The organism is Bacillus sp. FJAT-29814 (assembly GCF_001510715.1).
Classification (GTDB): domain Bacteria; phylum Bacillota; class Bacilli; order Bacillales; family Cytobacillaceae; genus Neobacillus.
The window spans coordinates 20,220-75,437 of the sequence record NZ_LMTJ01000016.1 but is presented as its reverse complement, the minus strand read 5'-3'; the positions used below and the strand labels follow the sequence as shown (position 1 = coordinate 75,437).

Here is a 55,218-nt window from a genome sequence, read left to right as displayed (position 1 = left end):
TCGAATCCCTCTTCCTCCGCCATTTTTTTCTGTATTTGGAGGGGTAGCGAAGTGGCTAAACGCGGCGGACTGTAAATCCGCTCCTTCAGGGTTCGGCGGTTCGAATCCGTCCCCCTCCACCATTTAGGGGCATAGTTTAAAGGTAGAACTAAGGTCTCCAAAACCTTCAGTGTGGGTTCGATTCCTACTGCCCCTGTCCTATAAGAAAACGCCTTTCTCAATATTGAGAAAGGCGTTTTCTTTATGGTCTAAAAAATTTTTTTTAAGCATGCCCCTGGTAGGCAAAACTAAAGCAAAAACACTGGGGGAGTTCCATGCCAGAGCTGCCGGAAATGGAAAATTATAAATCGCTGTTAAATCAAAAGATTGCTGGCCGTCAGATCACCCAAGTTCAAATTAACCGGGAAAAGTCCATCAATGTAAATCCAGAACTTTTTCGAAAAACGGTACTCAATCAAACTTTACTGAATATCGATAGACGAGGCAAACATTTATTGTTCAAGCTTCAAAACGGTCAAGTTCTGCTATTGCATTTAATGTTGGGTGGCTGGATGTATTATGGTACGGAGGCTGATAAGCCGAAGCGAACCATCCAAGTCCGGCTATCCTTTGGCAACGAGCATCTGTATTTTATCGGATTACGTCTCGGTTATCTCCATCTCTTTAGGGAGGTGGAGGCAGCAGAAAAACTTGCTCATTTGGGGCCAGAGCCGCTAAACGCCACATTTTCCGCAGAAGAATTTTCGAAGAGAGTCGCCGCAAAGCACGGCAGGTTAAAAACAACTCTGATTGATCAAGAGTTTATTGCCGGAATCGGTAATTGTTACTCAGCGGAAATATGTTTTCATGCCGGGATCCTGCCAACCAAAGATATTGATGCCATAAGTGAAGCTGAACGTGTCCAATTGTTCCAATCGATTAAACAAGTTCTTCCAGAAGCCATAAAGAATGGAGGGTATATGGACCGCCCTATTTTTAAAGGGGATTTCAAAACCGGGGGTTTTTACAGAGTGCGCAAGGTTTACGATCGTGAGGGGGAAAGCTGTCAGCGCTGCGGGTTCACCATTGTTATGGAGACCATTTCCTCCAGGAAAACCTTTTATTGTCCCAATTGCCAAAAGTAATAAAAATGATCTCGTTTATAAGACGGGATTTTTTTGTAAAAAGAATTTTCAGAATTAATAGTTTACTATTTTATTAAAATTTAATGTTTCCGTTTTTGTATATATGTAATATACTATATACAAATAAGTATAACACATTTAACTATATGTAACATATTTATTGTTTTTAAGGGGGTGTCACTAATAAAACTTAGCAAGCGTCAGGATGAAATCCTCCAGATTGTGAAACAAAATGGACCAATTACTGGGAAAGAAATTGCCGAAAAACTTTCGGTAACGCGTGCGGCATTAAGACCGGATCTTGCCATTTTGACGATGTCAGGCAATTTAGATGCCAGGCCGCGTGTTGGGTATTTTTTTAATGATAAATTGGCAGTCAAACAGAAGGCTAAAAAGTTTATTCAGCAAAAAGTGTCCGATTTTAAGGCGCACCCCATTGTCGTAGAAAAGTCAACATCTGTGTATAATGCGATTGTCCAGCTATTCCTCGAGGATGTAGGGACACTGTATGCGGTCGATTCTGAAGGGGGTTTGGCTGGGGTGATTTCCCGAAAGGATTTGCTGAGGGCCGCTCTTGGAAACAAAAATCTTCAAGAATTGCCTGTAAGTGTGATTATGACACGCATGCCGAATATTATCACGATTCATCCGGATGAAACTTTACTTGAAGCAGCCAAAAAAATGATTAATTATCATGTCGATTCCTTGCCAGTAGTCAAGGAATCAGGAGGCCAAGGCAGTACATATTTGTTGTTGGGGCGGATCACAAAAACAACCATAACAAGGGCATATGTAGAATTTATGGATGAAAATTCAAACTAGGGGAGTTGCTGCGATTTTGGCACAGAAAGAAGTTGTCTATGTGGTTTCTGACTCAGTCGGTGAGACTGCCGAGTTTGTTGTAAAAGCAGTAGCCACACAATTTAATGGCGGGCAAGTGGATATTCGTCGAAATTCCTATGTGGATGATATTGATGATATTGAGGATGTCATCATTTTAGCCAAGCGGGAAAAATCAATTATTGCTTATACAATTGTCATCCCGACATTAAAAGAGTATCTTGATCGACGTGCGGGGGAAGAAGATATTCTTGCAGTCGATTTACTCAGTCCATTGATGAATGCTTTCACTACGAGGTTTAACAAAGAACCCCATCGTCGTCCGGGATTGATGAGAAAATTGGATGAAGAGTATTTCCGGAAAATTGAAGCGATTGAATTTGCCGTTAAATATGACGATGGCCGTGATCCTAGAGGGATTACAAAGGCAGATATCGTCCTTATTGGGGTGTCCCGGACCTCGAAGACACCGCTTTCCATGTATTTGGCACATAAGCGTTTTAAAGTAGCCAACGTTCCATTGGTTCCTGAAGTGCCGCCGCCGGATGAACTGTTTAAAATACCGAGGAAAAATTGTATCGGCCTAATTATTTCTCCGGATAAATTAAATGAAATACGCAAAGAGCGTTTAAAGGCTCTGGGATTGGCTTCACAAGCGAGTTATGCCAGTTTCCAAAGAATACTGGATGAACTCGACCATGCAGAAAAAATTATGAAGCGGGTTGGTTGCCCGGTTATAGATGTATCCAATAAGGCTGTAGAAGAAACAGCAGGCTTAATTCTTGATGTGCTTAAAAAAGAGAGGAGCTTTTAATATTATGGATAAATTTGTTTATTTATTTCATGAAGGTAATGGCAACATGAAAGAACTGCTTGGCGGCAAGGGGGCAAATCTTGCAGAAATGACGAGAATCGGGCTGCCGGTTCCTTATGGATTTACCATTACCACACAGGCTTGTAATGCTTACTATGAATCTGAAAAAACAATTCCAACTTTAGTAGAAAAGCAGACTTTAGAAGCACTTGGCCGCTTAGAAGAAAAAATGGGCAAGAAACTTGGGGACCCAGCAAATCCATTACTAGTATCAGTCCGTTCCGGTTCCGTTTTTTCGATGCCCGGCATGATGGATACCATCTTAAACCTTGGCATGAATGATGAAACGGTAGTCGGTTTGGCAAAATTAACAAATAACGCCCGTTTTGCTTACGACTCCTACCGCAGGTTCATTCAAATGTTCAGCAATGTAGTTTTGGAAATCGACACTTTCTATTTTGAGCAATTTTTGGAAGAAACTCGCGAGCATAAGGGCTATTCCTCCGACCCGGAACTGACTGCTGAAGATTGGAAAGAAGTGATTGTCGGTTACAAGGAAATCGTGAAAAAACATACAAGGAAAGACTTCCCGCAGGATCCGAAAGAGCAGCTATTCCTGGCCATCAATGCCGTATTCAACTCATGGAATAACCAGCGTGCGATTGTCTACCGCCGCTTAAACAAAATTCCTGATCATTTGGGAACAGCGGTTAACGTACAAAGCATGGTATTTGGCAATATGGGCGATGATTCCGGTACTGGTGTGGCATTCACAAGAAATCCGTCAACTGGCGAACATATCCTTTATGGTGAATATTTGATCAATGCTCAAGGGGAAGACGTTGTGGCTGGAATTCGAACACCGCAGCCAATCGCTACTCTTAAGGAAGAAATGCCCGGAGTATTCCAGCAATTTTCCGAAACCTGTAAACGTCTTGAACAGCACTACAAGGAAATGCAAGATATCGAGTTTACAGTCGAGCGCGGCAAGCTGTTCATCCTGCAAACCCGTAACGGCAAACGCACAGCGCAAGCTGCAATTCGGATCGCTGTTGAGATGGTAAAGGAAGGAATTATTGATAAAAAGACCGCACTGATGCGGGTTGACCCAGACCAATTAAATCAGCTGCTTCATCGTCGGATCGATGAAAAAGCCGAAAAAAGAGTGATTGCCAAAGGTCTTCCGGCATCACCAGGTGCAGCTACAGGTCAAGTTGTTTTTGAAGCTGACGAGGCCGAACTGTTAGGAAATGAAGGCAAAAAAGTCATCCTTGTATCTCCTGAAACGACTCCGGATGATATTCACGGAATGGTGGCAGCCCAAGCGATTTTAACTAGTCGGGGCGGCATGACCAGCCATGCTGCAGTTGTTGCACGCGGTATGGGGAAAGCCTGCATTTGCGGATGTGAAGCGATGAAAATCGATATGAAGGCAAAACAATTTACGGTTGGCGATATTGTGGTTAAATATGGTGATATTATTACCATTGATGGTTCCACTGGCGAAATCATGCTTGGTGAAATCCCGATGATTGATCCTGAGCTATCTGATGAATTTCAGCGGCTTTTGGCTTGGGCAGATCAAGAGCGGAAAATTGGCGTTCGTGCTAATGCCGATAATCCGGAGGACGCGAAGAAATCATTTGAATTTGGTGCTGGAGGCATCGGCTTGTGCCGTACCGAGCACATGTTCATGGATCTGAAGCGGATTCCAATTGTGCAAAAAATGATACTAGCAGAAAGCTATAGTGAGAGAATGGAAGCGCTCGAACAGCTTCTACCAATGCAACAAGGCGATTTTGAAGGGATTTTTGAGGAAATGCAGGGACTGCCGGTTACGATTCGCTTGCTCGATCCGCCGCTTCACGAGTTCTTGCCGAATAAGGAAGAGCTTTTAGTTGAAGTAACTAAGCTGCAAATCTTGAATCCTGGATCGGAAGAATTAAAGCAAAAGGAGTTATTGCTGAAGAAGGTTCGTCAATTGGATGAGTTCAACCCGATGCTTGGCCACCGCGGCTGCCGTTTAGGGATGATTTATCCGGAGATTTATGAAATGCAGGCAAAAGCTATTTTCTATGCGGCCGCAAAGCTTGCCGAGAAAGGTGTAGAAGTGCAGCCTGAAATCATGATACCACTTGTCGGCCACGTCAACGAGTTGAAGCAAATGCGCCAGTTGGTAATTGATGCGGCTGTACTCGTACAGGAAGAAACAGGCAGAAAATTCGATTACACAATTGGCACGATGATTGAAATCCCGCGTGCTGCTTTGACTGCAGACCAAATTGCCGAGGAAGCCGATTTCTTCTCATTTGGAACAAATGATCTGACCCAAACAACATTCGGCTACAGCCGCGACGATGCCGAAGGAAAATTCCTGCAGGCCTACATCGAAAACAAAGTGTTGCCGGAAAACCCATTTGCCGTGCTTGATCAGGAAGGTGTCGGCAAATTGGTGGAAACAGGTGTCAAGCTTGGACGCTCGGCAAAGCCTGCATTAAAGACAGGAATTTGCGGTGAGCATGGTGGAGAAAAGAGCTCGATTGATTTCTGTTACCGTACCGGTCTGGATTATGTCAGCTGCTCGCCATACCGTGTGCCGCTAGCTCGCTTGGCTGCAGCCCAGGCTACAATCCGCCATGAATGGAATAAGGAAGAGGTTTTTACTACTGCGTAGGTTGGAAATAGGAGCGGTACCGCTATGGTGCCGTTCTTTTTGTATTGTGTGAATGTTTTTGCAAATACTAAAAATAAATGAAAACTTGCCGATTGGCGAGTCCGTTAGGACGATGACAGAGGCGTAGTTGAATTTATGCGACATAGGAAAGTGTAAAATTTGGAAAAATTTTTATACTTTCCAATTAGCCAAAAAAGGGGCTGTAAATAATGGGAGCAATTGAACGCAGCGGATTCCGATTTGTACCGGAATTTAGTGTGATCGGGCAGAACGGAGCAATTCATGTTTACAATCGGGATGAATTTATCGAGGAAATCAAGTTTCAGTTTGCCGGGAAGTTTCCAGAAATGGACCAAATCGAGGACCTGGTCGATAAGTATTGTGAATTACATAATATTTAAGGAACGCTTGTTCGATTATGGAATCAATGGTATAATTTACATTGCAATAGAATAGGACTTCTCAAGGGTGGCGGCAACACCTCTTTAAGGAAAGGGGGTGATGCTGTTTGACAGTATTTCAAGCATTGATGTTCGCACTGTCTTTTACCAGTCTGATTATCGCCGTACTGTCGTTTCACCAAAAAAAATAATCCACCCTTGAGCCGGCAAGCATAAGCGGTGGATTACTGCCCTCTATTGCCGATCCCCTGACAGGGAACCAGCTATTGCATGGCCGAGCGGGATTACGTCGACATGCTCGGTCTTTTTTACTATATGCGAATTTCTAAAATCATTATACATAAGATTTCGTTAAAAAGAAATGAAAATGTCATCGTATTGGAGGGAAAAAAATGAGTAAGTTGATCGCCATCTACCCTCAGGCCATCGAACAAACCAAAATGAAAATCTACGAGGATATAGATCGGTATTTTGAATATAAAGAAACCTTGCCGACATTTGAACAATACATAAACGACCGCAGCCATTATATTGAACAGATATGGATCAATGTGTGGCTGAATAAATCCACCAACGATGTTCCACGGAATGAAAAAAAGCAATTTTTGAGTGAGCGGGACTACGAGGTGCACGGTGTCGACCGGAAGCTGATCAATAAGCTATTTCGTGATGAAATGAGACTGTATCAGCCATTTGATGTGATGGCTTGGATACAGGAGACCTTTGAAGGTCAGGGTGAAAAATGGGCAGAACGATTTCGGCAGGCGAAGGAGAATTTTGTTTTAAGGGAGCAGCAAAAGCAAGTAGAAGAACAGCGTGCTGCGATTAGTGCTGAAATTGAGGAGGCGGCAGCAGGCATTATAGAAGATCAATATGAGCTTTTTTATTTATATGTACGTCAATTCGTTGCCAAGCAATTAGCGGGAGACTTGGAGAACCAAGTTAAATATCAAGCACAGGATCCAGCCGCATTAGAGAAAAAGCTGATTGAAGAAGGTATGTTTAATCCTTCCTCATATGTGACGATGGTGGATTTTTTGGAGGAACTGACAGGGGACATTCATCAAATCCCTAATTGGGGACGGCATTTATACGAATATGAAACCTATTATTATGTCTATGAAAGCCTTATTTTTGATTACATATCAGAGTTCATTCCAGAAAGAATAGTAAGCCAACTGCCGGAAGACTTGCATGCTGAATTTATTGAAACCTTCGATGAAAAACTGTCTACCTCCTTTGTAAAGGGTTGTGTCGGTGAACTTTTGTATGATGCAGTAGGTTTTTTTATTGAAGATATTCAGGAGGAATACGTATCGGATCTTCTGAATTTGTTTGAAATTCCATTCGACGAGGTCGTTCATCGTGAGATTTTTGAACGTGATTTGCAGGAAAGGGAAAGAAAAAAGGCTGAGGAACTAGCTGAGCTAGAACGGAAAAAGGCTGAAGAAGAACGGATTATGCAGGATATTTTTGGTCAGGAATATGATCCATCTTTTAAACGTCAGATTTCGTATGTGCTTCATATTGGTGAAACCAATACTGGAAAAACTCATCATGCGCTGGAAAAAATGAAGCAGGCCGACAGTGGTCTTTATTTGGCGCCGTTAAGGCTGCTTGCTCTTGAGGTATACGATAAATTGAATGCCGAGGGTACGCCATGTTCATTAAAGACTGGGGAAGAGGAAAAGCTGGTTGTTGGCGCCAATCATATTTCCTGTACCGTCGAGATGTTTCATGAAAAAGAGTATTACCAAGTGGTTGTCATTGATGAGGCACAAATGATAACCGACAAGGACCGAGGCTTTTCCTGGTATAAGGCGATTACCAAAGCCAATGCCGAAGAGGTCCATATAATAGGGAGCCGGAATTCGAAAGAGATGCTGCTTGAGCTGTTGGGCAATGCCGATATAGAGATCAATGAGTATAGCCGTGATACCCCGCTTGAGGTGGAATCGAAGAAATTTGATATCAAAAATGTAAAAAAGGGTGATGCTCTGATTTGTTTTTCCAGAAGGCGCGTGCTGGAGATGGCCTCACGGCTGCAAAATGACGGCCATTCCGCCAGCATGATATATGGTAGCATGCCGCCGGAAACAAGAAAGAAACAAATCCAGCAGTTTAACGAAGGCAAAACAAAGGTCATCGTCGCAACCGACGCAATCGGCATGGGCTTAAATCTGCCAATTCGCCGGATTGTTTTTTTGGAAAATGAGAAATTTGATGGGACAAGAAGGAGGCTGCTTACCTCCCAGGAGGTCAAACAAATCGCCGGCCGTGCTGGACGGAAGGGAATTTATGATGTCGGCAAGGTAGCGTTTACGAATGATATTAAGAAGATGAAGAACTTGCTTGAGCAGGAAGATCGGCCTGTTCAGACGTTTGCGATTGCCCCCACCAATTCGGTTTTTGAACGGTTTCAGCGTTATTACCGTGACCTGGGTACTTTCTTCGAACTGTGGGAGAAGTTTGAAAGCCCGAAAGGCACGAAGAAGGCGTCCTTGTCCGAGGAACGGTCACTATATAAAAAAATCGCCGGCACCGAAATCGAAGCTCTTCTTTCATTGATGGATTTATACGGGTTTCTACATCTGCCATTTTCGAAAAATGAACTGGCTTTGATTCAGCAATGGGAGGGTACGATGTATGCGATAATCCAGGGGAGGGAACTACCAGAACCTTTGCTCAAGGAACGTAGTCTGGAGGAATTGGAACTAACCTATAAAGCAATTGGCCTTCACCTGTTGTTTTTATACCGGCTAGGGCAGCGGACGGAGGCCATGTATTGGGAGCGTCTGCGCGAGGAGATCAGCGATAAGGTCCAGGAACGGCTGAAAACGGACATTAAAAAGTTTGTAAAAAAATGCAAGAACTGCGGTAAGAAGCTGCCATGGGATCACTCGTTTCCAACTTGCGACGCCTGCTATAAGACCCGGTTTAAGAAATATTGGGAAGATGAGTATAATATTTAAAGGGCTCCGTGCATGGGGCCTTTATTTTTTTAGTTTCGGTTATTTAGGTCGGTTTCATTTACCCGTGAAGGGGTTAGTAAAGGGGTCAGCAGTAAAAAAGAAGTGGTTATTTTGCTCGTGAAAGGGAAAGGAAAATAATCAGCGGTAAAATAAGAAAACTTGCTTCACCCGGAAAATGATTTTTCCGGCATTAGTATATTAAACCCGGAACCCCATATGATGGTAAAAAGGGGGGATTCTTATGGCTATTCACGTGGTGCTTGCCGGAGAGAATTTATGGGAAATCTCCACTCAAACCGGCGTTCCTATTCAGACAATTATCAATAATAATGGGCTGGCTTCCACTGCCCTTGTGCCAGGTCTTGCGCTTTATCTGCCCGATACCACGCAACAAATCCGGTTATATCGGGTTAAAGCAGGGGATCAACTATGGCGAATTGCCCAGCAGTTCCAAACCACAACCTCAAGCCTTCTCACAGCAAACCCCGGCATTGACCCAGACCGCCTTAACGTAGGACAAATCATACACATACCGACACCGCTCAAGTTACAAATAAACACCCTTGGATTTATTGTTCCTTCTCCGGGTGGGGCACTTCCTGCCATATTGAATTCTATTGCCGGCCAATTGACTTTTTTGGCGATTGTGGCTTACTCGTTCACCGTTGAGGGCTATGCCTACAATGAAATAGATGACACAGCGCTAGTTGCCCGCAGTAAGCAGTTAAACATTGCCCCATTATTGATGATTCGTAATTTTTCGAACGGGAACTTTAGTCCCGAGCTTGCCGGCAGGGTGTTGGGAAATCCGACATACCGCCGGAACCTTGTAGCGAGCATCACCAACCTGACACGACAAAGAGGTTTTGCCGGTGTGAGCATCGATTTTGAGTTTATCCCGCCTCCAAATCGCAATGATTTTAATGTGTTTTTGACTGATTTAAAAAGGGAATTGGGGAACCTTATTCTACAGGTGAATGTCCATGCAAAAACAGAGGATATGCCAACCAATCGAATCGTTGGGGCTTATGATTATGGAGCAATTGGGAGAGCGGCCGATATAGTTGCGGTCATGACCATTGATTATGGATATCCTGGGGGACCGCCGGAACCTATAGCTCCGATAACGTGGATGGAAGAGGTAATCCAATACGCTGTTACACAAATTCCGGCACAGAAACTGCAAATTGCCATGGCGTTATATGGCTATGATAAGGTAGTAGGGACAAATGCCACCCAAGCGATGTCCGTACTAACCGCACAAAATCATGCAATAAGCACTGGGACTCCGATTCAATTTGATATGATTTCCCAATCACCTTGGTATAGGTACTGGGTAGGAGGAGTCGAGCATGATGTCTGGTTTGAGGATATTCGGAGCTATGTTGAAAAATATCACCTGATTGACATATATGGATTATTGGGGACTACCTTCTGGCAAATTATCCTCCCAGCACCGCAAAACTGGCTTTATTTAAGGGACAATATTTTAGTGTTGAAAAGATAAAGCGTGTCCCGTTTTTTACTGTACATTTTCTAAACTTTGGTTTTGGACAAACTCTCTAACCAAGAAAGGTAGGAATACTAGTTTGATTTTAAGAGTTATATTATCTGTTATAACGATATTTGTAGGAATTACATATATATATCCATGCGAGGGACTGGCGGCGAACCGTTCAGACATTGAAAGAAAACTTAATCACTTTTTGCAACATTCTCCCGATTTGCAAGGATCCATTGCCGGCATCAGCGTCCGCTCTGCAGCAGACGGACAGATCATTTATCAGCATAATGGTGATATTCGGTTGCGGCCAGCCTCCAATATGAAATTATTGACGGCTGCGGCGGCCCTGAATGTTTTAGGAGAGAATTATAGGTTTACAACGGAAGTTCATGCTGACGGTCCTGTAAATAAGAAAACATTGCAAGGAAATCTCTATTTGAAAGGAAAAGGCGATCCTACCTTATTAAAATCGGATTTTGATAAATTGGCGGCTGAACTTGAGATGCTTGGTATTAAGAAAGTAAAGGGAAACTTAATTGGCGATGACACTTGGTATGACGATGTCCGCTATTCCCTTGACTTGCCGTGGAGCGATGAAACGACCTATTATGGTGCGCAAATATCCGCTTTAACTGCCGCCCCGACTCCTGACTACGATGCCGGGGCAGTCGAGGTTGTAGTCAAACCCGGGGAAAAAGAGGGCGATAAAGTTAAGGTGGAAATTACTCCGAAAACAGGCTACATAAAAATCATTAATCGCGGCGTTACAGACGGAGAAAAAACGAAAAAGGACCTTACCATTGATCGGATGCACGCAAAGAACACAATCGTGATTGAGGGGAATTTGCCAGTGAATTCAAAGGTTAGGAAAGAATGGGTCGGCGTCTGGGAGCCGACGATGTATGCCTTGGCACTTTTTAAACAGTCACTGGCAGAGCACGGAATCAAAGTATCAGGAAAAATGAAACGCGGAATGGTTTCCGACACCACGACAGTTTTAACCACTCACGATTCCATGCCTGTGTCACAATTGGTCGTGCCGTTTATGAAGCTAAGCAACAATGTCCATGGTGAGGTGCTGGTAAAGGAAATGGGTAAGGTGATGAAAGGGGAAGGTAGTTGGGAAAAGGGATTGGAAGTGCTTCAAGGTGAAATGACTAGGTTCGGCATTAATACAAAAACACTTGTCCTACGTGATGGTTCCGGCATTTCCCATGTAACCGCGATTCCAGCTAATGAGATTTCCCAATTATTATTTGCTGTCCAAAAAGAAAAGTGGTTTCCTGCCTATTTAAATTCTCTTCCGGTCAGCGGGGCGCCTGAAAAAATGACAGGCGGCTCATTAAGATATCGGATGAAAACGGCGGATGTAAAAGGCAAGGTCAAAGCAAAAACTGGCACCCTCACAACGGTCAGCTCGTTATCGGGATATATCACAACAAAAAGCGGGGAGCCATTAATCTTCTCGATTGTTTTAAATAATCTGCTTGATGAGGATAAAGGCAAAAAGATGGAAGACCAAATTGTTTCAATTATCGCCAATCAATAGGTAATGTTGAATAGTTTTTCCGCTGCCGCAAAATCTAAAGATAATCATACAGGGCGGTGGAACCAAATGATCCTTGGCAGTCATGTAAGTATCAGAAAGGGATATTTAGGCGCAGCAAAGCGGGCGGTTGCCAACAAGGCTTCCGCTTTTCAGTATTTTCCGAAAAACCCGAGAAGCCTTTCTGTAAAGGAATTTGACCGGGGCGATGCAGAAAGTTGCAAAGAATTTTGTCTGGAGCATGGGCTTCAATCCGTCGCCCACACGCCATATTCGACAAGCATTACCCCGGCCAAGGAAAAAGAAGAATTGACGATTGCCTCACTGCTAAATGATTTGGAAATCGCCGACGCCTGTGGATCGATCGGAGTTGTCGTTCATTTCGGCAGCCAAATCAGTAAAACCGACCCTCTAGCCAGCTATCACTTAATGCTGCATATCCTTAACAGTATCCTGAGTCAATGGAAGGGCGGCTGTTTATTGCTAATTGAGAATAATGCGGGGACAAAGGGGGCTCTTGGAACCACGTTAGAGGAACTGGTGCAGATTCGTAATTTATGCGAGTACCCTGAGAAAATCGGGTTCTGCCTCGACACATGCCATGCATTTGCCAGCGGGTTGTGGGCTGGGGAGACCACAAAGCCATTTCTCAAAAAAGGTCAGGAATTGGGTTATTTCGAACATTTAAAGATAGTTCATTTAAATAACTCCAAATATCCGGCTGGCTCTAAAAAGGACCGCCACGCAAACATTTTCAGCAATAATGGATTAATCCTTGATAAGGAATTAAAAAGGCTTGTGACATCACCAATTCTTAAAGAAATCCCGCTAATTCTCGAAACCCCAGATGATGAAAGAGTTAGCCATCAAGAAGAGATTGAGATGATCAAGAAGAAGTGGGAGTACGGATGAGAGGCATTAAATATTGCTTTTTCCCAATTAAAACAATATATAATAGAGATAGAAACTAGCAAATTAATGGGAGAAGAGAAATGAAAGCGGGAAATAACAAAACTCAACAACTTTCGGAGCGGTTTGAAGTGGCCTATAACCAGGTTCATGATGCCCTGAAGGATATAGTTCAAATTAATGATGAGAGATTTGTCGTGCTTGTAAAGGTCGGCGCGAAAAAGTACCAGGTTATTGAAACATTTAAGAAGGACTTGGAGCAATATGCAAGGCTTCGAAATGCGATTGTTCACGAGAAGATGGAGGTTGGGTTTTATATCGCCGAGCCCAATGCCAAAGTTGTTAACCACATTGAAAAAATTGCCAATATTTTAAGCAAGCCTAACTATGCACTTTCGATTGCTTCAAAAAACGTCATCAACTTTGACTATAACGACAGCATTTTAAAGGTCACAGCAGCCATCAGGGACCATGGTTATTCAAAATTTCCAGTTTACAAGAATAAAACATGCCAAGGTCTTCTGACCGCCAGTTCCATCATGAAATGGATGGCAAAAAATATGGAAAACAATATTGTGAATCTTTCCGATGTGAAGGTGTCAGATATTATGGCGATTGAAAAACAGCACCCAATCGATTTTATTTCAAAAGAGATTAATATCTTCGAGGTTGAAGACATTTTTGAAAAAGCCCATAAAAAGAAATCCAAGCTAGAGGCGGTCATCATAACTGAAAACGGCCGTTCCGATGAAAGACCACTGGGTATCATCACGCCTTGGGACTTAATTGAGATTGACTATACAGTCGATTAACAAGAGGCATACCAATTGGTGTGCCTCTTTAACCGTTTATTCAAAATCAAAATCGCTTAACTGATCCATATGGCTGGCAATCATCGCGATGATGGTGCTTGCTTCCTCTTTGCTGAAAATAAAGTGAGATTCATCCTTAATAAGTTCATCATCAGTTGTCCAAATCCGGTTTACGCGCTTCAGGACGCCATCGCCTGTTTCCTCAACGACACCAAATTGATAGGTGACTTCGACCTCATCAGCATGCTTAAAGGCGGTCACTTCCGGAGTCGACCACTCGACATCAATCTCTTCAAAAATATCATCATGATCCACTTGTTCCGCTTCAAAATATTCCTCGTCATCTTCTTCCACTAATTCCACCTCTACATCATCGTCGCAATCATAATCTTCGTCATCATCATCCGACTGCAGGTAAATACCATCATCGGTATAGCGATCCTCATCGTTGAAATAATCATGAAGGCTTTCGTGGACCTCATCGATAATTTCTTCAATGTCGGAAAGGATGATTTTGGCGGTGTGGCCAGTGTCAACATCAAAGCTGTCAACATAAAATTCTTCATTCTGCGGATCAAAAAACAGGGTGCAGAAATAGTCCCTGTCCAGTTCCTCTGTATCGACATCTGCCGTCTCAACAAAGAATTCAATCCTGGGATGCTTGGCAGCCCGTTCAATTTTCATGTGTCCAACCTGATCATATTCTTCACAAATAGATTCAAGATGATCCTGTAATTCGCTGCAAACCCTGTCAAACCATTCTAATGACATCAAACATCCCATCCCTTCAAGATTAATCGAGTTTATTTTATCCGAGTTTTAGAAATATATGTTCTTTTTAAAAAATGAAGGATAAAACAGGGAAGTAATAGAATTAACAGTATAAAACATTTTATAAAAATAGGGTGAAACCAATGAGCAAACGTTCCGGGGGAGAGCGTCTCCTGAAATTAAGGGAAATCCTCTTTAATGAAACCGATGAGACGAATGAACTGGCAATGGAGCAAATAATAGAATTGCTAAAAATGGAATTCGGCAAAGACTATGAAGTCGACCAGCGGGCCATATTGCGGGATATCGATGATTTGATCAATCAAAACTTCGAAATTTTTATTACGAGAAGAGCAGCCGGTAAGAAATATTACAGTCACAAAAACAAGAGGTTCGAACAATATGAACTGCGGCTCTTGATTAATGCTATCCTTTCTGCCCGTTTTATTACGAAAAAAGAAGCGGAGCGGTTGATTGAAAAAGTAAAAGGGTTGACGAGCAAGCCACTTGCTGCGAAACTCCCAAATCCAACACATTACGAAAGTTCCATCCGCAGCACGTATCAGCAGCTGCGCTATGAAATTGACCAAATCAATACGGCAATCAGTGAAAGCCGGAAAATACGATTTCAATATGGCAAATTCAATATCGAGAAGGAATTTGTGTTAAACCGCGAGGGCGAATTTTATAAGGTCAGTCCTTATGCGCTGATTTGGAAAAATGATTACTACTATTTAATTGGCATCTTGAACGAGGAAAAGAAGTTTCGCCATTTTCGGGTGGACCGGATGCGAAATGTGGACTGTACAGAAGAGTCTTTCCTAAAGACTGATATAAACATTTCGGATTACATCAATAAATCCTTTAACATGTACGCTGGCGACGAACAATGGGTCACCTTAAAGTTTAAGCATTCGCTTGTAAATGTGATGATTGATTATTTTGGTCTAGATGCCAATATGAAAAAACTCGATGAGGAATATGGACAGCTAAGGGTAAAAGCAAATCGCAGCGAAGGGTTAGTCCGCTGGCTACTAAACTGGGGCAGTGATGTCAAAGTAGTGGAGCCGCAGGATTTGGTTGAGGAATTGAGAGGCGAGATTCAAAAAATGAAGCAATTGTATGAGGAGAGCTAGGCATGGCGCCAGTCTCCTTTTTAGTTTTGCCAAAATTGGTGAGGCTGATGGAAGGAAATATGAGATAATTAATGTATGAATAGGCCATACAAAATACCGGGATAGGAGAGTTTGTATGTTTTCCTTAGTAAACGAATTAAAACAAATTTGCACAGTGTTCCCCATTAAGGAGAAAATTATCATCGTTGATTCACATACGGTTGGCGAACAAATAAATGAGGCGTTTGTGAAAGCCGGGAATCAGGCTGTCAATCTCAAGTACCGTACGGTTTTTGACTTAGCGCAAAATCTAGTGGAATTGAATTCTAATCGGCCTCTGAATATCTTGGATCAAACGGTAGGCGTTCATTTAACCTACACTTTGCTAAATAGTCTGAAACAACAGGGGAGATTGCATTATTTTTCAGGCATGGAAATCACCTCGTCGTTTAGTCATTCGATTTATTCTACGATTCAAACATTGCGGCTATCAGGCTTTACAGCCGGCCGCCTTAATAAGGATGCCTTCATAACGCGGGAAAAAGCAGAAGATCTGGCTGAGATTTTGGCAGGCTATGAGGAAATGATGGGTGATTATCAGTTTATCGATAAGGCTTTGCTATTGTGGAAGGCGATTGATTTTGCCCTCACAGATGAAACAAAAGTGTATATTTTGCAGTCAAACTTGAACCTTTCCGCCTTGGAAGAACAATTTTTAGAAAAAATCCTCCCGGAAAAGAGACACAAGCTTCCGCTTGCACCCGTTTTGGGTGTGAATATTCCTGAACGGACAAGCCTAAGTTCGATCAGTTTTAGCGAACCAGCACCGCTAAGCTATCTTTATCAGCAGGAACAAGCAAGTGGTGATGCAGATTTGACCATTTTCACGGCCAAGACGGAAGAGCTTGAGGTAAAGGAGATCCTTGGAAAAATCAAAAGCGAAAGAACGTCACTTGATGAAAATGTTGTCTATTATACGAGCGCTGATTCTTATGTCACACTTTTCTACCAGCTATCGCAAAAAATGGACATTCCATTGACATTTGGCGAAGGTCTACCAGTGTCATTCAGCAGGCCAGGCCGGCTGATATCCGGGGTGCTTGCTTGGATTCAAGCCAATTACAGTGTTCAAGGCCTGATTGACTTATTGAATGAAGGGCTGCTCGAGCTAAATGATGAAGCCCCTTCCAAAACAAGGATTGCCAAGGTGCTGCGAGACTTGCAGATTGGCTGGTCGCAGGAACGCTACATGAAGCATCTTACTGCCACTATCGAAGCTTTAAATGCCGAGGATGATTTCTATGAAACGAGACTAAGCGAACTTTCATGGTTAAAACAGTGGTTTTCTAGTCTTTTTAAAAAGCTGCCGCCATATGCGTTAACATTGAACTACAAACAATGCTTATCCGGAATTGCTTTTATCCTGAAAAGCCATGGGAAAACAAGTTCCGCCCTTGATGAAATCGCCAAAAATGCCATCCTCGAGGAAATAGATAAAATTATTCCCTTTGCGGATGAAGCATTATCAAGCTATGAAGCAGTAGAAAAGCTTACTGATTTACTGCTGTCCATCCGGGTGAATCAATCACGACCCAAACCGGGGCATCTTCATGTTTCCACTTATAAAAGCGGAATTTACAATAGCCGTCAGCATGTATTTATTGTCGGGCTAGATAACAAAAAGTTCCCTGGAAACGTTAGCGAGGATCCGCTGCTGCTCGATGCGGAACGGGTTAAATTAAATAGCAGCCTGCCATTGTTAAACGACAAGGGGCAGGAAAATCTCTATTTGCTGCTGCAGGTTTTGGCTCAGTCAAAAGGTAAGGTTACTGTGAGCTACTGCGATTTTGATATTAATGATAACCGCGTGGTCAATCCGGCGTTTGTCTTGCTACAGTGCTACCGTATGACGACTGAAAACCCTGATGCTGATTTCAAGTCATTAAAATCCTTACCGACGGCTATTATTGCCGATGATATTTTTGATAACAAGGACTACTGGAATGAAAAATTAATCAGCGATGTCCCTGTAGAAATATCGGACGGGCTTCTGACCCAATTTGAAAATGTCCAAAATGGATGGTCGGCGGAAATGGCACGTCATCGCAACGATTTTTCAGAATATGAAGGACTGGTGCAAATCGATGCAGCGGAGTATGACCCGCGCCTGAATCAGGCCAGAACATTGAGCGCCGGCAAACTGGAAACGTTGGCAAAGTGTCCGTATTCTTACTTTTTAAAGGAAGTCCTCCGAATAAAGCCAATTGAGGATCTTGCCTTTGATGCGAATAAATGGCTAGACCCGGCAACCCGAGGAAGCCTGCTGCACAGCATTTTTGAAACATTTTATAAGCAATTGAAACATGAAAATGTTAAGCCTGTCGTTGCGATTCATTTGGACAAGCTTTTGGCGCTGGCCACGGATTTAACCCAGCAGCAAAAAGAGGTACTTCCTCCTCCAAATGAGCGGGTCTACTTAAGAGAACTCAATGATATTTTGGAATGCTGTAGGATCTTTTTGAAGGAAGAGGAGCGACACAGCGAAAACTATGATGCACTACAGTTTGAATATGCCTTTGGCATAGGGGAGAAGGAGCCTGCGGTGATTACACTTCCATCCGGAGAATTAAAGCTTGCGGGAATCATTGACCGTGTCGACCAATCGCTAGATGGCAATTACCATATTATCGACTATAAAACCGGAAGTTCCTACGGTTATTCAAAAAATGGAGCTTTCAAGGGCGGACGCCAGCTGCAGCATCTGGTGTATGCCTTGGCCATTGAACAGCACCTCGGTTTGAGAGATGGTGCAGTGGAAGAAAGCTCCTACTACTTCCCGACAGTGAAAGGGATGGCCGAGCGGTTTGTCCGCAAGCAAGATGCTACGCTCAGAACAAATGGGCTTACGATTTTGGAACAATTAATTGACATCATCAAGCATGGCCAATTTGAAATGACGGATGACGAAGATGATTGCAAGTATTGTGAATTCAAGCTTGTTTGCCGCAGAGATTTTTATGACAAAGATACGCTGAAAATGAAGCAGTCGAATCAGCGGTTAAAGGGGGTGAGGGCTTATGACTAAGGTGATTATCGACCAAATGGCCCGGGATAAAATTATACACGAGCTTGGCACAAACTTTTTGGTTGAGGCCGGGGCCGGATCTGGGAAAACAACCAGTCTGGTCGACCGGATGGTAAACCTCATTTATGCCGGAACTGCCGAAATCCAGCAGATTGTTGCGATTACCTTTACCAGGAAAGCAGCAGATGAATTAAAGGTCCGCTTTCAGGCGAAATTGGAGGACGCATGGAAAAAAGAGTCCGACCTTGATGCTAAATTTCGCTTGGGTGTAGCCCTGCAAAATATCGAACGCTGCTTTTTGGGTACCGTTCATTCCTTTTGCGCCAAGCTTTTGCGCGAACGTCCGATTGAAACAAAATTGGACTTGACGTTTAAAGAGCTCGAAGCAGGGGATGATGAGGAAATTCTTGAAGAGGCATGGCAGCTTTATTTGCAGACCCTTTTGGATTCAAATTCTGGCCAAATCGACGCGATAGAGGAATTAGGGATTTCCATTGAACAGATGTTGCCATGGCTAAAAGAACTAAAGGAATTTTCCGATGTGGAATGGGTCACCGAACATGTTGCCAAACCTGAATTGCAGGCAGACTATCAAACCTTTATGAATTTAATCAAAGAGGCAAGAAAAGTGGTGCCGGACCAAGAGCCTGATAGGGGTTATGATTCCCTGCAAAAGGCGATTGTCACGGCGGTTCAAAAAGAACGATATATCGATGCCTCACAGGATAAAAATATCATCAGTATTTTTACCTTATTTGATAAGAATCTAAAGCCGACCTACAATCGTTGGCCTTCCAAGGAAGATGCCAAGTTTTATGAAGAAAAAATCGTGACGGCACTTGAGATGAAAATTAAGCCACTGATTCAGGCGTGGAAGGAATATTGCCATCCAAAGATTATATCTTTCCTCAAAGAGGCAGTACAAGCCTATGAGGGGTTGAAAAAGGAACGCTCCTTATTAAACTTTCAGGATTTGATGATGCATACGTCCAAACTGTTAAAGGAAAATGCCGAGGTACGGGGGTACTTTCAAGACAAATACCGCTATTTGCTGGTTGACGAATTCCAGGATACGGACCCGATCCAGGCTGAAATCATGTTTTTCCTGACCGGTGAAGACATCACTGAGAAAAACTGGACCCACTGCAAACCAAGGCAGGGTTCGCTGTTTGTTGTCGGTGATCCGAAGCAGGCGATCTATCGCTTCCGCCGTGCCGATATCGACACATACAACCGCGTCAAACAATTAATCGAGGAACATGGCGGAGAAGTGCTGCAGCTGACGATGAATTTCCGGACCCTGGATTGTGTGACACAGGAACTAAACCCGGTGTTTAAAAATCACCTGCCGGAAGTGGAAACGGTCTATCAAGCCGCATATCGGCCGTTAATTTCATTTCACGAGGACGAGGGACGAGGATTTTCAGGAATTAAGGTGTTGTCGGTACCGGCTGATGTCAAAAAGAAAGATGAGGTCATTTTAAAGGATGCCGAAAATATTGCCTTAACCATTCAGAACCTAATGGATCAGGGGCATAAGGCTAAAGATTTCATGGTGCTGACCCGCTATAATGATGGCGTCGCCACCTACGCACAAATGATCGAAGCCGCCGGTATTCCGGTCAGCATTAGCGGCGAGGTCATCCTTGGTGAAACGAGGGAGTTCCAGGATTTATGGATTCTGTTAAAAGCCTTCCTTGACCCAACCGATGAAGTGAGCTTTGTTGCAGCGTTACGGGGGTTGTTCTTTGGCATCAGCGATAATGAATTGTATCAATGGAAAAGGGCTAGGGGCCGGTTTTCCTTTTATGCAAAGATACCGGAAGCATTGGCTCCTGAAGTAAAGCCAAAGTTTGCGATGGCGCTTGGCAAAATGCAAGCCTATCAGAAGCTGATTCGCAATCTGTCACCGACTGCCGCGATTGAAAAAATAATCGAAGAAGTCGGGTTTTATCCGCTATTATTGAAAAATGGCCGCAGCAAGCGGACCTACAAAAGCCTGCTACAGATTATTGAGGCATTGCGGAAGAAGGAAGGTGAAGGACGTACGTCCTATAAAGCCATTTTCGAAGCCCTGACGGAATTGATTTTTGAAAAAAAGACTGTGGCTAATATGGAAGAAGAGGCAGATGCGGTCCGGATCATGAACATTCACAAGGCGAAAGGACTTGAGGCGCCGATTGTGTTCCTGGCTCATCCCGCCAAATCGGTCAGCCCGGAATCTTTTCTTTCGAAGCATATCAAACGGGAAGACGTATTATCCAAAGGATATTTTACCTTTTCCGTGGATAACGGCTATCAGTCTCGCGAGATTGCGATCCCGGAGGAATGGGAGACATATAAGGCTGAAGAATTGACCTATTTAACTGAGGAAGAAGTCCGAATCATTTATGTAGCCGCCACCCGCGCCGAGAAGGCTTTAATTATCAGTTGTAATGGAAATAACAAGAAGAATCCTTGGAATAGTCTTTTAGCGATGGAAAACATCGAGGAGCTGGAGGTTTCCAAACACGATATGTGGGGAATAAAGCAGGATGGAGTTGAGGTTACCTTAAGCGAGTTTCAGGCGAAAACGGTTAGCAAACTGGCCTGGCTGGAACAAAGCAAAGCGAAAACGTATGACCATTGGACGCCGACGAAGGACAAGGATTACTCGGAGCTTGTGATTGAACGCGAGGCAGGTGGCGGGAAGGACTGGGGAACCTTGATTCATGATGTTTTTGAAAAAGTCGTCCAGGGACATAATGTAGCGAACTATATAAAGCTTGCCATAAATAAATTCGGGCTGCCCGAGGAAAAAGAAGCGGAAGTTCTGACATACCTAGAGAATCTTAAAGTTTCACCGCTTTGGGACGATCTGCAGACTGCCGAAGAAGTGATGACGGAGGTTCCATTCACTTTGAAGGTGGAACATGGCCACAAGCTTTATTCCCTTATCACTGTGAATCCTGAAGACAAACATCCGATCTTTGTCAAAGGCGTCATCGACCTTATTTATAAAAAGAATGGGGCTTGGACGATCATTGACTATAAAACGGATCGGGCTAAACAAATAGAAGATTATCAAAAGCTGCAAGATTTTTACCACAGTCAGCTTGAATTTTACCGGCAGGCGTGGGAAGAACTGACCGGTGAGGCTGTTAGACAACAAGGTCTTTATTTCCTTGCACCGAATCAATTATTTTTATCCAGCAGATAAAAGTAAATGCACGCAAATAAAAATCGGGCCTGTGCCCGATTTTTATTTTTCGCTTGTTATTATCTGGTTGAAAGCTGTCCGCTCTCATAGGCTTCAATTCGTGCACGGACAAATTCCGGGACAGGCCGGGACATTTTTGTTTCCGCATCATAGCTGACATAGATAATTTCCGCCAACAAAATCGGGTCCTCCTCGCCTTCCTTCGTAATCATGCAATTCATCGTCATACTAGAATTGCCGATTTTGGACATTTTGCACCAAATTGTTAACCAGTCATTCAATCGTGCCGAATTTTTATACTCCAAAGTTGATTTTGCCAAAACAAAATCAAAGTCCTCGGCTTCAAAATCCAGTTTCAGGCCCTCCAGAAAATATTCGGTAACCGCTACATCTATGTAGGTCAAATAATGGGCGTTAAACACAATCTTTTGCCCGTCAATTTCTGAGTATCGGACCTTAAGACGATGAGAAAAACGATAATCGTTAACCATAATATACCACCTTTTTATTATTCTCTTAAAATATCATTCTGCACCTATAAGAGAAATCCTCCAAATTTCTGATTTTTCTGCATAAATTAAAATGAAAGAAATAGGATGTTAGTAACCTATAAAAAGTGAATAGAAGTGGGCAAAGGTGCCTTTGATGCAGTTTATAGCTGTATCGGGGCACTTTTTTGTCTTTTGGGAGGTGAACAGATGGTTTTAATAAGACTTCCTGCTTTTGCCTTGGCAAGTCAAATCATTCCCAATGTTGACGAGGGTTTAAGAGATTCCCTTCAGATACCGGAACATATTAAAAGTCTCGCATTGGTGACAAGCTCGAGTGATGATGTTGGCTATACGGCACTGGACGAGGCCACAAAAATGGCCGCCGTCGAAGTGATCTATGCCAAGTCCTTTTATGCGGGTGCGGCCCACGCTTCGGGTCCGTTATCGGGGGAATTCTTGGGGATTTTAGGGGGAGCGACGCCATCCGAGGTAAAGAGCGGGCTTGAGGTTGCGGTCCGGATGATCAACGAGGGGCCGGCATTCTACGCGGTCGATGAGGCAGGTGAGCATGCCTACTATGCCCACACTGTTTCCAGAACAGGAACGTTTTTGTCAAAAATGGCAGGAATCAATCCGGGGGAGCCGCTTGCCTACCTGATTGCGCCGCCGCTGGAGGCCATTGTCGGCTTGGATGCGGCGTTGAAGGCGGCAAATGTAAGACTTTGCGTGTTCTACGGCCCGCCGACAGAAACCAACTTTGGCGGCGGCTTGTTAACCGGAAGCCAATCATCCTGCAAGGCCGCAGCCGAAGCCTTTGCCGAAACAATCAAAAAAATCGCGCTTTCTCCCCATAGTTCGTTTTAGAAGGGAAGGCAAATAAATGAAAACCTATGCCCTTGGAATGATTGAAACGATTGGTCTGACATCGCTGATTCCCGCCTTGGATGAGGCAGTGAAGGCTGCGGATGTCAAAGTGGTCAAGTATGAAAAAGCTGATGCTGGGATTGTTACCGGTTACATGATCGGGGATGTTGCAAGTGTCCAGGCTGCCGTTGACAGCGGGGGGAAAATCGCCAAACAGCTTGGCGGCTTTCGATCCTCGAAAGTGATCGCCAAGCCTGCGGAATCCGTATTTAACCTATTGGAGTTTTTTCGGGTGCCAAAACAGGATAAACGGGATATTTTTCAAAAAATGACTGTCGCCGAGCTCCAAAAAATGGCGCGGGGGATGAAAGACTTCCCAGTGAAGGGGAGGGAGTTCTACAAATTGAAGAAAGCAGAATTAATTGAAGCGATGATAAAAGTCGATCGTCAATTAAACAAGTAATCTAGGAGGTTTTGGGGATGGGAAGAGAAACGTCTGCATTAGGCATGATTGAAACGAAGGGATTAGTCGGTGCGGTCGAGGCGGCCGATGCGATGGTGAAAGCGGCCGATGTCCGGTTGGTCGGCAAGGTCCAGGTCGGCGGCGGGTTGGTCACGGTAATGGTCCGCGGTGATGTGGGCGCGGTAAAGGCGGCAACAGATGCAGGGGCGGCCGCAGCGTCAAACGTCGGGGAACTGATTTCCGTCCATGTGATTCCACGGCCTCATTCCGATATCGAGCTGATTCTTCCAAAATTGGAAGGGTAGTTTTTTAGATGGCACTGATTACGGAAAAATTCCTGCGCAATTTAATGGCACAGCAAAAACTATCAAAGGAGTTCCTGCTTCAGGAGGGAGATAAACTCACCCCTTCGGCGAAAGATTTTTTAGTGGATCGGAAAATTTCGATTGTACAGCCTGGAAGTTCAGAATCGGCTCCACGCTTGAGACTAACGATCCCTGTCGGTGTTTCTAATCGCCATGTTCATTTGACGGAAAAACATTTTCATGTACTTTTCGGTGAATCGGAGGGGTTAACGGAACTGAGGTCGCTGTCGCAGCCCGGCCAATTTGCTGCCCGGGAAACGGTCACGATCGTTGGGCCATCGGGCGTTATACGGAATGTCCGGATATTGGGACCATTTCGCGGGCAATCCCAGGTGGAAATTTCCCGAACCGACGGGTTTATGCTTGGAGTTCACCCTCAGGTACGGCTGTCAGGCTCTATTGACGGAACCTCAGGAATAACATTGGTCGGACCGGTGGGGGCGGTAACGCTGCAGGAAGGCTTAATCGTGGCTAAAAATCATGTTCATATGTCGGGAGCGGACGCACAGCGGTTTGATGTCAAACATGGTGATTCATTGATGCTTGGTTCAGAAGAAAGGAGGGTGATTTTTCAAGACGTGATCGTAAGGGTTAAAGATTCATATATTTTGGATTTTCATGTCGACCGGGATGAAGCCAACGCTGCTGGCTTATCCACTGGTGACAGAGTCGTGGTACTCGGCAAAAATTGCCGCTTCTATTCGCCATATCTAGGGGTGTCGCCGGATGGATAAAGGGAAACTGCAGCTGTTAGTTGAGCGGATTACCCGCGAATTATTGCAAGTGGAATCCCAGCAGAAAAAGGTCCTGTTTATCTTTTGTGACAGCACGGCACATGAGCCATACCGCGACCAACTTTTAATTCTAGCAAACAAGCAAATAGACCATGATCTGTTATTTCTGGATGGGGAAACATCGGCATGGCTGGGAATCCAACAAATTCAGTCCACAGGTGCAAAACAAGTCATTGCTGCTGATGAGTACGCCAAGGCTCCGCTGGAATTGCCTTTGGAGTATGATGCCATTGTGATTCCGGAGATTGATTTGGATAATGCGGCCAGGGTCTGCCAAGGTCTAAAAGGTTCCGTTAAGGCAGAGATTATTTTTTCGGGGCTGGTGTTGCAGAAGCCCATCATTATCGGGGAGGATTCTCCGGGGCTAAAACGTGCCGACCGCCAAACGCTTAGAACGTTAGAGCTGCCACTTTCATATCAGAAAAAGTTCGAGTCTTACAAGCGTGAAATGGCTGATATGGGAATCCGTTTTTCCAAACAGGCCTGCCTTCATAAGGAAATAATGAATCTATTAATTGGTGAAGGCGACGAGGGGCACGAAGACCCATATATATTTCAAGAAAAGGTAATCACGGCGGAGTGGCTGACAAGGAATCTCCTAAACTCAAAGGGATTGTTAGTCAGGGAGGGGGTCATTATTACGCCGCTGGCAAAGGAGTACATCAGGGAAAAAGGGATTAAATTAAGGGTTCTAGGCAAGGAGGAGGACCGTTGATACTTGGAAAGGTTATCGGCAGCATTTGGGCCACGCAGAAGGAAGAAGGCATGAACCAGCTGAAGCTATTGATTATTGAGCCGATCACCTGGAGGGGAGATTCAGCCGGGGCTCCGATTATTGCTGCCGACAGAATCGGGGCCGGCCGCGGCGAACGGGTCATTGTGTCCCGGGGAAGTCCGGCGCGGACGATTTTTCATAAAACCGCCCCGATTGATGCGGTGGTGGTAGGGATTGTCGATTCCCTCGAGGTAGGAGTGAACGATGCCGAAGAATAGCTTTTTAAAGGTGTGAAAAACGTGACGGAGAAGAAGCAGCGCGTAATTCAAGAATATGTACCCGGCAAGCAGCTGACGTTGGCTCATATCATAGCCAATCCCGATGAGGCATTGTATACAAAGCTTGGCATCGGGCAGGCGGGGGCGATCGGAATATTGACATTAACGCCAACGGAAACCGCGATCATCGCCGCGGATATTGCGACGAAAGCGGCTGATATTGAGCTTGGCTATTTGGACCGATTTACCGGGTCGCTGGTGATTTGCGGGACGGTTTCCAATGTGGAAATGGCGATTCAAGCGATAAATCAATTCCTCAGCAGGCAGTTGAAATTTGAACCAGCGGAGATTACTAGGTCATGAACAAAGGAAAAGTGCTGATGATTGGCCCCGTTGGCTCCGGTAAATCCACATTAACGAAGAGACTGCTCGAGGATCCATCGCCTGCTGTGAAAACACAAGCACTTAATTATATGGACTGGATTATCGATACGCCCGGGGAATACAGTGAAAACCCGATTTTTTATCGGTCATTGCTTGCAACAGCATTGGAGGCCCGTGTCCTGTTGGTGATTCAGGATGCAACCAGAAACCGGCAGTCTCTGCCACCGAACTTTGCCCAAGGATTTCCGCTGATACCAGTTGGCGTGATTACTAAAATTGACCACCCTGACGCCAATTTAGCGCTAGCAGAAAAACTGCTGCGGCAAGTCCTGCCGCAACACGCGATCTGCAGGGTATCCTCCCTCACTGGGGAGGGAATCACTGAACTAAGGAAAGCCATTTTTATGCATTTATCTTAAATTAATCGTTCCGTGTTTATCCTATTGGCAGCCCATCCCCGATAATGAATATTAGGCGAATTCCTCGAATACGTATGTAAAAAAGCTTGACCACGGGGGTGGGCGAAGTTGAATACTGAGATGGTGATGGGGTTAACGGGGTTGACTTTGGAGGATAGAAGGTTAATTGAGACTGTTTCTGGACAGCTGCAGCTTTGGGCAGATGTATCACAGGCGGATGTGTTTATTGATTGCCTATTGCCGGATATGGATGCAGCGATGGTCGTTGCTGAGGCACATCCACAAAATGGAGTATCGTTGTACCGGTTGCCTGTAACGGGTGAGATTGCCCTGAAGGAGAACGAGCCTGGGGTGCTATACTGCCTGCAGACTGGGGAGTCAGTCATCGGGGCCAGAGGGGTTTCTCAAGAAAATGTGAATATCCAACAAAATGTAACCCCGATTAAAAACAGCCGCAACGAAACAATTGCCGCCCTCATCATGGAACGAGATATTACTGACATGGTGGAGCAAGAAAAACATGTCGAAGTGTTGATGGAAACCACCGAGCAGTTAGGAGAAACACTGTTTCAGCAGGCAATGACCGAAAGCAAAATTCCATCGCTTATTCATGAGGGGCTGTTGATTTTTAACGCCCACGGGATCATTACTTTTGCCAATGACCGTGCCTACCAGATTTTACTTGAATTTGGCCACACTCTCAAAGTATTGGAAGCAAATGTGAATAACCTTTTCTCCGGCAGCTTTGCGATTGACCAGATCAAAGAGCACGGCGGCGTATTATCCGAGGACTTTCAAAGTGGGAATCTATTTATAAAAATAAAAGCTGTCGGCATCCATCGCGGAAAGCACATTGTTGGAGGAATTCTGCTTATGAGGGACCTGACTGAAATGAAAGAAAAAGAACGGGAGATCATGATTAAATCAGCGGTTATTAAAGAAATTCATCATCGCGTAAAAAACAATCTCCAGACGATTGCCAGTTTGTTAAGGCTGCAGATGAGACGGTCCAATTCCGATGAGGTGGAAAAAGTATTTCGCGAGAGCATCAACCGGATCATGAGCATTTCGATCATCCATGAGATTTTATCGCAGGACGGTTTGGACGAAGTCGACTGCAAGGAAATCTTTGAATATTTGACAAAAGGAATTGTGACTTCGATGCGGTTAAATGATCATATAGTCACCGTAGAGGTAGAAGGAGATTCGCTATTTTTGAATTCTCGGAATGCCAGTTCTCTTGCATTGGTCATTAATGAGTTAGTCCAGAACGCGATGAACCATGCTTTTCTTCATGTTTCAGAAGGCTTCATTCGCATTTTGCTTAAGAAATCCGAAAATGTGATGCAGATTACTGTTTCCGACAATGGCGTCGGCTTTAGTCCGGATTCCGTAAACGGCGGTAACCTCGGCTTGGAAATTTGCCGCACGCTTGTTCAGGAAGATTTAAATGGCAGCATTCGTTTCTCTAATACCGGTAAAGGAACCACCATTGCGCTATCATTTCCCATACCTGAAGGGGAGGGTGATCAAGTTGACCTATAGAATTATGATTGTCGACGATGATCCGATCACCCGGATGGACCTCCGCGAAATGCTGAAAGAAGAAGGCTACCAAGTCATCAAGGAATGCAAAAATGGTGAGGAAGCAGTCAAACACAGTGTGGCACTAGAACCAGATTTAATCATCATGGATGTGAAAATGCCGATACTGAACGGAATCAAAGCCGCCAAAATTATCCGGCAAAAATCTAATGCCGCCATCCTGCTGCTGACAGCCTATAGTCAGCGTGAGTTGATTGAAGACGCCAAGGAATCCGGCGTTATCGCCTATCTCGTCAAGCCTGTGACGGAAGCAGATCTAATCCCGGCAATTGAGATCGCGCTCAGCCAAAAAAAACAATTTGAATGTCTGTCACGAGATTTACAGACCCTAAAGCAAAAATTGACGGAGCGCCGCCAAGTTGAAAAAGCAAAAGGGAAACTGATGAACGCTATGATGCTGTCTGAGGAGGCAGCTTACCGCAAGATAAGGGAATACAGTATGAAAAACAGAATGTCGCTAGGGATGGTTGCAGAATTAATTTTAATGAGTGAAGATGTTTCCCTTAAACAAGATTGGTAGAATTTCTGCTTCTCTAGGATTCTATCTTTCCAGGAGTGAAGAACATTGACCAGGGAGGTAATCAAGAGTGTCGGCATCGATATCGGCACGAGCACCACGAAATTAATCATGAGTGAATTGACGTTGGGGCGGGTATCGAGTCATTTTGCCCTGCCGCATTTCGAGATTATTGATCGGAAAGTGACGTATGAAAGTGATATCATTTCCACTCCGCTTAAAAGCGAAGATGAAATCAATCTTCAGTCATTGATAGACTGGCTCCAACGAGAATACAACAGAATGGGTGTTTCATTACCTGAAATCAAATCTGGTGCTGTCATCATAACCGGCGAAACGGCGATTAAAAAAAATGCTGATGCGATCCTTCATTATTTGGCGGAGCGGTCCGGAGATTTTGTTGTCGCTATTGCCGGGGCCAGTCTTGAGGGTGTCTTGGCTGGCAGGGGCTCGGGAGCGTACGAGCGTTCGAAAACTCAAAGGGGGGTCGTAGCCAATATCGATATTGGCGGTGGTACGGCTAACGTTGTGCTTTTTCAACAGGGCAAAGTCCTTGAGACAATTACCTTTCACGTTGGCGGCAGGCTGGTCGAAATAAGTTCCGTGGGTGAAATACTGGCGGTATCGCCATCGTTAAGGCCCTGGCTTAATTATAAAGGCATAAGCCTCAAAAAGGGGATGAGCTTGTCGCTTGAACAATTCAGAGCGGTTAGTAAACAGCTATGTCACGATATGCTTGACTGTTTAACGGGAAAAATATCGATTGGAGCATTAGAGTCATTGGTGCATAGTTCATCGTGTGAAACTTTGCCTGAATTACATGAACTGGTAATATCCGGAGGCGTCGGCAGACTGACACATGAGCCGCCGCCTGCGAGGCTTTCGGATGCTGCCATTTACCATGATATTGGCCCATTGCTGGCATCTGAGCTGGTGAAATCTTTAAGAAGTTACACCTTAAATGTTGCTGCTGCTGCCCAAACCTCAAGGGCAACTGTAATCGGGGCCGGGATGCAGTCGACACGAATAAGCGGGGCCACGGTCTCCATCCAGCCAAAGCAATTGCCATTGCGAAATATTCCGGTTGTGAAGGTGCAAGTTTCCCAACCATGGCAAGAGAAACAATTTGAATCAGAGTTCTTGAAAGGAAAAGAGCTTTATGGGGATCAAGCCAGCTTGCCATTTGCTATCAGTTTGGGCGGGCTGCCTTATATGCCATATCAACAGCTCAAGGAACTGGCAGGAATGATTGGCACTCTTTACACGCGGCTTTTTCCTAGTGCTTCAGTCCTTGTTGTCATTTGTGAAAACGATATGGCAAAAGCCTTAGGGCAGTTATTGCGTCTATATTCAGTGTCCAGGATTGATGTTATCTGCATTGATCAAATTGTCATTGACCATGGTGATTACATCGATATCGGCGAACCACTTTATGACACAATGGTCCCGGTTGTCGTTAAAACACTAGCGTTTTCGTAGGGCAGGAGGTGAACAAGTGAAAACCAAAATTACGCTGCTTAATAAAACTTATCAATTTTCCGGATTAAAAGAAATCCTCGCCAAGGCGAATGAGGAACGTTCCGGAGACCAGCTTGCGGGCATTGCCGCAAATGATGCCCAGGAACGGCTGGCTGCAAGGCATCTGCTGTCACAGTTAACCTTAAGCGACATCCGCAATCACCCAGTGCTCCCGCCTGAAGAGGATGAGGTATCACGGGTGATTGAGGAATCCATTAATGAAAAAATCTATCAATCTATTGCAAACTGGACCGTCAGTGACCTGCGCGAAACCCTGCTTGACACGAACACAACCAACCAGGAAATCATGCGAATCCGCAAGGGGCTGACGAGCGAGATGGTTGCGGCGGCCGCAAAAATCATGTCCAATCTGGATTTGATTCAAGCCGCTTCAAAAATCGAGGTCGTCACCCAATGCAATTACCCAATCGGTCATAAAGGGACGCTTGCCGGTCGGGCCCAGCCCAATCATCCCACTGACAGCATTCAGGGAATCAGGGCTTCTCTCTATGAAGCATTAAGCTATGGAATCGGGGATGCAGTTATCGGCGTCAATCCGGTGATTGATACCGCCGAGAGCGTGAAACAGATTTTGCAAATGACACGAGAAGAAATCGACCGCTTTCAAATCCCGACACAGAATTGTGTTCTTGCCCATGTCACCACGCAGATGCGTGCGATTAAAAACGGTGCTCCGTCCGATATGCTGTTTCAAAGCTTAGCTGGGACTGAGGCGGGGAATAACGCTTTTGGCATTAGCGTTGCCCTGCTAGACGAGGGAAATGAGCTGATTCTAAAAGAAGGAACCGGGACCGGTCCAAACCTGTGGTATTTTGAGACCGGACAGGGGTCGGAGCTTTCATCCGATGCGCATCATGGCATCGATCAGGTGACGCTGGAGTCTAGATGCTACGGTCTCGCGAAAAGATATAAACCGTTTATTGTCAACACGGTTGTGGGCTTTATTGGCCCGGAATACCTCTACAATAGCAAACAGGTTATCAGGGCGGGGCTCGAGGATCATTTCATGGGGAAACTCCAGGGCATTCCGATGGGAGTGGATGTTTGCTACACGAACCATATGAAGGCCGACCAGAATGATATGGAAAATCTCGCCGTCCTGCTTGGCTCCGCCGGGGTTAACTTCCTGATTGGCGTGCCGATGGCTGATGACTGCATGCTCAATTACCAATCGACAAGCTTCCATGATATTGCAACGGTCAGAAGTGTCCTTGGTTTAAGACCGGCGCCATTGTTTGAGAAATGGCTAGAGAAAATGGGGATTATGGAAGAAGGCAAATTGACAGTGCGGGCGGGGGACCCGACCTTATTTATCTAAAACAGAAGGGAGGCAGGCTCAGAGTTGCAGGATAAACAAATCGAATTTATTGTCCTAAAAGTAATGGAACAGCTGCAAAAAAAATTTCCGGCGGCTCCGGAAACGGATACGCCGGTACCTGTTACAGAACCAACTGGATTGGTTTTTACGGAAGAGGACTGGCAGACTTCGATACCGAAACCCGTCTTTCAAGAGGGGACTTCCGAGTTAACATCATCGACTCCGGCCCGGATTGGTGTTTGGCGCACCGGGACTCGTCCGTTAACCAAGACGATGCTGAAGCTGCAGTTTGACCATGCGGCGGCAATTGATGCCGTCGGCGGTGAGGTCCTTGAAAAAACACTGCAAGAATTTGATTTATTTACCGTGGAGACGTGTTATGAAAACAAGGAGGTTTATTTAAAGCGTCCCGATAAGGGCCGGGTATTGACGGACGCCGCCGTCCAAACCATTAAAGAAAAATGCAAGCACCGGCCTCAGGTGCAAATCGTAGTTTCCGACGGACTAAGTGCCTGTGCCGTGGAAACCAATTTGAAGGATGTGTACCCGGCTTTGTTAGATTCGCTGAGAATCAACAATCTCACCCCGGGAACGCCGTTTTTTGTCAAGGGGGGCCGGGTTGCGTGTATGGATCATATCGGCGAGATTCTCGAGCCGGAGGTGCTGGTGTTGCTGATTGGGGAACGTCCGGGGCTTGTTTCCGCCAGCTCACTTAGTGCCTATATGTGCTATCGGCCTCGGAAGGGGATTGTCGAGTCTGATCGCAATGTGATATCCAATATCCACCCGCTAGGCACGCCGCCAGTCGAGGCCGGGGCCCATATCGGCACGGTGCTTCGAAAAATGCTGGAACAAAAACTGAGCGGTGTCAAATTGGAATTATAGTGAGCAGCTTTGGTCAAAGAGCGATTTTAAGAAAGGAGGGAGCGCGGATGGAGGTTGTGATCGGCTTTGCCTTAGTGATTATCACGCTGTTGACAGGCACGGCAATTGGCATAAATGCGAATAGGAATGTAAGGGCCTTCAAAGAGGAAGAGCATGAAATTTTTGTCGGCCGAGATGACAAATAACTAGGAAGGAAGGTGAAAACTAAATGAAAAATAAGGACCAGCAATTGTTGGAAGATAGGAAACAGCTGAATCGTTATGGCTATGCCCAGGAACTCTTGCGCGACATGGGCGGTTTTTCTAACTTTGCGATTTCATTTTCGATTATTTCGATATTGACCGGTGCCGTTTCCCTTTATGGGCACGGGTTAACTTACGGCGGACCGGGAATGATGGGCTTCGGTTGGACCATTGTTGCCTTTTTCGTCATGCTGGTTGCCGCCTCGCTTGCCGAACTGGCATCGGCGATTCCAACTGCAGGGGCCCTGTACCACTGGGCTGCGACCCTGAAGGGCATCAGAATTGGTTGGTATACAGCCTGGATTAATTTAATTGGACAAATTGGTATTGTTGCCGGAATTGATTACTCTTGCGCCTTATTCGCCGATCCGCTCCTAGCAGCCGTTTTTGGTTATACCTCTACTGAAACCACTACTCTAGTCGTTTTTGGCGTCATTCTCCTATTGCACGGAATCCTCAATCACGTTGGTATTAAAATCGTTGCTCGATTAAACGATTTCTCCGCCTGGTATCATATGGTGGTTGTTGCCATCCTTGTGGTCAGCTTGGCCTTTTTTACAAAAAACGGCCTTCAGCCAATCGAGTATTTATTCCAGGTTGGGCAGACTTTTTCCGACAAACCCTATATTCTTGCATTCCTGATTGGATTATTACAGGCCCAGTGGACCTTCACGGGGTATGATGCTTCTGCCCATACGATTGAAGAAACGGTCCACCCGCGCGTTCGCGCACCTTGGGGAATTTTTAACTCGGTAGCCTTTTCGTTCGTGTTTGGGTTCATTATGCTATCATTTGTCACGCTGTCGATCACGGATGCGGCCGGTGCGGTTAACTCAGATAACGCCTTTATTTTTGTAATCAGCCAAGCATTGGGCGGCACCTTCGGCTCGGTTGTGCTATGGCTAGTTACGTTTGCGATGTTCTTCTGCGGCCTGTCGTCGATTACTTCTTTTTCCAGGATGATGTATGCCTTTTCACGGGATAACGGCATGCCGTTAAGCCGCCATTGGGCTGAAATCAGCCGAAAATACCGGACCCCGGCAAAAGCGATTTGGCTGTCGGTTGTGCTGTCATTCATATTGGCCCTGATTGACTACGTGACGAAGCTGCTTAATCCTAATGCCGGCTATTCCACGATTGCCTTCCTAACAGCAATTAGTGTGGTTGGGCTATATATCGCCTATGGCATTCCGATTTATCTAAAGCTGGAGGCCGAGGCCAAGGGGATCTTCAAGCCTAAGCATTACGGTCCATGGAGCCTTGGGAAATGGAGCAAGCCAATCAACGTCCTCAGCATTGTTTGGATCATTTTCATCTCCATCATGATGATTATTCCGCCGAACCAAATGGCGGCCTATGCCCTTGCCGGAATGTTTATTATTTTGTTAATCATGGACCTTGCCTATTACAAGAAACACTTCAAAGGCCCGCAGGCTGCCCTTGAAAAATCACTTGAAGAGATTAGAAGATTGGAGGATGAATTTGAACACGGGAAACATTAATGGAAAAAGTGCCCGCTAGCTTAAACGGGCACTTTTTTCAATTAACCAAAATTAGAGTTGCAGACTATTATTGACGGGGGCATCGGTAAATTTAGAATAAAATTTTAAACCCCACAACACAAAAATAAACATAATACCTGGAACTATGAACGGAAGCAGATTGGTCAAAGCCGTTGCCTTCCCAGTTTCCTCAATAATAAAAATCCCGCTGCCAGCCTTTCCGGCTATGCCGTAGAACAGCCCATAGGCAATATTCAGCCCGTAATGAATCCCGGTATTGGCCCAGATGGAGCCAGTTTTATAAAATGCGAGCGTTAAGGAAAGACCTAAAATAATTGAAAAGAGAATATTGCTAAGGCTGAAGCCCGCATACCAGTAATCATCAAGTGCATAGATGAGAATGCTGATGGCGAACACCAAGGCAATGGGCAGTTTTCCTTTTAAAAGATTCATCACATAGCCGCGGATTAGTAAATCATTAATCAACGATCCCATGAAAAAGCCAATTAAAATCTCGACAACAGGCATAAAGAGTTCCGAGGGGGGCTTTATGCCGAAAAAATTCATGGTTCCTGCCCAAAACTCGAGGCCATACCAAACCATCCAAAACCCAAACCCAATAAAAATACTCATAAACAGGTTTTTTACCCAGCCGCGATGGAAGAAAAGGCCGATGCCTTTTAAACCGTCCAAGCCAACCCATTTGGTTATGTAGTGGGCCATGGGGAAGAAGAGTAGCAAACCGAAAAATTGCAAAATCGGATTCCCAAGAGATGATGGGACAAAGACAAAATACAAATCCAATATGACAAACCCAATGAATCCTTTAAAAAAGAGATTGATAGGACTTCACCACCATTTCCAAAATGAGATTATAGTTCATTTTAATTGTTTTATAGGAAAAAACAACCATTTTGCGAATTAAAAATGGGAAAGGGCTCATACTCCTTTCCCAAACACTTTAGTATCTTCTTTTCCGTCTTCTAAATATCCACATATTCCCGTCCTTCCAACAGCCTTTAGCCTGATGTCTGCCGTTGGCCGTATTCCGCCAAGGGCTGCAGCTTAAACCGCTAAGGTGATGACGGGACGTTCTTCTTCTTGAAGTGTAGCGGCGGCTGCTGGACGTGCGGCGCCTTGTTGTCATGGAACTAGAACGTGAAGTCATGCGGTGCCTTGAAGTGCCGCGATGCCGGCCGGGGTCCATAAACATAAAATCGCCAAACCCGCTGCGTCTTGCTTCATCTGCACCACGTTGAATATCTTCGGGTGAAAATTCTCTCTCTGCCATTTTTGCACCTCCTTTTAAAATTGAAAAGGGAGTAAGAAGCGACATGTTGCATTTGGTTAGAAACCCACTCCTCTTTTACCAATTTACGTATCCCTTCTTGCATTTGTATCGGACAAAAGCCTAAGAGGTGAAAAAATGCATGGAAAACGTGACGTTGCCCCATTTTCAACATAAAAATAAGGGGAGGGAGGTGTTAGGATGGACAATGCCAAACTGCCGCATTATAAGGTCTTCATTAATCCTATCGACTTCAAGGAATTAAGGCGGGATATCTGGATTGATGAACCGCTGCCGGCCAAGTTAACGATTGATGGAAAAAAACTGGAGGTGGACCTCTCCTACCGTGGGTCCCATATCCGCAAGTTTCCCAAAAAGTCATATCAGCTTTATTACTATAAACCAAAAACATATCGCGGATCGCGAGAGATTCATTTAAATGCCGAGTATAAAGACCCATCGATGATCCGCAATAAGCTTTCCTTTGATTTTTTTACGGACATTGGCACATTGGCGCCAAAAGCTAGGCATGTTTTTTTGACCCTTAATGGAAAAGCAGAGGGAGTTTATTTGGAACTCGAATCGGTCGATGAGGGCTTTTTAACCAGAAGAGGACTACCGGAAGGAAGCATTTATTATGCAATTGACGGTGATGCCAATTTTTCCCTGATGAGCGACCTGGATAAGGAAACGAAAAAATCGTTGAAACAGGGGTATGAAAAAAAGTATGGTGCAACCTCTGACGATATTTACCTGGAGAGACTGATTTTTAACATAAATACGATTCCTAGACAAGAATTTGGGCGGGATATCCCTAAATATATAGACGTGGAGAAATACTTGCGCTGGATGGCCGGGATCATTTTCACCTCGAATTACGATGGCTTTGTTCATAATTATGCGTTATACAGGAATGGGCACAGCGGATTATTCGAAATGATTCCGTGGGATTATGATGCTACTTGGGGCCGGGACGTGAACGGGAAAATCATGGAGGCGGATTATGTGCCCATAACAGGGTTCAATACGCTAAGTGCAAGAATTCTTGACGTAGACGTGTTTCGCAAGCAGTACCAAAGGCTGTTAGTTGACGTCATGAACCAGCAATTTACCGTAGAATATATGAGACCGCGGGCCGAAGCACTGCTCCAATTCATCCGCCCCTTTGTCATGAATGACCCTTACAAAAACCAAACCATCGACCAATTCGATCAAGAACTCCAAATTATCACAAACTACATCAACGGAAGAAGAAGTTACCTAAAGAGCAGGCTGTACAAATTGGATTAGGGAAAGGGTGTCAAGTACCTTGTGAAAATTTCACATGGTGCCTGACACCCTTTGCTATGTTTTCACCTATTTTATTGTGTTTTGGTCACAAACCACCGCCTCCAATCGTTATGTGTGCAGAAAGTGAAAAGGGGGTGGATTTTATATGCATGAAAAAGAAACGATTGTGGTGGTTGGCGGAGGCTATGCTGGAATAAATCTGATTCATCATTTGCGGAAGTTGTTTTCAACAGGGTTAATGAAGGATTTGGATATCATTTTGGTAGATAAAAATGATTATCATTTAAAAAAGGTGAAGTTATTCAAAGCAATTGTGGAAGAGAATAATCATAGTCTAAAAGTCCCATTTACTAAATATTGCGGGGATGGAATTCAATTTATCCGAGGTGAACTTACAGCCATTCACCAAAGCAGATCTTCGATAGAAGTCAACAGCCCAAATGGCGACATTCAAGAGGTTCCCTTTAGCCGCCTAGTCCTTGCGTTAGGAAGTGTACCGCAGCAAATGGACCTGGCACATGGCGGGGTGACCCTCGACAGCATGGGGTCTGCGAAGCAAATCAGAAAGGACCTACTAGCTAGAATCCAATCGGGAGATAAAAAACTAAGGGTTGCCGTGGTTGGCGGCGGAATTACCGGAATTGAAACATCTGCTGAGATTGTTTCGTGGTTAAAGAAAGAAGCACACGCAGCAGGAAAGGACCCATCCGGAGTGGAAGTTATATTAATAGATAACAAGGATCGCCTGCTCTCAGATATTCCAGAAAAGGTTGGTTACCAGCTTGAAAGGCGGTTAAATAAACTTGGGGTAACGGTCTTTCATCAGGTAAAAGCTGATGGCTTCAAAGAAGGAATGATTACGCTTAATAATGGTTCTCAATTGGATGCAGACTATTGTATCTGGACGGTAGGTCTTAAACCACACCCGAGTCTAACAAAATTTCCTTTGCCGCTGCATGAAAATGGCAAACTGCTGACCGATTCCTGGTACCGCATTAAAAACTCACAAACTATTTATGCCATTGGCGACTGCGTTCATGTGGTGGATCCCCGTGATGGAAGAATCGCGGCGATGAGCTGTAAAGAAGCCTTCAACCAGGCTGTAAGACTGGCAAGAATCATTAAAGCTGATATAGAGGGTACTATTTCCGAAGCTCATAAGACGTACCCGGATTTATATTGTATAGGACTAGGTCCTGAGAACGGATTTACCTGGGCGCAAAAGTGGGGAATCGATTTTGTGCTCTCTGGAAGACTTGGGGCAAAGGTTCGGGAATATACATGGAATATGGCCAGTTTGTTTCAATAGGGGGAAGCTGAATGGCATTGGACGAACTTTATCAAGAGTATAAATCACTGCTGTTTTCGATTGCCTATCGAATGCTAGGCACGGTATCCGATGCCGAGGATATTATTCAAGATGTGTTTCTCCATGCAGGCGAAGTAGATTTGGCCAAAATTGTCAATAAAAAAGCCTATCTATGTAAAATGGTCACCAACGCCTGTCTAGATTATCTTAAATCAGCCAGGAAGAAGCGTGAGGTATACATCGGGCCATGGCTTCCGGAACCACTCCTTGTTCAGGAAAATGATCCGTATGTCGAAGTTGTGAAAGGAGAACTGGTTTCCTTTGCGGCACTGCTTCTGTTTGAAAAATTAACACCAATCGAGCGTGCTGTTTTCATTCTGAGGGAAGTGCTGGAATATGAATACGTAGCCATCTCAGAAATTGTAGGGCGAACGGAAACCACCTGCCGAAAAATTTTTAGCCGCGTCAAAAAGAAGCTTCCCGAATTGGAAGAGGAAGAAATCAAAGCAAAAAGTGACAGGAACGAGGAGATTATCGGCAGTTTCCTTTCAGCCGTATTTGAAGGGAATGTAAAACAACTGGAGAATCTGCTGTCTGATGATATCACCCTGTACGCAGATGGCGGCGGCAATGTGTTTGCTGCCATTAAACCGATTCATACAAGGACATTCGTGATTCGGTTTATCAAGAGCCTGACCAAACAGCTGGACACGAGTGGAGCAAATACGGCTAAAGTTCAAATAGCAAATGTAAATGGTGAGACCGGTGTGGTTGCTGTAGGGGTAGACAATGTACAGAATGTCATTAGTTTTCGTGTTTTAAATAACCGAATCCAAGAAATTTTTGTAGTTAGGAATCCTGAGAAACTGAAACACATTTAAACACAAAGGAACCATTCCATTTTACGAATGGTTCCTGCGAAATTTTATAGAATAGTAATCTTGCGGCCTTCCTTAGCGGATAATCTGATAGCATCCAATACCTTTTGAGTTTCATGACCATGTTGAAAATCAGCTAGGTAGGGATGCTTAATTCCGGATGTGACCGTTTCATAAAGCGCATCCAGTGCACGATGAAACCCGTTGTAATACCGGGCAGCGACCGTTGGCATATCTACCGGTGATGTTAAATCCGGAAGCAGCTCGACTTTTTCGAGCTGGGCATCGCCTGAAGCAAGGAAAACCTGATGATCGTCCAACATCACAAGTGTACCTTCACTACCAAAAATCTCCAATCGCCATGTGTTGGCAGTTTGGCGCGTAGCTGACACAAGCTCCATCGTGACGGTGGTTCCGTTTTCAAGCTTGCCTATCACTTGGTAAGCATCATCGGCAGAACGGTGTTCAACTGTCCCATCCTCTGAGATTTGGGTCGGCACATGAATGGGAAGATTGGCAAACACTTCAGAGAACCGGCTTTCAAACCACCAATGAAGAGAATCGGTCATATGCGAGCCTAGGGCACCGAGCATCCCGCCGCCCGTTTCTTCCTTGGCAAGCCAGCCGCGCGGGTTTGCCATAAGTGAGAGATAATTCTGGAACGTACAAAGGTAACGGACATGCAAAACTTTTCCAAGGCTGCCGCCATCCAAAATTTCCTTCACTTTTTGGCGGGCCGGAAGGAAGCGGAATTCATGGTTGATAAGACCGAGTTTCCCAGCATTGTCTCTGGCTGCCATCATCTGGATCGTTTCTGCCGTACTTAATGCCATCGGTTTTTCACAAACGACATGCAGTCCCTTCTCGAAGGCCCCCAACACCATATCCTTATGTAAATGAACAGCAGAGGCCACAACAACAAGGTCAAGCGATTCTTGCTGGAGCATTTGCTTCCAGTCGGTATAGACTTTTTCTACTCCACTTACAGTTTTTGCATATTCCACATTGCCTCTTGATACACTTGCAATGGCAGCAACTTCAAAGCCTTCGTGAAACTTCATCATCGGCGCATGTACCTTTGCACCGAACCCGGTACCAATAATGCCAACTTTAATTTTCTGCATGATCACGACCTCCATTTTAATTGGATAATTTTAGTTTAAATCGAACAAAGGAAAAAGGCGAATTTTTAGAAATTAAGAAAATAGGGGGAATGGCGATGAAATTTGAATTTTCGGTCGATATTCCGGCACCAATCGAACTCGTTTGGAAAATAGCCCAAAATCCGGATTTAAGGCCTTCATGGGACGTGAGAATTGCCAATTATCAGGTTCATGGTCCGCAAGAAAATGGCGCGGAAGTTACGATTACATTTCGTGTGTTTTTCTTTCGACCCGTTGGAAAAGCAAAATTTATCCTGTTTAACCCGCCGAAACAATCGATACTTCGAATTGAACAAGTAAAGCCTGCGATTATTCCAACTGGAGGTGGAACCTGGATGTTTCAGGAGATTGAAACTGGGACCAGGATGATTACCCGTTTCAACCTTGATACAAAGAAGAGCAAATTCTCTGCGGACTGGCTTACATGGTTTTTTGTCTGGTTAGATACAACAAGATCTTTGAAGAAACTTAGAAAACTTGTTATAAAAAAGGCAAAAGAGACAGAAGTAGCAGGTTCTGAATAAATTTAAATAAATCCTCATAAAAATGGACGGATAGCAATATTTGCAGAAGATCGGGAACTTTTTAATTACGCTAACGTAAATAAACAGGAAATAGAAAGATTTTTGGAGGATAAAATGGAAACCTGGGTCATCGATTTAATCGAACAATTTGGCTACTTTGGCGTATTTTTTCTGATTGCCGTTGAAAATATTTTCCCGCCGATTCCCTCTGAGGTAATTCTTACATTTGGCGGCTACATGACATCTAAAACGCACTTGACCGTAACAGGGGTGATTATTTCATCTACAATAGGGTCTTTATTTGGTGCGATTATTTTATATCTCTTGGGAAGTACATTGGACAGTGACAGATTTGAAAAAATTATTAAGCGGCATGGCAGATGGCTGCGATTAAAAAAAGAAGATTTGTTCCGAGCCAACGCCTGGTTTAACAAATACGGCATGTGGACTGTTTTCTTGTGTCGGTTTATTCCCCTCATCCGCAGTTTGATTTCCATTCCCGCCGGCATGGCAAAAATGAATTTTTCGATATTCTTATTGTTTACGACGCTTGGCACTATCATTTGGAATACGATCCTGATTCGTCTCGGGGCGAGCGTGGGAGAGAACTGGGAAGCGATTACGGGGAAAGTGGATGATGTTTCAAACTTCATCTATGGAATCCTAGGGGTTTTAATAGTATTCATGATTTTTAGATACTTGAAGAAACATGGTAAATGGAACAAAGTATGAAATCTTAATATTCTCTATTTTAAGTAAGTGAAGTATAATAGAGATGGAAAACTACTCCATTTGTTTCGGCGAAAATTATTCCAAATCTAATTCGGAAGAAGTTGGAGCAAATGAAAAAGTTAACGGTTTTATCCTATGTTACTGGGGCTCTATTAATGTTCATTGGACTTGGGGCCGCGGCGGCTGGTTATGGGCTTATGACGGACCCGAGTGGAGCAGGGGTCGGTTTGCCGCTGGACCTTTTGAGGAATTCCCCATTTACTGACTTTTTAATCCCTGGAATTGCGTTATTTTTGATCAACGGAGTAGCCAGCTTAATTGGAGCCTTACTAGCGTTCAAAAAAAATCCGTTTACTGGAATCATTACTTTGACTCTCGGGATTGCCATGGTGATATGGATTGGGGCGCAGGTCTCTTGGATTGGCTGGGAAAGCTGGCTTCAACCGACATTTTTGGCTCTCGGGCTTATTGAAATTGCATTGGGTTTTTTGTTAATGGACGAGTATATCAATCAAGGAAAGTTTGGATGGCATAGGAAACCCCATGCACATTAACGGACTGCTATTACGTGAGGACCTTTATTGTAAAATAAGGTCCTTTTTTAGCGTATAGAGGAGGGGTCTACATTGAATCTGTTTTATGAATTACATAAGGACATTCCGCGGGAGGGTCCGGGAAATAATGAATCCACGAGGAAGGCATATCGGATAATCGAAAACATATAAGATTCATCCTGATGTGTTAAAAATCCAGGAAGAATTCCAAACAGAAATCGATTTGTTCGTAACTACTCTGATTTCTGATTACTATTGTTACGGAAGAAGGTTGGATAACATGCATTATCAAGATAACGAATTAATTTTACGTCATATAACCGACCAAGACTTGCCGGTTCTTTGGGAGTTGATTTATAAAGAAGATTCGCCGGAATGGAAGAAATGGGATGCTCCCTACTACGAGCATAACTCGATGCCATATGAGCAATTTTTGACCGAAAGAGACAGCTGGGTAAACAGGGAAGACCGCTGGGCAATCGTGGTGAATGATAAGGTGGTTGGTACGGTCGGCTATTATTGGGAGCATAAATCATCCAATTGGCTGGAAATGGGGATTGTGATTTATGATCCCCGTTATTGGAGCGGCGGGTATGGGACGAAAACAATAAGGCTGTGGATCAGTCACTTGTTTAATAGTATGCCATTGGTGCGTGTTGGATTTACAACATGGTCCGGAAACGAACGAATGATTAAGGTCGGTGAAAAACTCGGGATGACCATGGAAGCAAGACTGCGCAAATGCCGCTACTATAACGGGGAATACTATGACTCTATTAGGATGGGGCTGTTGAGGGAAGAATGGGAAGTAAATCCGGTTTTTAAGTGAACACCATTGTGATATCCTCTTCTATTTTTTAATACTTGAAGAAGGAAATATTTGGATTTTGTCGAAATTTATATACTGTAGCTAAATTTCGATGGAAAGAAGGCGAAGAGATGTCACTTGATCCACAAACGAAATTTGTATTAGACCAATTGGCTGCTGCTGGGGCTCCTCCAATGGAGACTTTGTCACCGGAAATGGCAAGACAGGCATTTGTATTGCCGCAGGGTGCTCTTGAAGAAGTAGGGAAGGTGGAAAATCGGACGATTCCTGGACCGGCAACGGACATCCCTGTCCGTGTTTATTACCCTAAAGAACTAAAAACGGAAAATCCAGCATTAGTTTTCTACCATGGCGGTGGCTGGGTAATCGGCAATCTAGACACTCATGACGATATCTGCCGCGCTTTAACCAACTACGCCAACTGCGTGACTATTTCCGTCGACTACCGCCTGGCTCCTGAACATAAATTTCCTGCTGCAGTTGAGGACTCCTATGCCGCGGTTCAATATGTGTATGACCATGCAGAAGATTTCCAAGTGGACCGTAACCGAATTGCTGTTGGTGGTGACAGTGCCGGAGGAAATCTCGCCGCTGTTGTGACCAATCTGGCAAAAGACAAAAACTCACCCTCTATTTGTTTTCAGCTTCTCATTTATCCAAGCACGAATGTAGGCGGAGAACCAACCTCTTCAATGGTTGAGAATGCACAGGGCTATTTCCTGGAGAAAGGCACGATGGAATGGTTCCGTAACTGCTACCTGAACGGTGAAGAAGATAAACAGAACCCGCTTGTCTCACCAATGCTTTATGAAGATTTCCAAGGTCTTCCTCCAGCATTAGTCATTACTGCTGAGTACGACCCATTACGGGATGAAGGTGAAGCATACGCAAAGAAACTCGCCGAAGCAGGTGTAAAAGTGGAAACAATCCGCTATCATGGGACAATTCATGGCTTTGTCAGTATGTCAGCCGTTATTGCCCAAGGTAAAGTTGCCTTGGAAAAGGCCGGTGAAGCATTAAGGAACGCATTTGAAAAATAATATTAAAAAAATGAGTGTTTGGCTGGTTGTATTCCCAAACACTTTTTTTTAGTTAATAATCGCCAAAAAATAGTAAAATATGTATAATAGAAATGCCATTTTACCTAAAAATAGTAAAAATTCCATAATATGAATGAAGAAAGGGGTACATATGAAGGCTGTTCGTTTTTTAGGGAAGATCATCATTTTGATCTTGCAATGCGTCATTGCGGTCGAAGTGCTCATTCTAATCGGTGTTTTTCCAATCCTTTTTCAAAATTTAACGTTTAACCCATCCGGGTATTTTCAAGCCCTCATTGAGTTTAATCAAAGGTTGATTGAATTTACACCATTAACAATCGATGGGACAAACCCAATTTTTCCAACAATATTTGATAAATACATAGAATCTATGAAGATACTGGGATTAGGGATTCTGGCCGCCAGTTCCATCGCATTTTTTCTATCCTATGTTGCGTTTTTCTTTTTTAAAAACAAAATGAAAAGAATCAAAAATCTTCTTGAAATCGCTGAGGCCATCCCTGACTTGATGTTAATCCTGTTGCTGCAGCTGGCTGTAATTATAATTTATAAAAATACAGGGATTAAGCTAGCCACTGTCGTATCGGTACGGGAAAAAGCGATTTTGCTTCCGGTTATCTGTTTGAGTGTTCCAATCAGCTTTTACATCACTAAGGTGATCATTCATCACATTGAAGAAGAATTGGAAAAATATTATGTGGAATTGGCCAAGGCCAAGGGTTTGACTTTTTCCTATATTTTAAACATTCACGTCTTGAGAAACATCATAGATGGATTGTTCGGTACTTCCAAAACCGTATTTTGGTCAATGCTGTCGACATTATTGGTCATAGATTACCTATTTAATATGAATGGCCTAATGCGGGCCATGTTGGTGGGGACGGACCCATTTGTCATCGGCTGTATCCTGATTTTTGTCCCCTTTTTCCTGCTTTACCGGGTTTATGAATGGGTAAGTTTTGATCGTAGAAGGGGCACGCCATAGGATGATTTTGTTTTTAATAAAAAGGAAACGATTTGTCATCAGTTTTCTTTTCCTATCAATCTTGTTTTGCTGGAGTTTATTTTTAGATGGAGAGATTAGACAAGTAAAATTCTTTTACGATGAAAAGGGAAATCTGCTTGACGCGCCTCCCTACCCGCCGTTCACCGTTTTTCTGTTTGGTTCCGATAAATTCGGCTATGATATGGGAGAAATGATGATTGTCGGTGCCAAATACACCATTGGGATTACCTTGGTCGTTGCGTTGCTAAGATTAATTGTCTCACTTGTTTTCAGTTCCTTTATGTTCTCATCAAAACCAGCAATATTCAATGGAATGAAAACGGTGTTTGAACCATTCTCAGTCGTGCCCCAAACGATTATCGTATTTTTTATACTGTACAGTGTCTTGTGGATGCCAATGTCCGGGTTTGCTACACCTTTTTGGGAACGGGCGCTTTTCCAAACGTTGATCCTGGTCATCGTGGCCGTACCAAACGTGACGATTCACCTGGCAAATGACATGAGGCTAGTCTACAATGAGACATTTATCGAGGCATCAAAAACGCTTGGGGCCGGCAAGCTCCGTATTTTCTTTAATCACATTGTCCCGCATGTTTATGAAAAATGGATTTTATTGTTCGGACAGCAGTTTATTCAAACCCTGCAGCTTATGGCACATCTTGGGTTTATGAATCTCTTCTTTGGCGGGACCAATGTTCCATATGGCGTTCTCGGTGACGATGGGACGCCGCCGCGCTCCCTATCTTATGAATGGTCCGGCTTGATTGGGAGCAATATCAGCTATCTTTATGCATACCAATGGATGGTACTCGTGCCAATTGCCTTTTTTATTATGACAGCCATTAGTGTTGCACTTATAAACGATTCATTTAAAGAATATGTTCAAAGAAAACAAAAATACGAGCAACTCAAGGGATAACCGCATGTCGGTTATCCTTTTTTCTATTATCTCCGTTTAATTTTAAATTCTTAGAATAATAGGGTACAACAGCTCGTAAGAATAGGATAAGTGTACCAATTTTGGCTATTTTCTATAAAAAATACCAAAACAGTCATTCCAAAGGAGGGGAAAAGTTGAGAATTGAATACAGCTATACCTTCGACTTACCAAAGGACATTGTATGGCGGTACATACAGGATGACAGGGTTCTTAGAAGTTCTCTTCCAGGCTGCCAGTCATTTGAAGAAATGCATAGCGGTATCTATGCAGCAGAACTGGGGCTGAATACGGGCCCGGTCAAGGGTCTGTTTTCGGCAGAAGTCCAGCAGGTAGATCAAATCCCACTGACCTATTATCGGTTGTTGGTGAAAGGGAAAGGCAAACCCGGGGAGATTGATGCCATAGCAGACATGATTCTTGAAGAGGCAGAGGAAGAAGAAGGGGGTACAAAGATAACCTGTGTCGCCGAAATCGAAGTGACGGGTGTGCTTGCCTCGGTCGGTCAGCGAGTAATGGGGGGTGTCGCAAAAGTCATTCTTGGGCAATTTTTCAAAACTGCGGAAAAAGAAATGCAGAATGAAATCTAACCAGTTTCGAAAGCGCTTTATTTTTTTGAAAAAGGAGGTAGATTGGGTGAAGAAAAAATGGAATGTCGAAGTGAAAGTAAATGGGAGAGTCAAGCTGGCAGAGGTTGAACCTCGACTTTTGCTTGTCCATTTACTGCGCGATGAGTTTAACCTAACCGGGACGCACATCGGCTGTGACACGAGCCAATGCGGCTCCTGCACAGTGATGATGGACGGCAAAGCCGTGAAATCCTGTACTGTGCTGGCGGTCCAGGCAGATGGAGCTGAGATTCAAACTGTGGAGGGACTGGGCACGGTTGAACAGCTTCATCCGATTCAGGCGGGATTTTGGGAAAAACACGGGCTGCAATGCGGGTTTTGTACGCCCGGGATCATGATGGCCGTCAACGGTTTGCTGCAGGATAATCTAAATCCGTCCGAGGCGGAAATCAGAGATGCCCTTGACGGTGTGATTTGCCGCTGCACTGGATATCAGTTTATTGTAAAAGCTGTTCAACAGGCTGCCGAAACGATTCGAAACTCCCAGCAACAATCACAAGTCGTACCGGCAGAGGGGGGAAGCATATGACAAAGGTCGTCGGCAAGCCGCTAAAGCGAAAAGAAGACCCAAAGTTGATTACCGGAAACGGGCAGTTCACCGATGACATTAAATTAACTGGGATGCTGTATATGGCGATCAAACGAAGCCAGCATGCACATGCCCGGATTAAAAGGATATCCGTGGATGCTGCCTTGAGGCTTCCTGGGGTGGTCGCTGTTTATACCGGCAAGGATGTACAGGATAAAATCAAGCCGATTCGCTCGATTTGGCTAGTGCCGGGCTGTGACTTAATCCCCAAGGACCGCGTTCCGCTTGCAATGGATAAGGTCAATTATACCGGAGAAGCGGTGGCTGTAGTCATCGCTGAAAGCAGGTACTTAGCTTCTGACGCCTTAGATTTAATCGATGTGGAGTACGAAGTGCTTCCAGCGGTCGTACATCAGGAGGCAGCCATCGAGGCATCGGCCCCGGTGATTTACGATGATGTACCTGGTAATGTAGCTTTTACGTGGAAAGCGGGCGAAGTGCCGGAGGAAGTGTTTGCCAATGCCGAGGTCGTAGTTAAGCAGCGATTCTATGAGCAGCGCGTTGCGGCCAACCCAATGGAAACGCGGGGAGCAGTGGCGCAATATAACCCGGGAAGCGGCGAATTGACGCTTTGGTGCACGTCGCAAAATCCGCATATTCATCGGTTACAGTATTCGGAGGCATTGGGGATATCGGAAACAAAATTGCGGATCATTGCCCCGGATGTCGGCGGCGGCTTTGGCGCGAAAATTGCCGTTTATACCGAGGAAGCGTTGGCGGCTTTTGCGGCTATGGACTTAAAGCAGCCGGTGAAATGGATCGAGGATCGCCAGGAGCATTTCCTCGCGACCAGCCATGCACGTGACCAAGTGATAACCACCGAATTGGCAGGGACAAAGGATGGAAAGATTCTCGCGATTCGCACCCGCAATGTGGCAAATCTTGGCGCTTATTTATCGACGATGGGGGCAGGGGTGCCGACGATTGATTTCGGGTTGATGGTGACAGGTGCTTACACGATTCCATATGCCCAGGCGGAAACGATTGGCGTCTATACCAACACGACACCAACTGACGCTTATCGCGGTGCCGGAAAACCGGAAGCTTCTTATCAGATTGAAAGAATCGTAAGCTTGTTTGCCGAAAAAATTGGTTTGGATCCAGTCCAAGTCCGTCAGAAAAACCTAGTGCCGAAAGGATCATTTCCGTATACAAATGCAATGGGTTGCAATTATGATTCCGGAGATTATCAAAAGGTGCTTGAGCAGGCCTTGGAAGCGGCAGGTTATGCCGTGCTGCGCAAAGAACAGGAAGAGGCACGGAAAAACGGCCGTTTACTGGGAATTGGCATCTCCACGTACGTAGAGCTATGCGGGCTAGGGCCGTCAGCAGTGGCCGGGGCCATTGGCTTTGGCGGCGGGCTTTATGAAAATTGTACGGTCCGTGTCCACCCAAGCGGCAAGGTAACGGTATTAACCGGGGCGTCGCCGCACGGTCAGGGTGAAGGAACCACGTTTGCACAGGTAGTAGCTGAAAAGTTTGGTATCCCAATCGAGGATGTCGAGTTGTTCCACGGTGATACCCATATGATTTCGATGGGCTGGGGCACGTACGGTTCGCGGACTACACCGGTGGCAGGCGGGGCGTTAGCGATTGCGGCCGACCGCGTGATTGAAAAAGCGAAGAAAATTGCCGCTCACGAGCTGGAGGTATCGCCTGAGGAAGTTAGATTTGAGGATGGCACGTTTAAAGTAATAGGCTTCCCTGGCAAGGAGCGGACCTTTAAAGAGATTGCCTGGTCGGCGAACAATGCCTGGAATTTGCCGGCAGGTGTGGAGCCGGCTTTGGAAGGTCAATGCTTTTTCGATCCGCCGGATTTCGTTTACCCATTCGGGGCTCATATTTGTGTCGTTGAGGTTGACCCGGAAACAGGTGTTGTCGAATTGAAGAAATATGTTTCAGTCGATGATGTCGGCCGTATCCTGAACCCGATGATTGTTGAGGGCCAGGTTCATGGCGGTCTGGCGCAGGGCATCGGGCAGGCATTGTGGGAACAGACCGTCTACTCCGAAAAAGGCCAGTTGTTATCAGGAACGTTCATGGATTATGCGATGCCAAAGGCGAAGTTTTTCCCGATGATTGAGTCAAGTTTCGTTGAATCGCCAAGCCCGGTTAATCCTTTAGGGGCAAAGGGTGTTGGCGAGACAGGAACGACCGCTGCACCGTCTGCGGTTGTCAATGCAGTGATGGATGCGCTGAAGCCATATGGCGTGATTGATTTGGAAATGCCGCTTACCCCGGAAAAGGTGTGGAAGGCGATACAAAAAGGGAGGGCTGTGAAATGATCCCTGTCAGTTTTGATTATGTACGGGCGGCATCAATACCGGAGGCGATCCAATTATTGAAAAATAGCAATGGCGAGGGCAAGCTGATTGCCGGCGGGCACAGCCTGGTCCCGCTGATGAAGTTTCGGTTGTCGAACCCGGGCACATTGATTGATATTGGCGATGTCAATGAGTTGAAGGGCGTTGGGATTGTTGGCAGTAGGCTGGTAGTTGGGGCGCTGACCACCCATGCGGAGGTTGCCGAGGACCCGGTGGTGCTTGCTCATTTGCCTGTATTGGCGGAAGCGGCCAAGCAAATTGGCGATATGCAGGTACGCAATAAGGGCACCGTCGGCGGCAATATTGCCCACGCCGACCCATCGGCAGATTTGCCGGCTGTGGCACTTGCGTTGGACGCAGTGGTACACCTGACGGGCGAGGACGGCGAGGAGAAGGTACCGATTCAGGAGTTCTTGCTTGGGCCGTTTATCACGAGCCTTCCGGAAACGAGTGTCGTGACGGCGATTTCCTTTGCCGTTCCTCCTGCAGGGACGCAAAGTACGTATTTAAAATATTTCCACCCGGCATCCGGATATGCGGTGGTCGGCGTGTGTGCGGTTGCCGGTAAAACGGCGGACAGCCTCGTCAATCATGTCCGCATCGGGATTACCGGGGCGGGAGATTGCGCCTTCCGCGCCGAGCAGGCTGAAAAGTTCTTGTTCGGAAAACCTGCAACGTTAGAAAATATCAAGCAGGCAGCAAGTCTCGCTGCTGCCGATGGCGACATGGGCGAAGACCTGTTTGCCTCGAGCGAGTACCGGTCCCACCTTTGCAAGGTGTATACCGAGCGGGCCTTGCGAAAGGTATTGGGGTAGGATGAACTGACATCATAGAAAGCCAAACCACCGAGGAAAGGTTTTTAAGAAACTTGTGGTTTGGCTTTTGCTTTTAGAGTTCTATTGCTGGTTGGAAAACTTCGGCCGAATTTGACTGTAAAAATGCTATCGCGGATATATTCCTGGTTATCGCGGATATATCAAAATTATCGCGGATATATTCGAATTAACGCGGATATATTGGGTTTTATCGCGGATATATCTCAATTTGCCGCGGATATATTTTTCCACAGTCGAAAAATGACCAATTTTAATAGGCTTTACGGATGAAAACTGAGGTTTTTGCTCTGATTATGTTAATTTACGAACCCAAATTTGCAAAATGCTTACCAAAATCTATTAATCTTGAAAGTTCCCATACAAGGAAGTGTACGAAATGTTATCGAACCGGCAAATTACCGAGCTTTTATCAAGCATGATACAAAATGGGCAACCTGGCGTGTTGGCAACTGTTGTCACGGTTCAGGGGTCGGCCTATAAACGTGAAGGCGCGAAGATGATCATTGAACCAAATGGGGATTACCACGGGATGATTTCCGGGGGCTGTTTAGAGGCCGATGTGGCAGCCTCGGCCGAGGAAGTTTTCAGCTCGGGGAACCCGATTCTAAAGAAATACGAATTGGACGAGGACCTTGTCTGGGGGCTTGGGCTGGGCTGCCCCGGTACAGTGGAAATTTTGATAGAGCCGATTGATTCCTCGAGGTTGGGTGAGCAGATGGCCGATGCTTATACCAAAAATCAAGCGATTGTCGTTTGCAAACTTCTCGAGTCCGAGGAGAGGCCACTGCTGGTGACGGAAGCAAATGTTTTCGGCGACAACTGGGCTGATGAAATTTTACAAGAAAGTACCATGATGATGGCAGCGCAGAAATTGGCGCAGCAAACATCTACATCAGAGACCATTTTTTTGACAAAAAAGACCGGGGAAGAAGTCCGCGTGTTCTTTGATGTTACCATTCCGCCGCCAAAGCTTTTCCTATTTGGTGCGGGCCATGACGCGCTTCCGCTGGCCGATTTTGGTTGCACGCTCGGGTTTCAAACAACAATCATTGACCCGCGCCCTGCTTTTAACACAAGGGAACGGTTTCCGACGGCCCACAGCCTGTTGGGCGAGACGGGTCAAATCGATAGTCGGACCTATTGTGTCATCATGAACCATCACTTGGAGCGGGATATGGACTCTTTGGCCGTTGCGTTAAAATCGGATGCCCCTTATGTCGGCCTATTGGGTCCGCGGATTAGAAGGGCAAAGTTGATGAATCACTTGAAGGAACAGGGAACCACTTTTTCAAACAAGCAGCTGGAAAAACTTCACAGCCCGATTGGCCTTGACATCGGCGCGGAAACCCCGGAGGAGATTGCCTTAAGCATCATGGCGGAAATCACCGCATTCCGAAATGGCCACCAGGGTGGCTTTTTAAAAGAAAAAGCGTTTATTCATAAACCGACACGCTTATTGGCCGAGAAAAAATCATGATTGCGGCAATCCTGCTGGCTGCCGGAAGGTCGTCGAGAATGAACTATCCAAAACCGCTGTTGGAGTGGCGAGGCCGGACACTGTTGGAGCACCAAATGGATCAGCTAGCCAGGCTGCCGGTTGCGGAGATCATTGTTGTCCTGGGCCATGAGACCGATCGCATTTTAGAAAAAGTTTCGAGTCACGATCAGCGTGTAAGTTTTATCATATGTGACGATTTTCAGGAGGGGCTTAGCGCTTCATTAAAATGCGGATTGCAACATGCGGAAGGAAAATATGACAGCGTTCTACTGATGCTTGTGGATTTGCCGCTGATCCAACCAGGGACTTTTGAGCAAGTCTGCGAAACCGGGGCACAACTTCAAGATACCTTTAATGAACCGTTTGTAGTCCAGCCCATCTGTCATCAACAGCCCGGTCACCCCGTCTTCATCGGGCATTTTGAGCAGCTAAACTGGCATTCGTTACAAGGGGACCTCGGGGCAAAACCGCTAATTAAACAGATGAAGAATCGTATTTTACTAGAATCTGAGGACAGAGGGGTCGTGTTTGATATCGACACACCTCAGGCTTATATGGAAGCAATAAAAATTGAAGAGGTGAGAAAATGAGCAAATTGCAAACCCGCTACGAATACGGCGGGGACGAGTTTGTCTTTGTCCAGCTCTCGGAAGCGATGAGTTTGGAGGCGAATTTTAAGGGAATCGCGATAACAAGAAAATTGAAGGAACAAAATCTCGAGGGTATTATCGATATTTGCCCTGCCAACGCCTCCTATATGGTGCGGGTCGATCCTGATGTTCTTCATCCTGATCGGTTAATCAAAGAATTAAGGGAAATTGAAGATAGCATTAAAGATTTGGACATCGAAATCTCCTCACGGGTTGTGGATGTTCCGGTTTTATTCGAGGACCCCTGGACGCATGAAGCGGTAATGATGTTCCGCGACCGCCATCAGGACCCGAATTCCACGGATCTCGAATACAGTGCGAGAATTAACGGCTATAACAGCAAGGAGGAATTTATTGGGGCGATCGATGCGGCGCCGTTTCTTGTGTCAATGATTGGCTTCGTGCCTGGCTTGCCATGGTGCTTCCAAATCGTCCGACAGGAAAAACAAATTGAAGTGCCTAAATATGTCCGGCCGCGGACCTATACCCCGGAGCGCACCTTTGGCTTTGGCGGAGCGTTTGCCGTCATTTATCCGGTTCAAGGCGCCGGCGGTTATCAAATGTACGGAATTGCTCCGGCACCCATTTACCAAAAGGAACAAACATTGCCAGATTTCCAGGACTCAATCGTGTTCCCGCAGCAGGGCGATATTTTCCGCTACCGCAGCATCACTAGGGAAGAATATGATGCCGTGCGAGCAGAAGTGGAAGCCGGAACCTTCACCTATCGAAAAAAAGAAATCACGTTTACGCCGCAGGAGGTATTGGAAAATCCGGAGCGTTTCTCGGAAATGGTGTTGAGGAGGTTGTACCATGATTAAAGTGCTGAAGCCCGGGCTGCAAACGACGGTTCAGGACCAGGGAAGACTCGGATTATATGAAATTGGCATGCCTCCTTCGGGTGCCATGGACCAGTTTGCCCTCCGTGTCGGGAATATGCTCGTCGGCAATCGTCCCAACGCCGCGGTCCTTGAAATTACTTATATCGGCCCCGAGCTTATTTTTGAAAAAGATACGCAGATCAGTTTGACAGGAGGATTGATTCCGCCAAAAATCAACGGGGTCTCGGTGCCAATGTGGGAAACTCTCGCTGTTAAAGCCGGCGATGTTCTGTCATTTGACTTTGTTAAAACAGGGGCGCGAATCTATTTAGCGGTGGAGGGCGGAATCGATGTGCCGCTCGTGATGAATTCCCGTTCGACCTACACGCTGATCGGCATTGGCGGATTTGAAGGTAGGGCTTTGGCTAAAGGCGATGTTTTGGCCACGGGAGACCTACATGAACGGAAGGTGGCGGCCGGGACAAGGATTGCGGAATCGCTTATTCCTATTTTTGAAAGAAGTCATGAAATCCGGGTAATCGTTGGGTTATGCAGCTATCGGCTGACAGAAGAAAGTAAGAGAATCTTTCTTGAGACTGAATGGACGGTTACACCGGAAGCGAACCGCATCGGCTATCGACATAAAGGGCAGCGCCTACAATTCGTTGAGCGTGAACAGCCGTTTGGCGCAGGAAGCAACCCGTCCAATGTGACTGATTTAGGGTATCCGATTGGCTCGATACAGGTGCCGGATGGCGTGGAACCGATTGTGCTCCTGCATGATGCGGTTACCGGTGGCGGTTATGCGACCGTTGCCACTGTCATCAGCACCGACCTGAACAGGATGGGACAAATCAAGACAAATGAAAAAGTAAAGTTTGTTTCGGTCAGCCTCGAGGAAGCCTTACAGATCCGCAAGGAAAACCAGCTTGTGTTAAATAAAATCGCCGAGAACATTGCTTCTCGTTAATAGGAGGGATGTTGTATGAGCAAAGCGATTATTGCGCCGCTGCCGGGTGTTTTTTACCGCCGCCCGTCCCCTGATCAGCCGGAATATGTTCAGGAAGGGGACCAGGTGAATCCAGGAGACATCGTAGGATTGATCGAAATTATGAAAACCTTTTACGAGTTAAGGGTAGAAGAATCCGGCGTCGTAGCTGGATTTTTGGTGAATAATGAAGACATTGTCGATGCCGGGCAGGAAATTGCTCTATTAAAATAGTGGGGGGTTGGAGGTGATTTCGCCGATGAAGGTAGATTTGAATTGTGATATGGGAGAGAGCTTCGGACTCTACCAGATTGGCAATGATGAGGAAATGATGAAGTACATTTCCTCCGCCAATATCGCCTGCGGGTTTCACGGAGGTGACCCGCATGTGATGAACCAGACTGTTCAGCTCGCCAAAAAATATGGCGTGGCGATTGGCGCTCACCCCGGGTTTCCGGACTTAATGGGGTTTGGTCGCCGCTATATGAGCTGCACCCCTGAAGAAGTAAAAGACTATGTTGTCTATCAAATGGGCGCCTTGAAGGGGTTTCTCGAGCGGCATGGCCTCGAGCTGCAGCATTGCAAGCCGCATGGCGCGCTTTACATGATGGCGATGAGCGATGAAAAACTCGCGCGGGCGATTTTGGAGTCGATCGCCGGTGTCTCCGAAAAAATGATTGTCTTCGCGTTAAATAATTCGGCGGTGGCGCATGTTGGGGAGGAGATGGGTATCCCGATTGCGTACGAAGTGTATGCTGACCGGGAGCACACTGTAGATGGGTCAATTATCCTGACGAGGACGGGGCCGACTATTCAAAGCTATGAGGACATGGCTCGTCGCGTGGTACGTATGGTTGAGGAGAAAAAGGTATTTACACCAGATGGCGAAGAGGGTGATGTTGAGGCTCATACGGTATGTATTCATGGTGATACCGTCGGGGCGCCGAAACTGATCAAACAAATTCGGATTGCTCTTGAAGTGGCGGGGATTACCGTGGGACCAGTTAGGGAATTTTTGTAGTATTGTATTGGCGACAGTTTTGTGGAAATACCGGGTGGAATTGTCGCCAATGAGGGGCATACGGATTAAGTCTATATAATTGTGTAAAAAGAAAGGTCATCAATCATGATCCGTGTTAAAATGTTTTTTTCGACCAAGAAAATC

54 protein-coding genes and 2 tRNA genes are annotated in these 55,218 nt (G+C 45.3%); 51 read left to right on the top strand and 5 right to left on the bottom strand.

The genetic code is table 11. The features are described from left to right. Positions 1-37: 37 nt before the first annotated feature. The 13 genes from AR334_RS27690 (at position 38) to AR334_RS27635 (ending at position 13,596) form a co-directional block, all read left to right on the top strand. A tRNA-Tyr gene (locus tag AR334_RS27690) sits at positions 38-122 on the top strand. A 3-nt stretch (positions 123-125) separates the two neighbouring features. Next, a tRNA-Trp gene (locus tag AR334_RS27685) sits at positions 126-196 on the top strand. A 118-nt stretch (positions 197-314) separates the two neighbouring features. After that, positions 315-1,124, top strand: coding sequence for a bifunctional DNA-formamidopyrimidine glycosylase/DNA-(apurinic or apyrimidinic site) lyase (gene mutM, locus AR334_RS27680; protein ID WP_066321791.1), 810 nt, complete (start codon positions 315-317; stop codon positions 1,122-1,124). Between the two features lie 174 nt (positions 1,125-1,298). Beyond that, the gene (locus tag AR334_RS27675; RefSeq protein WP_066321790.1) at positions 1,299-1,946 is read left to right on the top strand and encodes a helix-turn-helix transcriptional regulator; all 648 of its coding nucleotides are present in this window, start codon (positions 1,299-1,301) and stop codon (positions 1,944-1,946) included. A gap of 16 nt (positions 1,947-1,962) precedes the next feature. Then, a complete protein-coding gene (locus tag AR334_RS27670) occupies positions 1,963-2,778 on the top strand; it encodes a pyruvate, water dikinase regulatory protein (RefSeq protein ID WP_066321802.1) in 816 nt (271 codons plus the stop codon). A 4-nt stretch (positions 2,779-2,782) separates the two neighbouring features. Beyond that, positions 2,783-5,452, top strand: coding sequence for a pyruvate, phosphate dikinase (gene ppdK, locus AR334_RS27665; RefSeq protein ID WP_066321788.1), 2,670 nt, complete (start codon positions 2,783-2,785; stop codon positions 5,450-5,452). A gap of 209 nt (positions 5,453-5,661) precedes the next feature. Next, positions 5,662-5,853, top strand: coding sequence for a YbxH family protein (locus AR334_RS27660; protein ID WP_066321787.1), 192 nt, complete (start codon positions 5,662-5,664; stop codon positions 5,851-5,853). Between the two features lie 107 nt (positions 5,854-5,960). Beyond that, entirely contained in the window at positions 5,961-6,044 is an 84-nt protein-coding gene (locus AR334_RS30810) for a putative holin-like toxin (protein ID WP_367576380.1), read from the top strand. A 201-nt stretch (positions 6,045-6,245) separates the two neighbouring features. Then, positions 6,246-8,825 (top strand): DEAD/DEAH box helicase, encoded by a 2,580-nt coding sequence (locus tag AR334_RS27655; protein ID WP_066321786.1) that lies wholly within the window; start codon positions 6,246-6,248, stop codon positions 8,823-8,825. 241 nt (positions 8,826-9,066) lie between these two features. Continuing rightward, complete coding sequence (locus tag AR334_RS27650) at positions 9,067-10,332, top strand: LysM peptidoglycan-binding domain-containing protein (RefSeq protein ID WP_066321784.1); 1,266 nt, start codon at positions 9,067-9,069, stop codon at positions 10,330-10,332. A gap of 127 nt (positions 10,333-10,459) precedes the next feature. Then, a complete protein-coding gene (dacB, locus tag AR334_RS27645) occupies positions 10,460-11,878 on the top strand; it encodes a D-alanyl-D-alanine carboxypeptidase/D-alanyl-D-alanine-endopeptidase (RefSeq protein ID WP_253701382.1) in 1,419 nt (472 codons plus the stop codon). Positions 11,879-11,944: 66 nt separating this feature from the next. Continuing rightward, entirely contained in the window at positions 11,945-12,787 is an 843-nt protein-coding gene (locus tag AR334_RS27640) for a deoxyribonuclease IV (RefSeq protein ID WP_066321779.1), read from the top strand. An 80-nt stretch (positions 12,788-12,867) separates the two neighbouring features. Beyond that, the gene (locus AR334_RS27635; RefSeq protein ID WP_066321776.1) at positions 12,868-13,596 is read left to right on the top strand and encodes a CBS domain-containing protein; all 729 of its coding nucleotides are present in this window, start codon (positions 12,868-12,870) and stop codon (positions 13,594-13,596) included. 36 nt (positions 13,597-13,632) lie between these two features. On the opposite strand, the gene AR334_RS27630 is transcribed toward AR334_RS27635, so the two are convergent. Continuing rightward, positions 13,633-14,367, bottom strand: a complete 735-nt coding sequence (locus AR334_RS27630; RefSeq protein WP_066321773.1) for a hypothetical protein — start codon at positions 14,365-14,367, stop codon at positions 13,633-13,635. Between the two features lie 143 nt (positions 14,368-14,510). Here AR334_RS27630 and AR334_RS27625 point away from each other — a divergent pair, with 143 nt between their 5' ends. From AR334_RS27625 to AR334_RS27615, 3 genes are all read left to right on the top strand, one after another. After that, positions 14,511-15,503 carry a YafY family protein gene (locus AR334_RS27625; protein ID WP_066321772.1) on the top strand — a complete coding sequence of 331 codons (993 nt, stop codon included), beginning with the start codon at positions 14,511-14,513 and terminating at the stop codon, positions 15,501-15,503. 115 nt (positions 15,504-15,618) lie between these two features. Continuing rightward, positions 15,619-18,567 (top strand): PD-(D/E)XK nuclease family protein, encoded by a 2,949-nt coding sequence (locus tag AR334_RS27620; RefSeq protein ID WP_066321769.1) that lies wholly within the window; start codon positions 15,619-15,621, stop codon positions 18,565-18,567. Further along, on the top strand, positions 18,560-21,766 hold the full coding sequence (locus AR334_RS27615; RefSeq protein WP_066321767.1) for an exodeoxyribonuclease V subunit beta: 3,207 nt from the start codon (positions 18,560-18,562) through the stop codon (positions 21,764-21,766). Before AR334_RS27620 ends, AR334_RS27615 begins: the two co-directional genes overlap by 8 nt. A 59-nt stretch (positions 21,767-21,825) precedes the next feature. On the opposite strand, the gene AR334_RS27610 is transcribed toward AR334_RS27615, so the two are convergent. Next, positions 21,826-22,257: a thioesterase family protein gene (locus AR334_RS27610; protein ID WP_066321765.1), complete on the bottom strand. Its 432-nt coding sequence runs from the start codon at positions 22,255-22,257 to the stop codon at positions 21,826-21,828. A gap of 207 nt (positions 22,258-22,464) precedes the next feature. Here AR334_RS27610 and eutL point away from each other — a divergent pair, with 207 nt between their 5' ends. From eutL to AR334_RS27540, 15 genes are all read left to right on the top strand, one after another. Next, positions 22,465-23,121: an ethanolamine utilization microcompartment protein EutL gene (eutL, locus tag AR334_RS27605; RefSeq protein WP_066321762.1), complete on the top strand. Its 657-nt coding sequence runs from the start codon at positions 22,465-22,467 to the stop codon at positions 23,119-23,121. Positions 23,122-23,137: 16 nt separating this feature from the next. Next, positions 23,138-23,584 (top strand): BMC domain-containing protein, encoded by a 447-nt coding sequence (locus AR334_RS29230; protein ID WP_082693142.1) that lies wholly within the window; start codon positions 23,138-23,140, stop codon positions 23,582-23,584. A 17-nt stretch (positions 23,585-23,601) separates the two neighbouring features. After that, on the top strand, positions 23,602-23,889 hold the full coding sequence (locus AR334_RS27595; protein ID WP_066321758.1) for a BMC domain-containing protein: 288 nt from the start codon (positions 23,602-23,604) through the stop codon (positions 23,887-23,889). Positions 23,890-23,897: 8 nt separating this feature from the next. After that, positions 23,898-24,683: a phosphate propanoyltransferase gene (gene pduL / locus AR334_RS27590; protein ID WP_066321756.1), complete on the top strand. Its 786-nt coding sequence runs from the start codon at positions 23,898-23,900 to the stop codon at positions 24,681-24,683. Next, positions 24,676-25,458, top strand: a complete 783-nt coding sequence (locus AR334_RS27585) for a hypothetical protein (RefSeq protein WP_066321753.1) — start codon at positions 24,676-24,678, stop codon at positions 25,456-25,458. The genes pduL and AR334_RS27585 overlap by 8 nt, the downstream gene beginning before the upstream one ends. Next, the gene (locus tag AR334_RS27580) at positions 25,455-25,736 is read left to right on the top strand and encodes a EutN/CcmL family microcompartment protein (protein WP_066321748.1); all 282 of its coding nucleotides are present in this window, start codon (positions 25,455-25,457) and stop codon (positions 25,734-25,736) included. The genes AR334_RS27585 and AR334_RS27580 overlap by 4 nt, the downstream gene beginning before the upstream one ends. Before the next feature lie 21 nt (positions 25,737-25,757). Continuing rightward, positions 25,758-26,099: an ethanolamine utilization microcompartment protein EutS gene (gene eutS / locus AR334_RS27575; RefSeq protein ID WP_066321747.1), complete on the top strand. Its 342-nt coding sequence runs from the start codon at positions 25,758-25,760 to the stop codon at positions 26,097-26,099. Next, complete coding sequence (locus AR334_RS27570) at positions 26,096-26,539, top strand: EutP/PduV family microcompartment system protein (RefSeq protein WP_066321746.1); 444 nt, start codon at positions 26,096-26,098, stop codon at positions 26,537-26,539. The genes eutS and AR334_RS27570 overlap by 4 nt, the downstream gene beginning before the upstream one ends. 108 nt (positions 26,540-26,647) lie before the next feature. Further along, complete coding sequence (locus AR334_RS27565) at positions 26,648-28,084, top strand: sensor histidine kinase (protein ID WP_253701381.1); 1,437 nt, start codon at positions 26,648-26,650, stop codon at positions 28,082-28,084. Beyond that, a complete protein-coding gene (locus AR334_RS27560; protein ID WP_082693141.1) occupies positions 28,074-28,664 on the top strand; it encodes an ANTAR domain-containing response regulator in 591 nt (196 codons plus the stop codon). The genes AR334_RS27565 and AR334_RS27560 overlap by 11 nt, the downstream gene beginning before the upstream one ends. Positions 28,665-28,709: 45 nt before the next feature. Then, positions 28,710-30,140 (top strand): ethanolamine ammonia-lyase reactivating factor EutA, encoded by a 1,431-nt coding sequence (locus AR334_RS27555; RefSeq protein ID WP_066321745.1) that lies wholly within the window; start codon positions 28,710-28,712, stop codon positions 30,138-30,140. 16 nt (positions 30,141-30,156) lie between these two features. Further along, the gene (locus AR334_RS27550; protein ID WP_066321740.1) at positions 30,157-31,518 is read left to right on the top strand and encodes an ethanolamine ammonia-lyase subunit EutB; all 1,362 of its coding nucleotides are present in this window, start codon (positions 30,157-30,159) and stop codon (positions 31,516-31,518) included. A 63-nt stretch (positions 31,519-31,581) separates the two neighbouring features. Then, the gene (gene eutC, locus AR334_RS27545) at positions 31,582-32,403 is read left to right on the top strand and encodes an ethanolamine ammonia-lyase subunit EutC (RefSeq protein ID WP_066321796.1); all 822 of its coding nucleotides are present in this window, start codon (positions 31,582-31,584) and stop codon (positions 32,401-32,403) included. Positions 32,404-32,450: 47 nt separating this feature from the next. Then, positions 32,451-32,588, top strand: coding sequence for a hypothetical protein (locus AR334_RS29780; RefSeq protein ID WP_156431419.1), 138 nt, complete (start codon positions 32,451-32,453; stop codon positions 32,586-32,588). Between the two features lie 23 nt (positions 32,589-32,611). Beyond that, entirely contained in the window at positions 32,612-34,147 is a 1,536-nt protein-coding gene (locus AR334_RS27540; RefSeq protein WP_066321737.1) for an amino acid permease, read from the top strand. A gap of 51 nt (positions 34,148-34,198) precedes the next feature. Here AR334_RS27540 and AR334_RS27535 read toward each other — a convergent pair whose 3' ends face one another. Next, positions 34,199-34,951 (bottom strand): CPBP family intramembrane glutamic endopeptidase, encoded by a 753-nt coding sequence (locus tag AR334_RS27535; RefSeq protein WP_066321735.1) that lies wholly within the window; start codon positions 34,949-34,951, stop codon positions 34,199-34,201. Between the two features lie 157 nt (positions 34,952-35,108). After that, on the bottom strand, positions 35,109-35,438 hold the full coding sequence (locus tag AR334_RS27530) for a hypothetical protein (protein ID WP_066321733.1): 330 nt from the start codon (positions 35,436-35,438) through the stop codon (positions 35,109-35,111). A 198-nt stretch (positions 35,439-35,636) separates the two neighbouring features. Between AR334_RS27530 and AR334_RS27525 the strand changes: the two genes are divergently transcribed. From AR334_RS27525 to AR334_RS27515, 3 genes are all read left to right on the top strand, one after another. Then, positions 35,637-36,725 carry a CotH kinase family protein gene (locus AR334_RS27525; RefSeq protein ID WP_066321730.1) on the top strand — a complete coding sequence of 363 codons (1,089 nt, stop codon included), beginning with the start codon at positions 35,637-35,639 and terminating at the stop codon, positions 36,723-36,725. Positions 36,726-36,870: 145 nt separating this feature from the next. Next, on the top strand, positions 36,871-38,034 hold the full coding sequence (locus tag AR334_RS27520) for an NAD(P)/FAD-dependent oxidoreductase (protein ID WP_066321728.1): 1,164 nt from the start codon (positions 36,871-36,873) through the stop codon (positions 38,032-38,034). An 11-nt stretch (positions 38,035-38,045) separates the two neighbouring features. Continuing rightward, positions 38,046-38,915 carry an RNA polymerase sigma-70 factor gene (locus AR334_RS27515; RefSeq protein ID WP_082693140.1) on the top strand — a complete coding sequence of 290 codons (870 nt, stop codon included), beginning with the start codon at positions 38,046-38,048 and terminating at the stop codon, positions 38,913-38,915. A 44-nt stretch (positions 38,916-38,959) separates the two neighbouring features. Here AR334_RS27515 and AR334_RS27510 read toward each other — a convergent pair whose 3' ends face one another. After that, complete coding sequence (locus AR334_RS27510) at positions 38,960-40,036, bottom strand: Gfo/Idh/MocA family protein (RefSeq protein WP_066321725.1); 1,077 nt, start codon at positions 40,034-40,036, stop codon at positions 38,960-38,962. Between the two features lie 95 nt (positions 40,037-40,131). Between AR334_RS27510 and AR334_RS27505 the strand changes: the two genes are divergently transcribed. From AR334_RS27505 to AR334_RS27425, 17 genes are all read left to right on the top strand, one after another. Continuing rightward, complete coding sequence (locus tag AR334_RS27505; RefSeq protein WP_066321720.1) at positions 40,132-40,599, top strand: SRPBCC family protein; 468 nt, start codon at positions 40,132-40,134, stop codon at positions 40,597-40,599. Between the two features lie 114 nt (positions 40,600-40,713). Then, entirely contained in the window at positions 40,714-41,331 is a 618-nt protein-coding gene (locus tag AR334_RS27500) for a DedA family protein (protein ID WP_066321715.1), read from the top strand. 110 nt (positions 41,332-41,441) lie between these two features. Further along, positions 41,442-41,885 carry a hypothetical protein gene (locus tag AR334_RS27495; RefSeq protein ID WP_066321712.1) on the top strand — a complete coding sequence of 148 codons (444 nt, stop codon included), beginning with the start codon at positions 41,442-41,444 and terminating at the stop codon, positions 41,883-41,885. 280 nt (positions 41,886-42,165) lie between these two features. Then, positions 42,166-42,714, top strand: a complete 549-nt coding sequence (locus tag AR334_RS27490) for a GNAT family N-acetyltransferase (protein ID WP_066321711.1) — start codon at positions 42,166-42,168, stop codon at positions 42,712-42,714. 110 nt (positions 42,715-42,824) lie between these two features. After that, positions 42,825-43,754 carry an alpha/beta hydrolase gene (locus AR334_RS27485; RefSeq protein WP_066321708.1) on the top strand — a complete coding sequence of 310 codons (930 nt, stop codon included), beginning with the start codon at positions 42,825-42,827 and terminating at the stop codon, positions 43,752-43,754. A 151-nt stretch (positions 43,755-43,905) separates the two neighbouring features. Beyond that, on the top strand, positions 43,906-44,760 hold the full coding sequence (locus AR334_RS27480) for an ABC transporter permease subunit (RefSeq protein ID WP_066321705.1): 855 nt from the start codon (positions 43,906-43,908) through the stop codon (positions 44,758-44,760). A 1-nt stretch (position 44,761) separates the two neighbouring features. After that, positions 44,762-45,700 carry an ABC transporter permease subunit gene (locus AR334_RS27475; protein ID WP_066321702.1) on the top strand — a complete coding sequence of 313 codons (939 nt, stop codon included), beginning with the start codon at positions 44,762-44,764 and terminating at the stop codon, positions 45,698-45,700. Positions 45,701-45,855: 155 nt separating this feature from the next. Further along, positions 45,856-46,308 (top strand): CoxG family protein, encoded by a 453-nt coding sequence (locus AR334_RS27470; protein ID WP_066321695.1) that lies wholly within the window; start codon positions 45,856-45,858, stop codon positions 46,306-46,308. Positions 46,309-46,354: 46 nt separating this feature from the next. Then, the gene (locus AR334_RS27465) at positions 46,355-46,876 is read left to right on the top strand and encodes a (2Fe-2S)-binding protein (protein ID WP_066321693.1); all 522 of its coding nucleotides are present in this window, start codon (positions 46,355-46,357) and stop codon (positions 46,874-46,876) included. Then, a complete protein-coding gene (locus AR334_RS27460; RefSeq protein ID WP_066321692.1) occupies positions 46,873-49,221 on the top strand; it encodes a xanthine dehydrogenase family protein molybdopterin-binding subunit in 2,349 nt (782 codons plus the stop codon). Before AR334_RS27465 ends, AR334_RS27460 begins: the two co-directional genes overlap by 4 nt. Beyond that, positions 49,218-50,075, top strand: coding sequence for a xanthine dehydrogenase family protein subunit M (locus AR334_RS27455; RefSeq protein WP_066321687.1), 858 nt, complete (start codon positions 49,218-49,220; stop codon positions 50,073-50,075). Before AR334_RS27460 ends, AR334_RS27455 begins: the two co-directional genes overlap by 4 nt. A gap of 397 nt (positions 50,076-50,472) precedes the next feature. Continuing rightward, positions 50,473-51,573 carry an XdhC family protein gene (locus AR334_RS27450; protein ID WP_066321682.1) on the top strand — a complete coding sequence of 367 codons (1,101 nt, stop codon included), beginning with the start codon at positions 50,473-50,475 and terminating at the stop codon, positions 51,571-51,573. Next, the gene (locus tag AR334_RS27445) at positions 51,570-52,184 is read left to right on the top strand and encodes an NTP transferase domain-containing protein (protein WP_066321676.1); all 615 of its coding nucleotides are present in this window, start codon (positions 51,570-51,572) and stop codon (positions 52,182-52,184) included. The genes AR334_RS27450 and AR334_RS27445 overlap by 4 nt, the downstream gene beginning before the upstream one ends. Beyond that, positions 52,181-53,065, top strand: coding sequence for an allophanate hydrolase subunit 1 (locus AR334_RS27440; protein ID WP_066321675.1), 885 nt, complete (start codon positions 52,181-52,183; stop codon positions 53,063-53,065). Before AR334_RS27445 ends, AR334_RS27440 begins: the two co-directional genes overlap by 4 nt. Beyond that, positions 53,058-54,035 carry a biotin-dependent carboxyltransferase family protein gene (locus AR334_RS27435; RefSeq protein ID WP_066321674.1) on the top strand — a complete coding sequence of 326 codons (978 nt, stop codon included), beginning with the start codon at positions 53,058-53,060 and terminating at the stop codon, positions 54,033-54,035. The genes AR334_RS27440 and AR334_RS27435 overlap by 8 nt, the downstream gene beginning before the upstream one ends. A gap of 15 nt (positions 54,036-54,050) precedes the next feature. Then, complete coding sequence (locus tag AR334_RS27430) at positions 54,051-54,287, top strand: acetyl-CoA carboxylase (protein WP_066321669.1); 237 nt, start codon at positions 54,051-54,053, stop codon at positions 54,285-54,287. 25 nt (positions 54,288-54,312) lie between these two features. Continuing rightward, positions 54,313-55,074 (top strand): LamB/YcsF family protein, encoded by a 762-nt coding sequence (locus tag AR334_RS27425; protein ID WP_066321793.1) that lies wholly within the window; start codon positions 54,313-54,315, stop codon positions 55,072-55,074. The last annotated feature ends 144 nt before the right edge of the window (positions 55,075-55,218 follow it).

Coding starts and splice junctions, on each gene's coding strand:
- AR334_RS27450 (WP_066321682.1), top strand. CDS start 50,473: ATGTTATCGAACCGGCAAATTACCGAGCTTTTATCAAGCATGATACAA.
- AR334_RS27445 (WP_066321676.1), top strand. CDS start 51,570: ATGATTGCGGCAATCCTGCTGGCTGCCGGAAGGTCGTCGAGAATGAAC.
- eutL (WP_066321762.1), top strand. CDS start 22,465: ATGGTTTTAATAAGACTTCCTGCTTTTGCCTTGGCAAGTCAAATCATT.
- AR334_RS27480 (WP_066321705.1), top strand. CDS start 43,906: ATGAAGGCTGTTCGTTTTTTAGGGAAGATCATCATTTTGATCTTGCAA.
- AR334_RS27520 (WP_066321728.1), top strand. CDS start 36,871: ATGCATGAAAAAGAAACGATTGTGGTGGTTGGCGGAGGCTATGCTGGA.
- AR334_RS27525 (WP_066321730.1), top strand. CDS start 35,637: ATGGACAATGCCAAACTGCCGCATTATAAGGTCTTCATTAATCCTATC.
- AR334_RS27455 (WP_066321687.1), top strand. CDS start 49,218: ATGATCCCTGTCAGTTTTGATTATGTACGGGCGGCATCAATACCGGAG.
- ppdK (WP_066321788.1), top strand. CDS start 2,783: ATGGATAAATTTGTTTATTTATTTCATGAAGGTAATGGCAACATGAAA.
- AR334_RS29230 (WP_082693142.1), top strand. CDS start 23,138: ATGAAAACCTATGCCCTTGGAATGATTGAAACGATTGGTCTGACATCG.
- AR334_RS27570 (WP_066321746.1), top strand. CDS start 26,096: ATGAACAAAGGAAAAGTGCTGATGATTGGCCCCGTTGGCTCCGGTAAA.
- AR334_RS27630 (WP_066321773.1), bottom strand. CDS start 14,367: ATGTCATTAGAATGGTTTGACAGGGTTTGCAGCGAATTACAGGATCAT.
- AR334_RS27620 (WP_066321769.1), top strand. CDS start 15,619: ATGTTTTCCTTAGTAAACGAATTAAAACAAATTTGCACAGTGTTCCCC.
- AR334_RS27440 (WP_066321675.1), top strand. CDS start 52,181: ATGAGCAAATTGCAAACCCGCTACGAATACGGCGGGGACGAGTTTGTC.
- AR334_RS27585 (WP_066321753.1), top strand. CDS start 24,676: ATGGATAAAGGGAAACTGCAGCTGTTAGTTGAGCGGATTACCCGCGAA.
- AR334_RS27485 (WP_066321708.1), top strand. CDS start 42,825: ATGTCACTTGATCCACAAACGAAATTTGTATTAGACCAATTGGCTGCT.
- AR334_RS27500 (WP_066321715.1), top strand. CDS start 40,714: ATGGAAACCTGGGTCATCGATTTAATCGAACAATTTGGCTACTTTGGC.
- AR334_RS27515 (WP_082693140.1), top strand. CDS start 38,046: ATGGCATTGGACGAACTTTATCAAGAGTATAAATCACTGCTGTTTTCG.
- AR334_RS27635 (WP_066321776.1), top strand. CDS start 12,868: ATGAAAGCGGGAAATAACAAAACTCAACAACTTTCGGAGCGGTTTGAA.
- AR334_RS27610 (WP_066321765.1), bottom strand. CDS start 22,257: ATGGTTAACGATTATCGTTTTTCTCATCGTCTTAAGGTCCGATACTCA.
- AR334_RS27475 (WP_066321702.1), top strand. CDS start 44,762: ATGATTTTGTTTTTAATAAAAAGGAAACGATTTGTCATCAGTTTTCTT.
- AR334_RS27530 (WP_066321733.1), bottom strand. CDS start 35,438: ATGGCAGAGAGAGAATTTTCACCCGAAGATATTCAACGTGGTGCAGAT.
- AR334_RS27495 (WP_066321712.1), top strand. CDS start 41,442: ATGAAAAAGTTAACGGTTTTATCCTATGTTACTGGGGCTCTATTAATG.
- eutC (WP_066321796.1), top strand. CDS start 31,582: ATGGAACAGCTGCAAAAAAAATTTCCGGCGGCTCCGGAAACGGATACG.
- AR334_RS27435 (WP_066321674.1), top strand. CDS start 53,058: ATGATTAAAGTGCTGAAGCCCGGGCTGCAAACGACGGTTCAGGACCAG.
- AR334_RS27490 (WP_066321711.1), top strand. CDS start 42,166: ATGCATTATCAAGATAACGAATTAATTTTACGTCATATAACCGACCAA.
- AR334_RS27650 (WP_066321784.1), top strand. CDS start 9,067: ATGGCTATTCACGTGGTGCTTGCCGGAGAGAATTTATGGGAAATCTCC.
- AR334_RS27430 (WP_066321669.1), top strand. CDS start 54,051: ATGAGCAAAGCGATTATTGCGCCGCTGCCGGGTGTTTTTTACCGCCGC.
- AR334_RS27615 (WP_066321767.1), top strand. CDS start 18,560: ATGACTAAGGTGATTATCGACCAAATGGCCCGGGATAAAATTATACAC.
- AR334_RS27595 (WP_066321758.1), top strand. CDS start 23,602: ATGGGAAGAGAAACGTCTGCATTAGGCATGATTGAAACGAAGGGATTA.
- AR334_RS27425 (WP_066321793.1), top strand. CDS start 54,313: ATGAAGGTAGATTTGAATTGTGATATGGGAGAGAGCTTCGGACTCTAC.
- AR334_RS27540 (WP_066321737.1), top strand. CDS start 32,612: ATGAAAAATAAGGACCAGCAATTGTTGGAAGATAGGAAACAGCTGAAT.
- AR334_RS29780 (WP_156431419.1), top strand. CDS start 32,451: ATGGAGGTTGTGATCGGCTTTGCCTTAGTGATTATCACGCTGTTGACA.
- AR334_RS27640 (WP_066321779.1), top strand. CDS start 11,945: ATGATCCTTGGCAGTCATGTAAGTATCAGAAAGGGATATTTAGGCGCA.
- AR334_RS27660 (WP_066321787.1), top strand. CDS start 5,662: ATGGGAGCAATTGAACGCAGCGGATTCCGATTTGTACCGGAATTTAGT.
- pduL (WP_066321756.1), top strand. CDS start 23,898: ATGGCACTGATTACGGAAAAATTCCTGCGCAATTTAATGGCACAGCAA.
- AR334_RS27625 (WP_066321772.1), top strand. CDS start 14,511: ATGAGCAAACGTTCCGGGGGAGAGCGTCTCCTGAAATTAAGGGAAATC.
- AR334_RS27460 (WP_066321692.1), top strand. CDS start 46,873: ATGACAAAGGTCGTCGGCAAGCCGCTAAAGCGAAAAGAAGACCCAAAG.
- AR334_RS27655 (WP_066321786.1), top strand. CDS start 6,246: ATGAGTAAGTTGATCGCCATCTACCCTCAGGCCATCGAACAAACCAAA.
- AR334_RS27505 (WP_066321720.1), top strand. CDS start 40,132: ATGAAATTTGAATTTTCGGTCGATATTCCGGCACCAATCGAACTCGTT.
- AR334_RS27510 (WP_066321725.1), bottom strand. CDS start 40,036: ATGCAGAAAATTAAAGTTGGCATTATTGGTACCGGGTTCGGTGCAAAG.
- mutM (WP_066321791.1), top strand. CDS start 315: ATGCCAGAGCTGCCGGAAATGGAAAATTATAAATCGCTGTTAAATCAA.